51 protein-coding genes, 1 tRNA gene and 1 riboswitch (1 of these 53 cut by a window edge) are annotated in these 56,173 nt (G+C 71.2%); of the genes, 26 read left to right on the forward strand and 26 right to left on the reverse strand.

All coding sequences use genetic code 11. The features are described from left to right. Positions 1–31: 31 nt before the first annotated feature. The 4 genes from TR50_RS00740 to TR50_RS00755 form a co-directional block, all read right to left on the reverse strand. Complete coding sequence (locus TR50_RS00740; protein ID WP_236654181.1) at positions 32–1,312, reverse strand: AI-2E family transporter; 1,281 nt, start codon at positions 1,310–1,312, stop codon at positions 32–34. A gap of 311 nt (positions 1,313–1,623) precedes the next feature. Continuing rightward, positions 1,624–2,283: an aggregation-promoting factor C-terminal-like domain-containing protein gene (locus TR50_RS00745; RefSeq protein WP_042412461.1), complete on the reverse strand. Its 660-nt coding sequence runs from the start codon at positions 2,281–2,283 to the stop codon at positions 1,624–1,626. 374 nt (positions 2,284–2,657) lie between these two features. Further along, the gene (phoH2, locus tag TR50_RS00750; RefSeq protein ID WP_042412462.1) at positions 2,658–3,980 is read right to left on the reverse strand and encodes an RNA 5'-3' helicase PhoH2; all 1,323 of its coding nucleotides are present in this window, start codon (positions 3,978–3,980) and stop codon (positions 2,658–2,660) included. Between the two features lie 316 nt (positions 3,981–4,296). Next, positions 4,297–5,088 (reverse strand): isoprenyl transferase, encoded by a 792-nt coding sequence (locus tag TR50_RS00755; protein WP_042412465.1) that lies wholly within the window; start codon positions 5,086–5,088, stop codon positions 4,297–4,299. Between the two features lie 123 nt (positions 5,089–5,211). On the opposite strand from TR50_RS00755, the gene mgrA reads away from it, so the two are divergent. From mgrA to TR50_RS00775, 4 genes are all read left to right on the forward strand, one after another. Then, positions 5,212–6,252: an L-glyceraldehyde 3-phosphate reductase gene (gene mgrA, locus TR50_RS00760; protein WP_304941195.1), complete on the forward strand. Its 1,041-nt coding sequence runs from the start codon at positions 5,212–5,214 to the stop codon at positions 6,250–6,252. Between the two features lie 177 nt (positions 6,253–6,429). Beyond that, a complete protein-coding gene (locus TR50_RS00765; protein WP_042412467.1) occupies positions 6,430–7,989 on the forward strand; it encodes a chitinase in 1,560 nt (519 codons plus the stop codon). A gap of 126 nt (positions 7,990–8,115) precedes the next feature. Then, positions 8,116–9,378: an amino acid deaminase gene (locus TR50_RS00770; RefSeq protein WP_042412470.1), complete on the forward strand. Its 1,263-nt coding sequence runs from the start codon at positions 8,116–8,118 to the stop codon at positions 9,376–9,378. 29 nt (positions 9,379–9,407) lie between these two features. Then, the gene (locus TR50_RS00775) at positions 9,408–11,042 is read left to right on the forward strand and encodes an N-acyl-D-amino-acid deacylase family protein (RefSeq protein ID WP_042412473.1); all 1,635 of its coding nucleotides are present in this window, start codon (positions 9,408–9,410) and stop codon (positions 11,040–11,042) included. Here TR50_RS00775 and TR50_RS00780 read toward each other — a convergent pair. Beyond that, positions 11,008–12,471 carry a cellulase family glycosylhydrolase gene (locus TR50_RS00780; protein ID WP_042412475.1) on the reverse strand — a complete coding sequence of 488 codons (1,464 nt, stop codon included), beginning with the start codon at positions 12,469–12,471 and terminating at the stop codon, positions 11,008–11,010. The two genes, TR50_RS00775 and TR50_RS00780, sit on opposite strands and share 35 nt — an antisense overlap. 127 nt (positions 12,472–12,598) lie before the next feature. Here TR50_RS00780 and TR50_RS42200 point away from each other — a divergent pair, with 127 nt between their 5' ends. The 3 genes from TR50_RS42200 to TR50_RS00795 are packed head-to-tail and all read left to right on the forward strand — an operon-like array spanning position 12,599 to position 14,930. Next, entirely contained in the window at positions 12,599–13,252 is a 654-nt protein-coding gene (locus TR50_RS42200) for a hypothetical protein (RefSeq protein ID WP_052440524.1), read from the forward strand. 11 nt (positions 13,253–13,263) lie between these two features. After that, positions 13,264–14,478 (forward strand): pyridoxal phosphate-dependent aminotransferase, encoded by a 1,215-nt coding sequence (locus TR50_RS00790; RefSeq protein WP_042412477.1) that lies wholly within the window; start codon positions 13,264–13,266, stop codon positions 14,476–14,478. 59 nt (positions 14,479–14,537) lie between these two features. Continuing rightward, positions 14,538–14,930 carry an SCO4983 family protein gene (locus TR50_RS00795; RefSeq protein WP_042412480.1) on the forward strand — a complete coding sequence of 131 codons (393 nt, stop codon included), beginning with the start codon at positions 14,538–14,540 and terminating at the stop codon, positions 14,928–14,930. 4 nt (positions 14,931–14,934) lie between these two features. On the opposite strand, the gene TR50_RS00800 is transcribed toward TR50_RS00795, so the two are convergent. Then, complete coding sequence (locus TR50_RS00800) at positions 14,935–16,770, reverse strand: phosphoenolpyruvate carboxykinase (GTP) (protein ID WP_042412483.1); 1,836 nt, start codon at positions 16,768–16,770, stop codon at positions 14,935–14,937. A 200-nt stretch (positions 16,771–16,970) separates the two neighbouring features. Between TR50_RS00800 and trhA the strand changes: the two genes are divergently transcribed. Genes trhA through TR50_RS00815 form a run of 3 tightly spaced genes read left to right on the forward strand, consistent with a single transcriptional unit; the run spans position 16,971 to position 19,861 of the window. Further along, the gene (trhA, locus tag TR50_RS00805; protein ID WP_236654182.1) at positions 16,971–17,615 is read left to right on the forward strand and encodes a PAQR family membrane homeostasis protein TrhA; all 645 of its coding nucleotides are present in this window, start codon (positions 16,971–16,973) and stop codon (positions 17,613–17,615) included. A gap of 60 nt (positions 17,616–17,675) precedes the next feature. Beyond that, a complete protein-coding gene (locus tag TR50_RS00810) occupies positions 17,676–19,220 on the forward strand; it encodes an MFS transporter (RefSeq protein ID WP_042412488.1) in 1,545 nt (514 codons plus the stop codon). Next, on the forward strand, positions 19,217–19,861 hold the full coding sequence (locus TR50_RS00815) for an acyl-CoA-like ligand-binding transcription factor (protein ID WP_042412492.1): 645 nt from the start codon (positions 19,217–19,219) through the stop codon (positions 19,859–19,861). The genes TR50_RS00810 and TR50_RS00815 overlap by 4 nt, the downstream gene beginning before the upstream one ends. Positions 19,862–19,906: 45 nt before the next feature. On the opposite strand, the gene TR50_RS00820 is transcribed toward TR50_RS00815, so the two are convergent. After that, the gene (locus TR50_RS00820; protein WP_042412495.1) at positions 19,907–21,925 is read right to left on the reverse strand and encodes a thioredoxin domain-containing protein; all 2,019 of its coding nucleotides are present in this window, start codon (positions 21,923–21,925) and stop codon (positions 19,907–19,909) included. 103 nt (positions 21,926–22,028) lie between these two features. Here TR50_RS00820 and TR50_RS00825 point away from each other — a divergent pair, with 103 nt between their 5' ends. Continuing rightward, positions 22,029–22,331, forward strand: coding sequence for a DUF3303 family protein (locus TR50_RS00825; RefSeq protein WP_042412497.1), 303 nt, complete (start codon positions 22,029–22,031; stop codon positions 22,329–22,331). 128 nt (positions 22,332–22,459) lie between these two features. Here TR50_RS00825 and TR50_RS00830 read toward each other — a convergent pair whose 3' ends face one another. Continuing rightward, positions 22,460–23,470, reverse strand: a complete 1,011-nt coding sequence (locus TR50_RS00830; protein WP_042412499.1) for an aldo/keto reductase — start codon at positions 23,468–23,470, stop codon at positions 22,460–22,462. A gap of 107 nt (positions 23,471–23,577) precedes the next feature. Here TR50_RS00830 and gad point away from each other — a divergent pair, with 107 nt between their 5' ends. Further along, entirely contained in the window at positions 23,578–24,987 is a 1,410-nt protein-coding gene (gad, locus tag TR50_RS00835) for a glutamate decarboxylase (RefSeq protein ID WP_042412502.1), read from the forward strand. Between the two features lie 8 nt (positions 24,988–24,995). Here gad and nicT read toward each other — a convergent pair whose 3' ends face one another. From nicT to mca, 3 genes are all read right to left on the reverse strand, one after another. Continuing rightward, a complete protein-coding gene (gene nicT / locus TR50_RS00840) occupies positions 24,996–26,138 on the reverse strand; it encodes a Nickel transporter NicT (RefSeq protein WP_084699614.1) in 1,143 nt (380 codons plus the stop codon). Between the two features lie 91 nt (positions 26,139–26,229). Further along, positions 26,230–26,427: a hypothetical protein gene (locus TR50_RS00845; RefSeq protein WP_439654182.1), complete on the reverse strand. Its 198-nt coding sequence runs from the start codon at positions 26,425–26,427 to the stop codon at positions 26,230–26,232. A 12-nt stretch (positions 26,428–26,439) separates the two neighbouring features. Beyond that, on the reverse strand, positions 26,440–27,342 hold the full coding sequence (mca, locus tag TR50_RS00850) for a mycothiol conjugate amidase Mca (protein WP_042412516.1): 903 nt from the start codon (positions 27,340–27,342) through the stop codon (positions 26,440–26,442). Between the two features lie 106 nt (positions 27,343–27,448). Here mca and TR50_RS00855 point away from each other — a divergent pair, with 106 nt between their 5' ends. The 3 genes from TR50_RS00855 to TR50_RS42205 all read left to right on the forward strand — a co-directional run bounded on the left by TR50_RS00855 (position 27,449) and on the right by TR50_RS42205 (position 29,846). Continuing rightward, complete coding sequence (locus TR50_RS00855; protein ID WP_042412518.1) at positions 27,449–27,886, forward strand: DUF4307 domain-containing protein; 438 nt, start codon at positions 27,449–27,451, stop codon at positions 27,884–27,886. 152 nt (positions 27,887–28,038) lie between these two features. Continuing rightward, entirely contained in the window at positions 28,039–28,536 is a 498-nt protein-coding gene (gene greA / locus TR50_RS00860) for a transcription elongation factor GreA (RefSeq protein WP_042412521.1), read from the forward strand. 200 nt (positions 28,537–28,736) lie between these two features. Beyond that, positions 28,737–29,846, forward strand: a complete 1,110-nt coding sequence (locus TR50_RS42205) for a hypothetical protein (protein ID WP_152648182.1) — start codon at positions 28,737–28,739, stop codon at positions 29,844–29,846. A gap of 16 nt (positions 29,847–29,862) precedes the next feature. Here the strand turns inward: TR50_RS42205 and TR50_RS00870 are convergent, their stop codons facing one another. From TR50_RS00870 to ilvA, 3 genes are all read right to left on the reverse strand, one after another. Next, complete coding sequence (locus TR50_RS00870) at positions 29,863–30,663, reverse strand: ABC transporter permease (RefSeq protein WP_042412523.1); 801 nt, start codon at positions 30,661–30,663, stop codon at positions 29,863–29,865. After that, entirely contained in the window at positions 30,660–31,700 is a 1,041-nt protein-coding gene (locus tag TR50_RS00875; RefSeq protein WP_042412526.1) for a daunorubicin resistance protein DrrA family ABC transporter ATP-binding protein, read from the reverse strand. Before TR50_RS00875 ends, TR50_RS00870 begins: the two co-directional genes overlap by 4 nt. Before the next feature lie 177 nt (positions 31,701–31,877). Further along, complete coding sequence (ilvA, locus tag TR50_RS00880; RefSeq protein ID WP_042412528.1) at positions 31,878–33,095, reverse strand: threonine ammonia-lyase; 1,218 nt, start codon at positions 33,093–33,095, stop codon at positions 31,878–31,880. A 65-nt stretch (positions 33,096–33,160) separates the two neighbouring features. Here ilvA and TR50_RS00885 point away from each other — a divergent pair, with 65 nt between their 5' ends. Further along, on the forward strand, positions 33,161–33,637 hold the full coding sequence (locus TR50_RS00885; protein ID WP_042412532.1) for a MarR family winged helix-turn-helix transcriptional regulator: 477 nt from the start codon (positions 33,161–33,163) through the stop codon (positions 33,635–33,637). A gap of 45 nt (positions 33,638–33,682) precedes the next feature. Here the strand turns inward: TR50_RS00885 and TR50_RS00890 are convergent, their stop codons facing one another. Then, a complete protein-coding gene (locus TR50_RS00890; RefSeq protein ID WP_042412535.1) occupies positions 33,683–34,840 on the reverse strand; it encodes a cystathionine gamma-synthase in 1,158 nt (385 codons plus the stop codon). A 181-nt stretch (positions 34,841–35,021) separates the two neighbouring features. Between TR50_RS00890 and TR50_RS00895 the strand changes: the two genes are divergently transcribed. Continuing rightward, positions 35,022–35,852 (forward strand): hypothetical protein, encoded by an 831-nt coding sequence (locus TR50_RS00895; RefSeq protein ID WP_042412538.1) that lies wholly within the window; start codon positions 35,022–35,024, stop codon positions 35,850–35,852. Between the two features lie 140 nt (positions 35,853–35,992). Then, a complete protein-coding gene (locus tag TR50_RS00900; RefSeq protein ID WP_042412540.1) occupies positions 35,993–37,042 on the forward strand; it encodes a septum formation family protein in 1,050 nt (349 codons plus the stop codon). Positions 37,043–37,055: 13 nt separating this feature from the next. Here TR50_RS00900 and TR50_RS00905 read toward each other — a convergent pair whose 3' ends face one another. Together TR50_RS00905 and TR50_RS00910 are read right to left on the reverse strand one after the other, a co-directional pair. Continuing rightward, positions 37,056–38,258 carry a L,D-transpeptidase gene (locus TR50_RS00905; RefSeq protein WP_042412542.1) on the reverse strand — a complete coding sequence of 401 codons (1,203 nt, stop codon included), beginning with the start codon at positions 38,256–38,258 and terminating at the stop codon, positions 37,056–37,058. Between the two features lie 186 nt (positions 38,259–38,444). After that, positions 38,445–38,768: a hypothetical protein gene (locus TR50_RS00910; RefSeq protein ID WP_042412545.1), complete on the reverse strand. Its 324-nt coding sequence runs from the start codon at positions 38,766–38,768 to the stop codon at positions 38,445–38,447. 98 nt (positions 38,769–38,866) lie between these two features. Between TR50_RS00910 and TR50_RS00915 the strand changes: the two genes are divergently transcribed. After that, the gene (locus tag TR50_RS00915) at positions 38,867–39,118 is read left to right on the forward strand and encodes a hypothetical protein (protein ID WP_042412548.1); all 252 of its coding nucleotides are present in this window, start codon (positions 38,867–38,869) and stop codon (positions 39,116–39,118) included. Positions 39,119–39,544: 426 nt separating this feature from the next. Here TR50_RS00915 and TR50_RS00920 read toward each other — a convergent pair whose 3' ends face one another. Continuing rightward, positions 39,545–40,936, reverse strand: coding sequence for a cystathionine beta-synthase (locus TR50_RS00920; RefSeq protein WP_042412551.1), 1,392 nt, complete (start codon positions 40,934–40,936; stop codon positions 39,545–39,547). Positions 40,937–41,316: 380 nt separating this feature from the next. Here TR50_RS00920 and TR50_RS00925 point away from each other — a divergent pair, with 380 nt between their 5' ends. The 3 genes from TR50_RS00925 to TR50_RS48085 all read left to right on the forward strand — a co-directional run bounded on the left by TR50_RS00925 (position 41,317) and on the right by TR50_RS48085 (position 44,817). Beyond that, positions 41,317–42,462 (forward strand): SGNH/GDSL hydrolase family protein, encoded by a 1,146-nt coding sequence (locus TR50_RS00925; protein WP_084699615.1) that lies wholly within the window; start codon positions 41,317–41,319, stop codon positions 42,460–42,462. Between the two features lie 108 nt (positions 42,463–42,570). Beyond that, the gene (locus tag TR50_RS00930) at positions 42,571–43,791 is read left to right on the forward strand and encodes an acetyl-CoA C-acetyltransferase (RefSeq protein WP_042412554.1); all 1,221 of its coding nucleotides are present in this window, start codon (positions 42,571–42,573) and stop codon (positions 43,789–43,791) included. A 285-nt stretch (positions 43,792–44,076) separates the two neighbouring features. After that, positions 44,077–44,817 carry a hypothetical protein gene (locus tag TR50_RS48085; protein WP_042412556.1) on the forward strand — a complete coding sequence of 247 codons (741 nt, stop codon included), beginning with the start codon at positions 44,077–44,079 and terminating at the stop codon, positions 44,815–44,817. Positions 44,818–45,019: 202 nt separating this feature from the next. On the opposite strand, the gene TR50_RS00940 is transcribed toward TR50_RS48085, so the two are convergent. Then, a complete protein-coding gene (locus TR50_RS00940; RefSeq protein WP_042412557.1) occupies positions 45,020–45,307 on the reverse strand; it encodes a hypothetical protein in 288 nt (95 codons plus the stop codon). A gap of 140 nt (positions 45,308–45,447) precedes the next feature. On the opposite strand from TR50_RS00940, the gene TR50_RS00945 reads away from it, so the two are divergent. Next, positions 45,448–45,666, forward strand: coding sequence for a DUF4287 domain-containing protein (locus tag TR50_RS00945; protein WP_439654183.1), 219 nt, complete (start codon positions 45,448–45,450; stop codon positions 45,664–45,666). A gap of 58 nt (positions 45,667–45,724) precedes the next feature. On the opposite strand, the gene TR50_RS00950 is transcribed toward TR50_RS00945, so the two are convergent. Continuing rightward, positions 45,725–45,806, reverse strand: a tRNA-Leu gene (locus TR50_RS00950). A gap of 272 nt (positions 45,807–46,078) precedes the next feature. On the opposite strand from TR50_RS00950, the gene TR50_RS00955 reads away from it, so the two are divergent. The 3 genes from TR50_RS00955 to TR50_RS00965 all read left to right on the forward strand — a co-directional run bounded on the left by TR50_RS00955 (position 46,079) and on the right by TR50_RS00965 (position 50,031). After that, positions 46,079–46,909, forward strand: a complete 831-nt coding sequence (locus TR50_RS00955) for an ABC transporter ATP-binding protein (protein ID WP_084699616.1) — start codon at positions 46,079–46,081, stop codon at positions 46,907–46,909. A gap of 24 nt (positions 46,910–46,933) precedes the next feature. Then, the gene (locus TR50_RS00960; RefSeq protein WP_042412565.1) at positions 46,934–49,486 is read left to right on the forward strand and encodes an ABC transporter permease; all 2,553 of its coding nucleotides are present in this window, start codon (positions 46,934–46,936) and stop codon (positions 49,484–49,486) included. A gap of 113 nt (positions 49,487–49,599) precedes the next feature. Next, a complete protein-coding gene (locus TR50_RS00965) occupies positions 49,600–50,031 on the forward strand; it encodes a hypothetical protein (protein WP_042412567.1) in 432 nt (143 codons plus the stop codon). 136 nt (positions 50,032–50,167) lie between these two features. Here the strand turns inward: TR50_RS00965 and TR50_RS00970 are convergent, their stop codons facing one another. From TR50_RS00970 to TR50_RS49970, 6 genes are all read right to left on the reverse strand, one after another. Beyond that, positions 50,168–51,523: an NAD(P)/FAD-dependent oxidoreductase gene (locus TR50_RS00970; RefSeq protein WP_042412570.1), complete on the reverse strand. Its 1,356-nt coding sequence runs from the start codon at positions 51,521–51,523 to the stop codon at positions 50,168–50,170. A gap of 406 nt (positions 51,524–51,929) precedes the next feature. Next, positions 51,930–52,829: a Ppx/GppA phosphatase family protein gene (locus tag TR50_RS00975; RefSeq protein ID WP_042413205.1), complete on the reverse strand. Its 900-nt coding sequence runs from the start codon at positions 52,827–52,829 to the stop codon at positions 51,930–51,932. Positions 52,830–52,831: 2 nt separating this feature from the next. After that, positions 52,832–53,392 carry a DUF501 domain-containing protein gene (locus tag TR50_RS00980; protein WP_042412573.1) on the reverse strand — a complete coding sequence of 187 codons (561 nt, stop codon included), beginning with the start codon at positions 53,390–53,392 and terminating at the stop codon, positions 52,832–52,834. A gap of 22 nt (positions 53,393–53,414) precedes the next feature. Beyond that, positions 53,415–53,828, reverse strand: a complete 414-nt coding sequence (locus TR50_RS00985) for an FtsB family cell division protein (protein ID WP_236654183.1) — start codon at positions 53,826–53,828, stop codon at positions 53,415–53,417. 137 nt (positions 53,829–53,965) lie between these two features. Further along, entirely contained in the window at positions 53,966–55,246 is a 1,281-nt protein-coding gene (gene eno, locus TR50_RS00990; RefSeq protein WP_042376679.1) for a phosphopyruvate hydratase, read from the reverse strand. Positions 55,247–55,404: 158 nt separating this feature from the next. Continuing rightward, positions 55,405–56,001: a LysM peptidoglycan-binding domain-containing protein gene (locus TR50_RS49970; protein ID WP_304941196.1), complete on the reverse strand. Its 597-nt coding sequence runs from the start codon at positions 55,999–56,001 to the stop codon at positions 55,405–55,407. A gap of 42 nt (positions 56,002–56,043) precedes the next feature. After that, positions 56,044–56,173: riboswitch (cyclic di-AMP (ydaO/yuaA leader) on the reverse strand (it continues 35 nt past the right edge of the window).

Consider the following 56,173-nt stretch of genomic DNA (forward strand, 5'->3'; position numbering starts at 1 on the left):
CCCGCGCCCCTCGGGCGTTGCCCCGAGGGCGTTACTCGGGTGCGGCGGCGGCCGTCAGCGCGGCGCGGACGTCCTCGTCGACCGCGTGCCGGGCGCGAAGGTAGCCGATGACGGTGTTGGTCACCGCGACCAGCGGGACCGCGACCACCGCGCCGCCGATGCCGCCGATGATGGAGCCGGAGGCGACCGCGAGGATCACCGCGAGCGGGTGGACCCGGACCGCGCGGCCGAGGATCAGCGGCTGGAGCAGGTGTCCCTCGATCTGCTGGACCCCCAGCAGCACCGCGAGAACCAGCAGTGCGGTGACCGGCCCGTGCGTCACCAGCCCGATGAGGACCGCGATGGTGCCGGTGATCAGCGCGCCGACCAGCGGGACGAACGCGCCGAGGAAGATGATCACCGCGATCGGCATCGCCAACGGCACACCCAGCAGGTAGATCCCGATGCCGATCGACAGCGAGTCGATGAACGCCACGACGACGGTGCCGCGCACGTACGCCGTCAGCGTGGCCCAGGCCCGCGGGCCCGCGCCCGCCGCGGACATGCGGGAGCGCACCGGCAGCAGCCGCAGGCACCAGCCCCAGATGCGCTCGCCGTCGTAGAGCAGGAAGTACGTGCAGAAGGCCGCCAGGAAGACCCCGGTCACGATCTCCACGACCACGCTGACGGTGTCGAAGCCGAAGGACGCGATCTGGTCGCTGTTGGTGCCGACGACCTTGGTCAGCTGGTTGGCGAACTGGTTGATCTGGGTGTCGGTGAGGTGCATCGGACCCGTCTCCAGCCAGTGGCGGATCTGGCCGATGCCCTGCTGGACCTGGTCGGTCAGCTGGTTGAGATGGGTGCTGACCTGCCAGAACACGAACCAGGCGACCAGGGCGATGCTGGCCAGGCCGCCGAGGAAGGTCAGCGCCGTCGCCAGGCCGCGCGGGACGCCGTGGCGCTTGAGCAGGGAGACCGTGGGCTCCAGCAGCGCGCTGATCAGCAGGGCGGCGACGAAGGCCAGCGCGACGATCCGCAGCGTGCCGATGATCTGCAGCAGCACGTAGAGGCCCGCGCCGACCAGCAGCAGTCGCCACATGCCCTCGGCGGCCACCCGCAGCGTCCAGGGAACGGCCTCGGCCGGATGCGCGGGGCGGGCCGGGTAGGGCGGCAGGTCCGACCGGGCCGCGACGGGCATCACCTGCGGCGGGACGACCGCCTTCGGCGCCTCGGGCACGTGCACGACCGGGTCGGCCGCCTTCACCGACCCGGGCTCGGACTCGGCGCGCCGGTGGGCCAGCCACCCTCGAAACGCCTGCCATGCGTTGCCCACGCCCGCCACCCCGTCCGCCCTTGCTTCCACGACCGTTCCGGCTGTGAACGCTACCGGGTGGCTGCGGCGGCCGGGCGCCCGCCCACCGGAAACCTGCGGAGTCGGCCCGGGGAGCTATCAGATTTTTTTGGGCAAATCAGGAGAAAGAGGTTTAGCCCAGGAAGGCCCGGGGGACGGTCCACCACGAGGCCGTCCCGCACACGCGGCCTCTCCGTGGGAGAAGTAGGAAGCCCCCGATCGGACAGGGATCGGGGGCTTCCGCGGTTCACAGGGCGAACCGCTCACGTCTGTGCACTGCGTCCGTGAAGGGCTCAGTACCAGCTGTGGGCCTGCCAGAACGACCAGGCGCCGCAGGGGCTGCCGTAGCGGGAGTTCATGTAGTTCAGGCCCCACCGTATCTGCGTCGCGGGGTTGGTCCGCCAGTCCGCGCCGGCCGAGGCCATCTTGGAGCCCGGCAGGGCCTGCACCAGGCCGTAAGCACCGGAGCCCGGGTTGGTGGCCTGGTAGTTCCAGCCGCTCTCGCGGGTCACGATCTGGCTGAAGCAGGAGAACTCGGTGGCGTTTCCTATGATCGACGCGGCGAGTGCCTGCACCGAACCGGGGCTGTAGGAGACCAGCTGCTGGCGCTGCTCGGCCGCGGCGGCACGCGAGGCCGCCTGCTCCTTGGCGTGCTGCTCGGCCGCGGCCTTGGCGCGCGCGGCGTCGGCGGCCTTGGTGCGGGCTGCCTGAGCGGCTGCCTTCTGCGCGGTCACGAGCGCGGCGGACTGCTGCGCGTCGCTCTGGCGGGTCAGGTTGTCCGCGACAACCTGCGCCGAGCCGCCCATGGGGACTTCGGCAAGAAGGGTCGAGCCTGCGACATCGGACACCTGGGCCGGCTTCGTCTCGCCAGAGGCGACACCGACGACCGCACCGACAGCAGTCACAGCAGTGGCGGAGGCCACTGCCATCCCCCGAACCGAGATCCGGTTCACATGGTTTCCTTCCAGCGTCGCCCGTATGGTGACCGAACGGACGAACCCCGCCCCTGACGCTGGCCTCCCCCATGCTCTGGTCACGGAAGACGCGGGCCCGTTGCTCTCCGGTGTCCCGGATCGCGATCTGCTCGGGCGGCGTGCGGCGCCATGCATGCCACACGCGGGGCCTGACAGATCCCACACACTGCCGCACCGCAACGCGCAAGCGCAATTCTGGTTTGCGTGGCGAAGCTCACACGGCCCATCCGGCCGTCATTTCTCGCCAGACACTGGCTTGTCGCCTGACGGATCGTTACGATGCTGTGCCCTTCCGCACCGTGGGCTTGCCACGGGCGTGCGGAAGGGCACAGTTAGGAGGGTTTTCGCCCGATTCAGGGCTGGATGTCCTCCAGCATCTCGGTCACCAGTGCGGCGATCGGAGACCGCTCCGAGCGGTTGAGCGTGACGTGGGCGAAGAGCGGATGCCCCTTCAACTTCTCCACGACCGCGACGACGCCGTCGTACCGACCCACTCTCAGGTTGTCGCGCTGGGCGATGTCGTGGGTCAGCACGACCCGCGAACCCTGCCCGATCCGGGACAGAACGGTCAACAGCACGTTGCGCTCCAACGACTGCGCCTCGTCGACGATCACGAAGGCGTCGTGCAGCGAGCGGCCGCGGATGTGGGTGAGCGGAAGGACCTCCAGCATCCCGCGGGAGAGCACCTCCTCGATGACGTCCGGGGTGGTCACCGCGGAGAGCGTGTCGAAGACGGCCTGGGCCCAGGGGCCCATCTTCTCCGCCTCGCTGCCCGGGAGGTAGCCCAACTCCTGCCCGCCGACCGCGTACAGCGGCCGGAACACCATCACCTTGCGGTGCTGACGCCGCTCGAGCACCGCCTCCAGGCCGGCGCAGAGCGCGAGCGCGGACTTGCCGGTTCCGGCCCGTCCGCCCAGGGACACGATGCCGACCTCCTGGTCGAGCAACAGGTCCAGCGCGACCCGTTGTTCGGCGCTGCGCCCGCGCAGCCCGAAGGCCTCGCGGTCACCGCGCACCAGGCGCACCCGCCCGTCGGCGGTCACGCGGCCGAGCGCCTTGCCCCGCTCCGACGTCAGCATGAGACCGGTGTGAACCGGGAAGTCCCGCGCCTCGGGGATGTCGACGGGGTCGCCTGTGAACAGGCCGTCAACCTCCTCGGCACTGACGGCCAATTCAGACATTCCGGTCCAGCCGGAGGTGATCGCCAACTCGGCGCGGTACTCCTCGGCCGTCAGGCCGACGGAGGAGGCCTTGACCCGCAACGGCAGGTCCTTGGAGACGACGGTCACGTCGTACCCCTCGGCCTGCAGGTTCCTGGCCACGGCCAGGATCCGGGTGTCGGCGTCGCCCAGCCGGTAGCCGGCGGGGAGGACGGAGGGATCGGTGTGGTTCAGCTCGACCCTGATCGTGCCCCCCAGCTCGCCCACGGGGATGGGCGTGTCGAGACGGCCGTAGCGGACCCGGTAGTCGTCCAGCAGCCGCAAGGCCTGCCGGGCGAAGTAGCCGAGCTCCGGGTGGTGTCGCTTGGCCTCCAGCTCGGTCACCACGACCACGGGCAGCACGACCTCGTGCTCCTCGAACCTGGTCATGGCGCTCGGGTCAGCCAGCAGGACACTGGTGTCGAGGACGTACGTGCGCCGGTCGTGCAAGCTCCGGCGGCTCTTGGAACTGACCACAGGGCCTCCCGGGCGGGTGGCCCCGTGCCACCCGCGGTCGCCGCGCCCTCCGGCCCCGTTGGCCGAGGTCGCGGTCTGACTGCGGTATTCCCCAGGTGTCCCATTCCATGCAGGCGACGACATCATGACGACCAGGATTCACCTGGCGGTGACCTTGCCCACCAGCCGTGAACCGGACGTCCACATAGGTCGAGCCTGCACAGGTCCGCGTCGGGTTGACCGACGATCAGGGCACGCCGCACGGCCTGCGCCAGAAGCGGATCAGGAACGGGTCAGGAGCGGATCGGGAGCGGGTCGGGGCTCGGCCCGAGCCGCCTCATCCGCCGTATCTGCGGTTGCGGGCGGCGTAGTCGCGCAGCGCGCGGAGGAAGTCGACCTTGCGGAAGGCGGGCCAGTAGGCCTCGCAGAAGTAGAACTCCGAGTGCGCCGACTGCCACAGCAGGAAGCCGGAGAGGCGCTGCTCCCCGGACGTGCGGATGACCAGGTCCGGGTCCGGCTGGCCGGAGGTGTAGAGGTGGCGGGAGATCTGCTCGATGTCGATCATCTCCGACACCTCCTCCAGCGGCTTGCCCGCCGCCCCCTGCTCGCGCAGGAGCTTGCGGACGGCCTCGACGATCTCGTGGCGTCCGCCGTAGCCGACGGCGACGTTCACCAGGAGCCCGGGATTGTCCGCGGTGGCCTGGTCCGCCTCCTTGAGCACGGTGGCGGTGGAGGCCGGCAGGAGGTCCAGCGCGCCGACGGGGTGGACCCGCCAACGACCCGTGGCCGCGAGGCCGCGCACGGCCTCCTCGATGATGCCGAGCAGCGGCACCAGCTCCTCGGCGGGGCGGGTGAGGTTGTCCGTGGAGAGCAGCCACAGCGTGACCACCTCGACGCCGGTCTCCTCGCACCAGCCCAGGAACTCCGGGATCTTGTCCGCGCCGGTCTGGTGGCCGTCCGCCGTGGACATGCCCACGGCACGGGCCCAGCGACGGTTGCCGTCGAGCATGACGCCGACGTGCCGGGGTGCTCGGGCGCGGTCCAGGTGCGCCTCGACGCGGTGGCCGTACAGGCCGTAGACGGCATTCCGGAGCAGCGGCGTGCGCCGGACCAACCTACCGATGTCCATGACGACGGCCCCTCCTGTGCTCGCGCGTGCGGGGGCCACCCTACTCCGCGCCGGTTAATGTTCAGTCTGGAGACAAAACCCTGGAGCCGTCCCCTCCCCGGACCCACCCCTGGAGTACGCCCCGTGATCCCCGCCCCCTACCAGCCCGCCGAGTCCCGGTACGACGGATCGATGCGCTACCGCCGGACCGGACGCAGCGGACTGAAGCTGCCCGAGATCTCCCTGGGCCTGTGGCACAACTTCGGCGACGACCGGGCACTGGACGTGCAGCGCGCGATCCTGCGCCGCGCGTTCGACCTCGGCGTCACGCACTTCGACCTGGCCAACAACTACGGCCCGCCCTACGGCGCTGCCGAGGCGAACTTCGGCCGGCACCTGGCCGCCGACTTCCGCCCGTTCCGGGACGAGCTGGTCATCTCGACCAAGGCCGGGTACGACATGTGGCCCGGCCCGTACGGGGAGTGGGGTTCGCGCAAGTACCTGACCGCGAGCCTGGACCAGTCCCTCAGGCGGATGGGCCTCGACTACGTCGACATCTTCTACTCGCACCGCTTCGACCCGGAGACCCCGCTGGAGGAGACCATGGGCGCACTCGCGTCCGCGGTCCAGCAGGGCAAGGCGCTGTACGTCGGCGTCTCCTCCTACAGCGCGGAGAAGACGCGCGAGGCGGCGGCGATCCTGCGTGACCTGGGCGTTCCGCTGCTGATCCACCAGCCGTCCTACTCGATGCTGAACCGCTGGATCGAGGACGACTCGCTGCTCGACGTGCTGGAGGCCGAGGGCGCGGGCTGCATCGGCTTCGCGCCGTTGGCGCAGGGGATCCTGACCGACCGCTACCTGAACGGCATCCCGGCCGACTCGCGCGCCGCGCAGGGCAAGTCGCTCGACCCGGCCTCGATCACCGAGGACACCGTGGCCAAGCTGCGCGGGCTCAACGAGGTCGCGGCCGCGCGCGGCCAGTCGCTGGCCCAGCTCGCGCTGAGCTGGCTGCTGCGCGACCCGCGGATGACCTCCGCGCTGATCGGGGCCTCGTCGGTGTCCCAGCTGGAGGCCAACGTGGCGGCGGTGCAGGGCGCTCCGCTGACCGAGGCGGAGTTGGCCGAAATCGATCGCTATGCGACCGACGCACACCTCAACCTCTGGGCGAAGTCCAGCGAGGACTGAGGCGCGGGCGCCTGACGCGCCCACAGGTGATGCCGTGGTCTGGACCACGGCATCACCTTAACCAGCCCTTAAGGCACCGGCGGCACCCTTGACAGCGCCAATGGTCTAGTCCAACTTGTGTGGCGGGCTTCACATCCTGTCTTTCCCCGCTTCCCCCACAGTTGAGGACAGACCCCTATGCCTTCTCCCCGTACGGTCAACGCCGCGCTGGCGACCGTCGCCGCGCTGGGCCTCGGCCTGACCGGCCTGGTGGCGCTCGGCGGCGGCGCGAGCGCCGACACCACCAACCTCGTGGTCAACCCCGGATTCGAGACCGGCTCCCTGGCCAACTGGAACTGCGACGCCGGCACGGCCGCGGTCACCACGACCACGGTCCACTCCGGCTCCGACGCGCTCGCGGCCACCCCCACGGCCTCCGACGACGCCCAGTGCACGCAGACCATCAGCGTCCAGCCCAACTCCTCGTACACACTGAGTGCCTGGGTCAACGGCCCCTATGTCTACCTGGGCACCCAGGGCGACGGCACCACCGACGTCAGCACCTGGTCCAGCAGCAGCTCCTGGAACCAGCTCTCCACCAGCTTCAAGACCGGCGCCTCCACCACGAGCGTCACGATCTACCTGCACGGCTGGTACGGGCAGTCCACCTACTACGCGGACGACGTGGCGCTGAGCGGGGCGGGCGGCTCCAGCCCGAGCCCGACGCAGACTCCGACACAGAGCGCGTCGCCCACGCCGACGTCCACCCCGACGTCGAGCCCGACCCCCACGGCCTCCGCGACGCCGACCACCTCGCCCACCCCGACGGCCACCTCGACCGGCGGCACCGGCGGCGGCAGCAACCCGAAGCACTGGGTGACCGGCTACTGGCAGGACTTCGACAACGGCGCGACCGACCAGAAGATCAGCGACGTCAGCTCGCAGTACAACATCATCGCGGTCGCCTTCGCCAACGCCGACTCCGCCGGCGACGGCGGCATCACCTTCTCGCTCGACCCGACCCTGCAGAGCAAGCTCGGCGGCTACACCGACGCCCAGTTCAAGGCGGACATCGCCGCCAAGCAGGCGCAGGGCAAGAAGGTGATCCTCTCGGTCGGCGGCCAGAACGGCACCATCTCGATCACCAGCGCCGCGCAGGCCACGGCCTTCGCGAACAGCGCGTACTCGATCATCCAGCAGTACGGCTTCAACGGCGTGGACATCGACCTGGAGAACGGGATCAACCCGACCTACATGTCCTCCGCGCTGCACCAGCTGGCGTCGAAGGTCGGCTCGGGCTTCATCCTCACCATGGCCCCGCAGACCATCGACGTGCTGAACTCCTCGTCCGACTACCTGGCCACCGCGCTCCAGGTGAAGGACATCCTCACGATCATGAACACCCAGTACTACAACTCGGGGTCCATGAACGGCTGTGACGGCGGCGTCTACAGCGAGGGCGGCGTCGACTTCATCACCACGCTGGCCTGCACCGCGATCCAGGCGGGCCTCAGCCCGAACCAGGTCGGCATCGGCGTCCCCGCCTCCAGCAGCGCGGCCGGCAGCGGCTACGTCGCCCCGACCGTGGTCGAGAACGCCCTGAACTGCCTCGCCAAGGGGACGGGCTGCGGCACCTTCAAGCCCAGCACCACCTGGCCGACCATCGGCGGCGTGATGACCTGGTCGACCAACTGGGACGCCAGCAACGGCAACCAGTTCGCGAACAACGAGGGCGCCTTCACCAACGCCATGCCGTAACGGCGGGCGACGAAGCGGAAGGCCCGGCGCTCCGAGGGGGAGCGCCGGGCCTTCCGACGTGCGGATCCCCGCTGGCAGGATGAGCAGAGCACTGAGGCAAGGCGCACGACCGAGAAGGAGCCGTTCATGGACCAGGCCGCACTCGACGCGCTGGGCGAGACCGTCGTCGACTGGCGTTTCAAGGGCATGCCGATGGGCGTGGCCCCGACCGTGAACCAGATGCGCGACGCGAAGCTCGACCTCTTCGCGGACGGCTTCGTGACGCCCCTGCTCACGCTGGACTCGCGGGCCCTCGACCACAACCTGGAGCTGATGGCCTCCTGGGCACACCGCCACGGCCTGGCCCACGCCCCGCACGGCAAGACCCCGATGGCGCCCCAGCTGTTCCAGCGCCAGCTGGAGCTGGGCGCGTGGGGCATCACCGCCGCGACGCCGAGCCATGTGCAGGTGTACCGGCACTTCGGTGTGAACCGCATCTTCCTCGGCAACGAACTCGTCGACGCCGCCGCGCTGCGCTGGCTGAGCGCGGAGCTGGAACGCGATCCCGAGTTCCGCTTCGTCTGTTATGTCGACTCGGTCCACGGGGTCGAGCTGATGGACGCGGCGCTCACGCACCGCGTCGACGTCGTGGTCGAACTCGGAGCGGTCGGTTCACGCACCGGGGTGCGAACCCGGGCCGAGGCGGACGAGGTCGCACGGGCCGTCCGCGCCTCGCGGTGGCTGCGGCTGGTCGGTGTCGCCGGGTACGAGGGCACGCTGCCGGGCGTCGACGAGACCCGCGCCGCCGTACGCGTCTGGATGCAGGAGCTGGTCGACACCGCCCATGCCTTCGACGCGCAGGGGTACCTCGCCGACGCGGACGAGATCGTCGTCAGCGCGGGCGGCAGCCAGCACTTCGACCTGGTCGCGGACGCGCTGACGGAGACCGCGCTCCAGCTGTCCCGTCCGGTGCTGAGGCTGCTCCGCTCCGGCGCCTACGTCACCCACGACCACCTCCACTACGCGAAGATCACCCCGCTGACCGAGGAGACCGAGCACTTCCTGCCGGCGTTGAAGCTCTGGGCTCAGGTCGTTTCCCGGCCCGAGCCGGGGCTGGCCCTGCTCAACGCGGGCAAGCGGGACGTCCCCTACGACCTCGGGCTGCCCGTGCCGATCCAGGTGCGCGACGCCCGGCAGGGCGGGCTGCACCCAGCCGAGGGCCTCAGCATCACCGCCCTCTCCGACCAGCACGCCTTCATGGCGGTCAGCCCGGAGGCGGCCGTCGAGGTCGGCGACTGGGTCGCGCTCGGGCTGTCGCACCCCTGCACGGCCTTCGAGAAGTGGCAGTTGATCCCCGTCGTTCTTCCCGACGGCCGGACGGTCGTCGACTACATCCGCACCTTCTTCTGACGGCCCCTCCTGACACCCCCGGACCGCTGATGCCTCCGCCCCGGACCGTTCTGCGCGGCGCTCTCGTCGTCGACGGCAGCGGCGGCGCGCCCTACCGCGCCGACGCCGTCCTCGACGACGGCCGTATCTGCGCGCTGCACCGCGAGGGCGATCCGGGGCCGCGGCCCGGCGGCGGCCGTGTCCTCGACGCCGACGGGTTGGCGCTCGCACCCGGCTTCGTCGACATGCACGCGCACTCCGACCTGGCCCTGTTGGCCGACCCGGCGCACGAGGCGAAGGTCGCCCAGGGCGTCACCCTGGAGGTGCTCGGCCAGGACGGGCTCTCCTACGCGCCCGTCGACGACACCACCCTGGCCGGACTGCGCCGCCAGCTCGCCGGCTGGAACGGGGACCCCTCGGACGCGGACTTCGACTGGAACTGGCGCAGCGTCGGCGAGTACCTCGCCCGGCTCGACGCCCAGGGCATCGCCGTCAACGCCGCGTACCTCGTCCCCCAGGGGACGCTGCGCGCGCTGGTGCTCGGCTGGGAGGACCGCCCCGCCACACCCGCCGAGCTGGACCGGATGCGGGCGCTGCTCGCGCGAAGCCTCGACGAGGGCGCGGTCGGCATGTCCTCCGGGCTGACCTACACACCGGGCATGTACGCCGACGCCGCCGAACTCACCGCGCTGTGCCGGGTGGTGGCGGCCCACGGCGGTTACTGGTGCCCGCACCACCGTTCCTACGGCGCGGGCGCGCTGGAGGCCTACGCGGAGGTCGTCGCCGTCGCCGGGGCCTCCGGCTGCGCGCTGCACCTGGCCCACGCCACGATGAACTTCGAAGTCAACCGCGGCCGCGCCGGCGAACTGCTCGCCCTCGTCGACGCGGCCGTCGCCGACGGCGTGGACCTGACCCTGGACAGCTACCCCTACCTCCCGGGCTCGACCACCCTCGCCGCGCTGCTCCCCGGCTGGGCCGCGGCCGGCGGACCGGCGGAGACGCTGCGCCGCCTGGCCGACCCGGCGGCGCGGGCGCGCATCCGTGCCGACCTGGAGGTGCACGGCTCCGACGGCTGCCACGGCGTCGTCGCCGACTGGGACACGGTGCAGGTCAGCGGCGTCCGCGAGCCCGCACTGCGCTCCGCGGTGGGCCTGACGGTCCGACAGCTCGCGCGGCGGGAGGGCGTCGAACCGTTCGAGGCGTTCACCCGGCTGCTGCTCGACGACGGCCTCGGCACGACGATCCTCCAGCACGTCGGCCACGAGGAGAACGTCCGCGCGATCATGCGCCACCCGGCGCACTGCGGCGGCAGCGACGGCCTGTTGACCGGCGACCGCCCCCACCCGCGCGCCTACGGCACCTTCCCCCGCTATCTCGGCGCGTACGTGCGGGAGGAGGGAGTCCTCTCCCTCCCCGAGGCGGTCCGGCACCTGTCCGCCACCCCGGCCCGCCGCCTGGGCCTCGCCGACCGCGGCCAGGTCCGCGAGGGGTGGGTGGCGGACCTGGTCCTCTTCGATCCGGGAACCGTCGCCGAGCAGGCGACGTTCGAGGATCCGAGAAGGACCCCACGAGGCATCCCCTACGTGTTCGTCGGCGGCGTCCCGGTCATGGACGACGGCCGTCGGACCGACGCGCTGCCCGGCCGGGCGATCACCCGACGTTCTGCGACGGGGAGGCCGGCGTGAGCCGGAGCGTGTGCACCGTCCCCGGCGTCGGCCGGGTGACCGTCAGGGAGAGGATGTGGCGCGCCGGGTCCCAGGTGCTGGTGTACTCCGAGTCGAAGTCGATCTGCGGGCCGAGGGGGAAGTCCGACGGCGGGAGGTAGACCTCCGTCGGGCCGATCACCGCCGCCTCGTCACGGAACTGGAGCGTGAAGACGAGGGTGCCCTTGTCGTAGTCGAACTCCACCGGAGTCCCGGCGATCGCGCGCGGGTACGCGGTCTGGAGCACGCCGGCGATGTCGGCGCCCTTTCCGGGCTTCTGCCAGGGGGACCACGGGCCCGGCGCGGCCGTGCAGCAGGCCGAGCCCGCCATCAGGTCGTCCAGCAGTTCCTGCACGTGGTCGACGTAGAGGTGCGCGCCGGGTGCCGTGAAGTCCGCTCCCCAACCGCCCACCAGGACCGGCGCGTCCAAGCGCTTGGCGGTTCGGGTGACCTGGATGGCCCAGGAGTTGAGGAGGCGGTCGGTCCAGAAGGCGTCGCTGCCGCTGTAGTTCCCGTCGGGGTCGACCGGCGCGGGGTAGAGCTGGGGGGCGTAGCCGATGCGGGCGACGCCGTGGCGCGGGTCCGGCAGGTAGGGCAGCGCGCTGGGCAGCCCGGTGTCCGCGGAGGCGGCCTCGGGTTCGACGAAGAGCCAGTGGTCCTGGTCGACCGCGCGCACCCGGGCGATGACGCGCTCGTAGAAGGCGGCCAGCGCCCCGGTCTCGAAGGCCGGGCCCTGAACGGATCCGCCCCACGGACGGTCCAGCAGGTCGAAGCCCACGACGGCGTCGGCGGGTGACAGCAGGCCCGCGCCGCGCGGGAGGTGCGCCGCGAGGTAGCTCGCGATGTGCGCCCAGGCCGCGGCGTAGCGGTCCTGGAGGTCGGGGGCGTCGTCGCGGGTGTGCCAGAACTCGTCGGCCGCGTGGATCCGGGCGGAGTTCACAGCGGCCGGAACGGACGCGGCGCCTGGCGTCGGGCCGAAGGCGTCCTGGGTCATCGCGAGGACGACGTGGTCGCCGACCGCCGCGTACTGCCCGATGCGCCGGACCAGGGCGGCGAGGTAGACGTCGTCGTAGCGGCCAGGGGTGGGCTCGACACTGCTCCAGTGCAGCAGGATCCTCGCGCAGTCGTCACCGAGCAGCCCGTACTCCTCGGACGGCGACGACGACCAGGACGCCGAAGCCGACGCCGACGACGACGGCGATGCCGGGGCCGCCGAACGGGAGGCGCCCGCCACGACCGGGACGTCGTCCGTGTTGAGCCCGTAGAGGATCAGCGCCCGGCCCTGGGCGTCCGTCAGGAAGCGCGGCGTCGTCGCGCCGACCGCCGCGGGCGTGCCGAGACGCAGCAGCAGTCCCGCCGCGCAGGCCAGGACCGCCAGCCCCGCGAACCACCGACGCAGATGTCCCCGCATCCGCCACCCCCCTGCCGCCATGGTGATCGTAGATCCACAAACTGGGAGTGCGCAGGGAGTCGTCCTGGTTCTGTACCAACATCGACGAGCGCCGACCGGTGCGTGGGCGCGCGGGTACAGTCCGGCCATGACCCCGCCCCTGGACCGCCCCCGTTCCGTGCTGCTCGCGGGCCTGACCGCGGCTCTGCTGCTGGTGCTGGCCCTCGGCACGGGCACGGTGTGGCTGCGGCTGACGGACGCCTTCCCCACGGTGCTGCACGCGGCGGCGCTCGAAGTGCCGCCGTTCCTGCCGGGGCTGCGGCCGGATCCGCGTGGGGACAGCACCTGGGCGTTCACCCTCTCGGAGGACTTCGCGGCGCTGCTGCTGGTCGGCGTCGTCGCCCTGCGGCTGCGCCGCCACGTGCTGCGCCACCCGTACGCGGGTGTGCTGCGGCGCCTGGGGGCGGGCTGGTCGGCGGTGGCGCTGGGCGGGGCGGTCGCCGGGGTGTTCCGCGGTCTTGCGCTGGCGCGGATGACGGGCGCGGCACCGCTCGGCTGGACGGTGCACCCGCTGGCCGGAGCCGTGTCGGGCGCGGTGTGGGGGGTGCTGCTGGGTTGGACGGTCGGCCTGGCCGTCGCCCTGGTCGGCAACCGCCGCCTGCGCCGCCTGCCCCGGCTGCGTGAACTGCGACGCGTGGGCGCCACCGTCGTCCCACCGGCGCGCCTCGCGCGGGTGGGACGCCTCCCGCGCCGCCTCCAGCATGGTGAAAATCACCGCGCAGCGGGTATGGCGAGGCACTAGGCTGCATCGGTATGCAGGTGATCCAGTCCAGCAAGCTCGCCAACGTCTGCTACGACATCCGCGGACCGATCCTCGACGAGGCCATGCGGCTTGAGGACGAGGGCCACCGCATCCTGAAGCTGAACACCGGCAACCCGGCGCCGTTCGGCTTCGAGGCGCCGGCGGAGATCCTTCAGGACATCGTCCGCAACCTCGCCGGGGCCCACGGCTACGGCGACTCCAAGGGCCTGCTCTCCGCGCGCCGCGCCGTGGTGATGCACTACGAGGAGCGCGGCCTGCACGGCCTGAGCGTCGAGGACGTCTACATCGGCAACGGCGTCTCCGAGTTGATCCAGATGGCGATGCAGGCGCTGCTGGACGACGGTGACGAGATCCTCGTCCCCTCCCCCGACTACCCGCTGTGGACGGCCTCGATCAGCCTGTCCGGCGGGACGGCGGTGCACTACCGCTGTGACGAGCAGTCCGACTGGTTCCCCGACCTCGCGGACATCGAGTCGAAGATCACCGACCGCACCCGCGGCATCGTGATCATCAACCCGAACAACCCGACCGGCGCGGTCTACCCGGTCGAGCTGCTGGAGGGTCTGGTCGCGATCGCCCGCCGGCACAACCTGATCGTCTACTCGGACGAGATCTACGACAAGATCCTCTACGACGACGCCGAGCACACCTCCACCGCCGTGCTCGCGCCGGACCTGCTCTGCCTCACCTTCAACGGCATGTCCAAGGCCTACCGGGTGGCCGGCTTCCGCAGCGGCTGGATGACGATCTCCGGCCCGAAGGAGGAGGCCCGCAGCTACATCGAGGGCCTGACCACGCTGGCCACCATGCGTCTGTGCGCCAACATGCCCTCGCAGCACGCGATCGCCGCCGCGCTCGGCGGGCGCCAGTCGATCAAGGACCTGATCCTCCCCGGCGGTCGGCTGCGCGAGCAGCGCGACATCGCCTGGAAGATGCTCAACGACATCCCCGGCGTCTCCTGCGTGAAGCCCAAGGGCGCGCTGTACGCCTTCCCGCGGCTGGACCCGAAGGTCTACAAGATCAAGGACGACGCCCAGATGGTGCTGGACCTGCTCAAGCAGCAGCACATCTACGTCGTCCAGGGCACCGGGTTCAACTGGCCCGACCCGGACCACTTCCGCCTGGTCACGCTGCCCCGTGCGGAGGATCTGAGCGAGGCGATCGAGAAGATCGGCGTCTTCCTGTCGACCTACGCTCAGCCGTAGCGAGACCAGCCCTAGAGACAGAGACTTGTTTTAGACAAAGTCCAAGTTAGGCTGTTCCCATGTACGAGCAGCCGAAGACTCTTCCCGTGCGCCGACGCGCCCTGGACACCCGCGCGCCCGTGCATGCCGTCAGCGGTCTGCGCGGGCAGCTGGCCGGGCACCTGGCCGCCATGCTCGACGTCACCCGCGAGCTGCACGCACGAACCGGCGATCCCCTGTTGGCGGACGCGGCCGCCGCACTCACCGCGCGCCTCGGGGAGCTGGGCGCCCAACTGCCGCCGCGCGCGGCCGTGACCTACCCGGGCGACCTCGCCGCCCTGCACGCCCAGGCTTTCGACCTGGCCGGACGGGTCCTCGTGGTCGCAGCCGCCCAGCAGGACACCAGGACGGCGATACTCGCGTGCCGCCGTATGGACTTCCACACGGCGGCACGCGAGTCACTCACTGCCTAGAGGCTCAGCCCAGGCGCTGGGTCAGCTTCTCGTACTCGTCCCACAGGGCCTTCGGCGTGTGCTCGCCGAACAGCTCCAGGTGCTCGGGGATGAGCGCGGCCTCCTGCTTCCAGATGTCACGGTCGACGGAGAGCAGCAGGTCGAGGTCGGCCTGGCTGATGCTGAGGCCGTCCAGGTCCAGCGCGTCCTCGGTGGGCAGGACGCCGATCGGCGACTCGACGCCCTCGGCGGTGCCCTCCAGGCGCTCGACGATCCACTTCAGCACGCGGCTGTTCTCACCGAAGCCCGGCCAGACGAACTTGCCGTCGGCGTTCTTGCGGAACCAGTTCACGTAGTAGATCTTCGGCAGCTTGGCCGCGTCGGCGTTCTCGCCGACCTCCAGCCAGTGGGCGAAGTAGTCACCCATGTTGTAGCCGCAGAAGGGCAGCATCGCGAACGGGTCGCGGCGCAGCTTGCCGACCGTGCCCTCGGCGGCGGCGGTCTGCTCCGAGGCGACGTTGGCGCCCAGGAAGACGCCGTGCTGCCAGTCGAAGGACTCGGTCACCAGCGGAACCGCGCTGGCGCGGCGGCCGCCGAAGAGGATGGCCGAGATCGGCACACCCGCCTGGTCCTCCCACTCCGGGGCGATGGTCGGGCACTGGGCGGCCGGGACGGTGAACCGGGCGTTGGGGTGCGCCGCCGGGGTCTCCGACGCGGGCGTCCAGTCGTTGCCCTTCCAGTCGGTGAGGTGGGCGGGCTTCTCCTCGGTCATGCCCTCCCACCACACGTCGCCGTCGTCGGTGAGCGCCACGTTGGTGAAGACCGTGTTGGCGTACATCGAGTCGATGGCGTTGGCGTTGGTGTCACGGCCGGTGCCGGGCGCGACGCCGAAGAAGCCGGCCTCCGGGTTGATCGCGTAGAGGCGGCCGTCCGCACCGAACCGCATCCAGGCGATGTCGTCGCCGATGGTCTCGACCTTCCAGCCCGGGATGGTCGGCTGGAGCATGGCCAGGTTGGTCTTGCCGCAGGCGCTGGGGAACGCGGCGGCGACGTACTTGGCCTCGCCGGACGGCGGGGTGAGCTTCAGGACGAGCATGTGCTCGGCCAGCCAGCCCTCGTCGCGGGCCATGGTCGAGGCGATGCGCAGCGCGTAGCACTTCTTGCCGAGCAGGGCGTTGCCGCCGTAGCCGGAACCGTAGGACCAGATCTCCTTGGTCTCCGGGAAGTGCGAGATGTACTTGGTCTCGTTGCACGGCCACGACACGTCGGCCTCGCCCTCCGCGAGCGGGGCGCCGAGGGTGTGCACGGCCTTGACGAACTCGCCGTCCTCGCCGAGGAAGTCGAGCACGGCCTGACCCATGCGGGTCATGGTGCGCATCGACACGGCGACGTAGGCGGAGTCGGTGATCTCGACGCCATAGGCGGCCAGCGGCGAGCCCACGGGACCCATGGAGAACGGCACCACGTACATGGTGCGGCCCTTCATGGAGCCCTGGAAGATGTCGCCGAAGATCGCCCGCATCTCCGCGGGGGCCTTCCAGTGGTTGGTCGGGCCGGCGTCCTTCTCCTGCTCGGAGCAGATGAACGTACGGTCCTCGACGCGCGCGACGTCGCGCGGGTCGGAAGCGGCGTAGTAGGAGTTGGGCCGCTTCTCCGGGTTGAGCTTGCGGAAGGTGCCCTTCTCGACAAGCAGGTCGCACAGACGCTGGTACTCGGCTTCAGAGCCGTCGCACCACTCGATCCGATCCGGCTGGGTGAGCTCTGCGATCTCCTGAACCCACGCCAGCAGCTTCTTGTGCCGGGTCGGGGCAGTGTTGACCTGGGCAGAGTTCTCGTACGGCACGATCGCTCCGTTTCCCATCCGGTCGTCCTTGAACGGATGGTGAGGGGTTGAGGGTCTTCGCAGCGTATCTCCGATGGCCGGGAAGCGACACACCGCCCCCTGTGTGAGAACGGCAACATCGCAGGTCAGCGTCACTTTGACGAGAATTCGAGCAGACCTACCAGTAGGTAACCTACGGTGCCGTAGGTATGCTTCGGGACATGACTCCAGGGGTGGAAATGATTGAGCGGAATCTCCCGCTGAAGCCCGCGATGCGCGGCTGGTTGCATGCCGGAATGTTCCCGGCGACGGTGGCGGCCGGCATCGTGCTGATCTGCCTGGCCACGACCCCCGCCGCACGCGCGGCCTGCGCCGTCTACGCCGCCAGCGCGTGGATGCTGTTCGGCGTCAGCGCGCTGTACCACCGCTTCACCTGGGGGCCGCGCGGCGAGGCGATCCTGCGGCGGCTCGACCACAGCAACATCTTCCTGATCATCGCGGGCACGTACACGCCCGTCACGATCCTGCTGCTGCACGGCGCACGTCAGCAGGTGCTGCTCTGGCTGGTCTGGGCCGGGGCGCTGGCCGGGATCGCCTTCCGGGTCTTCTGGGTCGGCGCGCCGCGCTGGCTGTACACACCCTGCTACCTGGCCCTCGGCTGGGCGGCGGTCTTCTTCCTGCCCGACTTCTTCCACAGCGGCGGCGTCGCGGTGACCGTGCTGATCATCGTCGGCGGCGCGCTCTACAGCGTCGGCGGCGTCATCTACGGCCTGAAGCGCCCCGACCCCTCGCCGCGCTGGTTCGGCTTCCACGAGGTCTTCCACGCGTGCACGCTCGCGGCCTTCACGGTCCAGTTCGTGGGGGTGTCGCTCGTCGCGATGTGATTGACAGTCCCTGGCTTTTGAGAGTTACTGTCAGAAGACAGTAACTCTTAGGGGGCTGCCATGACCACGAAAGCGTCCATCAGCACCACCGCACCAGCGGGCACCGCACCGCCCGACCGGAGACGCTGGTGGGCGCTGGCCGCCGTCTGCCTGAGCGTGCTGGTGCTCGGCTTCGACGGCACGATCCTCAACGTCGCCCTCCCCGACATGGCGGTGCAGCTCCACGCCACCACCGGACAGTTGCAGTGGATCGTCGACGCGTACCTCGTCGTCTTCGCCGCCGCGATGCTCCCCGCCGGCCTGCTCGGCGACCGCTTCGGGCGACGTCGGCTGCTCATCGGCGGGCTGGCGCTCTTCGGCGTCGCCTCGCTGGTCGGCACACTCGCGGACTCGCCGAACACGCTGATCGCCGTCCGCGCCGTGATGGGCCTCGGCGGCGCGCTGATCATGCCGCTCGGCATCGCGATCCTGCCGAGTCTGTTCACCCCGGCCGAGCGGCCGCGCGCCATCGCCGTGATGACGGCGGGCATGGCCGTCGGCATGCCGCTCGGCCCGATGCTCGGCGGGCTGCTGCTCAACCACTTCTGGTGGGGCTCGATCTTCCTGATCAACGTCCCGCTGATCGCGGTCGGCATCGTCGCCTGCCTGTGGCTGGTGCCCGAGTCGCGCGACCCGAACGTGCCCCGGGTCGATCCGCTCAGCGCCGTCGTCGGCGTGCTCGGCCTCGGCGCGCTGACCTTCGGCATCATCCAGGGCCCGAGCGACGGCTGGGGCTCCGCCCAGGTCGTCGCGCCGCTGGTGGCCTCCGTGCTGCTGCTCGGCTTCCTGGTCCGGCGCGAACGCACCCTGCCGCACCCGATGGTCGACTTCACGCTGCTGGCCGACCGCGTCTACCGCTGGAGCACGGCCGCCTCGGTGCTGGTCTCCTTCGTGCTGATGGGCGGCCTGTTCGTGCTGCCGCAGTACCTCCAGTCGGTGCTCGGCTACGACGCGCTCGGCACCGGCGTCCGGCTGATGCCGATGATGGCCGGCCTGCTGCTCGCGGCGCGGGTCGCGGAGCGGCTGGTCTCGAGACTGTCGGTCCGTTGGGTCGTCGCCTCGGGCATGCTCGTCGTCGCCGCGTCGATGCTGCTGGGGGCCTCGACCACGACCGGGGACGGTTACGGCCGCACGGCCCTGTGGCTGGCCCTGCTCGGCCTCGGCATGGGCTTCACCATGGTCCCGGCCATGGGCGCGGCCATGGCTGCGCTCCCGGACGACCGGGCCGGCGTCGGCTCCGGACTGCTGCAGACGCTGCGCCAGTCCGCCAGCGCGATCGGCGTGGCCCTGCTCGGCAGCCTGCTGGCCGGTGGCTACACCGCGCGGCTGGCCACCGGCAGCCTTCCTGAGCCCCTGGCCCACACCGCCCGCGGCTCGGTCTCGGCCGCGCAGGCGATCGCCACGAAGCTGCACGACACGGCGCTGGCCGCGTCCGCGCACGCCGCGTTCGTCCACGGCATGGACCTGGTCCTGCTGGCCTGCGGCATCGGCGCGGCCCTTTCGGCGGCGTTGATCGCCTGGCGGATGCCCGGCACGGGGGGCGGTGCGGGAGAATCCCAGGCATGACCCCCGGCAATCCCCCCACCCGGACCACCGCCGGCGCCGAGCTCGAGGAACTCCTCGCCGCCCCGCTCGGCCTGCGGGAGCGCAAGAAGCTGAAGACCCGCCGCGCGATCCGCGCGGCGGCCTTCGGCCTGTTCAGCGAGCAGGGCTACGAGGCCACCACGGTCGACCAGATCGCGGCCGCGGCGGAGGTCTCGCCCAGCACGTTCTTCCGGTACTTCCCCACCAAGGAAGACCTCGTCATCAGCGACGACTACGACCCGCTGATGGAGGTGTCCTTCCGCTCGCGCCCGGCCGACGAACCGCTGATCGAGTCCGTCCGCCAGGCGATGATCGATCCGCTGCGCCAGGTTCTCGCGGCCGAGCGCGAGGAGGTGCTGCTGCGCATGCAGCTGTACCGGGAGGTCCCGGCGATCCGCGCCCGCGCGCTGGTCGAGATGCAGCGCACCGGCGAGATGCTGTGCGGGCTCCTCGCCGAGCGGACCGGTCGGCCCGCGGACGGGCTGGAGCTGCGCGCCCTGGTCGCCGCGATCCTCGCGGCGTCGAGCGAGGCGGTGCAGTACTGGGCCGAGCGCGGGGGCCGGGACGAGCTGGACGACCTGCTGGACCGGGCGATCACGTCCCTGGGCGGCTTCGGGCTGTAACGGCCCGGCCGGTCAGGCACCTGACCGCCGGGCCGGGCCCGGCGGTCAGGCTTCCTTCGGGATCGCGCTGAGCCCCTCACGGAGCCAGGCCGGGTCGGTGACGGGGGCGTCGCAGGTGAAGCGGCGGCAGACGTAGGCCGCCGGCGCGCCGTCGAGGAGCGGCTGGTCCTCGCCCGCGGGCGTGACGACCAGGCCCGGGGCGGTCGCGGCCAGGGCGGCGATCCGCAGCGCCGCCGTCGCCGGGTCCTCGGGCGCGCCCGCGAGGGCGACCTTGCGGGGGCCGTCGAGGAGGGCCTGGGCGGTCGCCAGGCCCCAGCCGACGAAGCGCGGGGCCTGTCCGGCCAGCGGTGTCACCACCGTCAACGCCTGCTCCGCGGCTGTGCGGTGGCGCTCGGAGTCGGTCAGGGCCGCATAGGAGAGCAGGGCTCCCGCCGCGGCGGTCCAGCCGGACGGCGCCGCGTTGTCGGTCGGGTCCTGCGGGCGGCGGATCAGCGGCTCCGCGTCGGCGGCGGTGTCGTACAGGGCTCCTGACGCCTCGTCCGTGAACCGGGTCAACACAACGTCGAGCAGTTCCCCGGCGGCGTCGAGCCATCGAGCGTCGCCGGTGACGGTGTGCAGTGTGAGCAGGCCCTCCGCCACGTCGCCGTAGTCCTCCAGGACGCCGGCGTTGCGGCCCGCCACACCGTCACGGGAGGTGCGCAGCAGGCGGCCCGACGCGTCGCGGTGGACCCCGAGCAGCAGCGCGGTCGTGACCACGGCGGCGTCAAGGAAGTCGGGGCGGTCCAGCAGCGCGCCCGCCTCGGCGAGCGCGGCGACGGCCAGGCCGTTCCAGGCGGCGACCACCTTGTCGTCGCGGGCGGGACGCGGTCGCAGGTCACGAGCGGCGAGCAGACGCTCGCGCATCTCCTCGTCCGCGGCGTCGGGCTCGTCCTCCCCCGGCCACTGCAGGACGGAGGCGCCCTCCTCGAAGGTGCCCTGCGGGGTCACGCCGTAGCGCTCCGCGGCGCGCAGACCGTCCTCCTCGCCGAGCACCTCGGCCAGCTGGCCGGGTGTCCACACGTAGAACGCGCCCTCGCGGCTGTGTCCCTCGGCGTCGTGGCTGTCCGCGTCCAGCGCGGAGGCGAAGCCGCCCTCGGCGGTGCGCAGTTCACGCAGCAGGAAGTCGCCGGTGCCCTCGGCGACGCGGCGCGCCAGCGCGCTGCCGGTGGCGCGCCACAGGTGCAGGTACACACGGAGCAGCAGCGCGTTGTCGTACAGCATCTTCTCGAAGTGCGGCACGACCCAGTGCGCGTCGACGGAGTAGCGGGCGAAGCCGCCGCCGAGCTGGTCGTGGATGCCGCCGCGGGCCATCGCCGCGCAGGTGCGCTCGACCAGGTCGAGCGCCGCGGGCGAGCCGGTGGCGGCGTGGTGGCGCAGCAGGAACTCCAGCACCATGGACGGCGGGAACTTGGGCGCGCCGCCGAACCCTCCGTTGCGCTCGTCGAACTCCCGGCCGAGCCCGGCCAGCGCCTGGCGCATCGACTCCGGCCCCGGCAGGTCGGCCGCGGCCAGCCCCGCGTACACCCCGGCGCGGCCGCTCAGCTCGTGCACGATCCGGTGGGCCACGTCCGTGACCTCCTCGCGCCGCCCGCGCCAGGCCTCGGCGACGCCCTCCAGCACCTGCCGGAACGACGGCATGCCGTGCCGGGGCTCCGGCGGGAAGTAGGTCCCGAAGTAGAACGGCTCCCCGTCCGGCGTCAGCCACACCGTCATCGGCCACCCGCCCTGCCCGGTCGCCGCCTGCACCGCCTCCATGTAGACGGCGTCGACGTCGGGCCGCTCCTCGCGGTCCACCTTGACCGGCACGAAGTGCGCGTTCAGGTACTCCGCGAGGCCGTCGTCCTCGAAGCTCTCGTGGGCCATGACATGGCACCAGTGACACGCGGCGTAGCCGACGCTGAGCAGCACCGGAACGTCCCGTTCGCGGGCGGCCGCGAAGGCGTCGTCACCCCACTCCCACCAGTCGACCGGGTTGTCGGCGTGCTGCAGAAGATACGGCGAGGTCGCACCAGCCAAGCGGTTCACCTCGTCAGCCTCTCACATGGCTGAAGGTCTGAACGTGCAGCGACCCGGAGCCGGGCCCACGATGGAGGGGGGTCACCACGCCGCACCGAGGAGGTGGCGCCACATGCGCACGATCATGACCGTCAGCATGGACACGGACAAGGCGAACGAGGTCATCCTCGCCAAGCGCCTACAGGAGTTCATGCAGTCGCGGCTCGCAGTGCTGAAGCCGGAGGCTGCCTACTTCTGGACCCTGAACGGAAAGCGGGGCGGCTTCGTCGTCTTCGACCTCAAGGAGCCCGCGCAGATCCCCTCCATCGCCGAGCCGTTCTTCCAGGAGCTCGGCGCCGAGGTCTCGTTCTCACCGGTCATGGTGCCGGAGGACATCGGCAAGGGCCTCGACCCCGGTTACGCGCCGCCCGCCTGACCCGGCCCCGGCCCTGGCCCCGACTACGGCCACCGTCTCGGTTTCGGTCTCGGCCACGCCGCCCTCGTGCGTCATGGAAGCCCAGGTCGACGCTTCGACCTGGGCTTCCAGTCGGCCGTCCGGCCCTGCTACCAGGCGTAGGCCTCCGGTGCGGGGCCAGTTCCCGGGAAGATCTCGTCGAGACCGGCCAGCAACTCCTCCGAGAGCGTCAGCTCCAGCGCCCGCAGCGCGGAGTCCAACTGCTCGTGCGTGCGCGGGCCGACAATGGGGCCGGTGACGCCGGGGCGGGTCAGCAGCCAGGCCAGCGCCACCTCGCCCGGCTCCATCCCGTGCTTGGCCACCAGGTTCTCGTACGCCTCCACCTTCGCGCGGACCCCCGGGTCGGCCAGCCCCGCCGCCGACCGGCCCGTCCTGGTGCGGGCCCCGACGCCCTCGGCCTCCTTGCGCAGCGCGCCGCCGAGCAGGCCCTGGTGCAGCGGCGACCACGGGATGACGCCCAGACCGTACTCCTGAGCGGCAGGGACGACCTCCAGCTCGGAGCGCCGCTCGAAGAGGTTGTACAGGCACTGCTCGCTGACCAGACCCAGCCCGAGCCGTCCGCGCTTCGCGGTCTCGTTGGCCTGGGCGATCTTGTATCCGGGGAAGTTGGAGGAGCCCGCGTAGAGGATCTTGCCCTGCTGGACCAGCGTGTCCACGGCCTGCCAGATCTCCTCGAAGGAGGTCAGCCGGTCGACGTGGTGGAACTGGTACACGTCGATGTGGTCGGTGCCGAGCCGCCGCAGGCTGGCCTCGACGGCACGGCGGATGTTGACCGCCGAGAGCCGGTCGAAGTTGGGCCAGGAGGCGCCGACGACGGGCTCGCCGTCGATCATGTTGCCGTAGACCTTGGTGGCCAGCACGACCTTGTCGCGCCGCCCGCCGCCCTTGGCGAACCAGGAGCCGACGATCTCCTCGGTCAGGCCCTTGTGCTCGGTGAGCCCGTAGATGTTCGCGGTGTCGAAGAAGTTGACGCCCGCGTCGAGCGCGGCGTCCATCAGGCTGTGCGCGTCGGCCTCGTCGGTCTGCGGGCCGAAGTTCATCGTGCCGAGGACGAGGCGGCTGACCTTGACCCCGGTGCGTCCGAGCTGCGTGTACTCCATGGGCTCATCCAAGCCCCCTGGAGTGCGCTCGAAGCAAGCGCTTCCGAGGCACCGAAGCAGAGCGTTTCGCCGCGCAGCGGCCGTGGGCCGTGCTTAGGCTGGTCGTCATGGCGCTGCATCAGGGACAGGACAAGCAAAAGCCGCTGAGCCTCCCGCGGGTGGCCGGCGTGGAGGACCTCCTCAACGGCATGGAGGAGGCGGTGCCGAAGAACCGCCTTCCGCACCACCCGCTTCCGGCGGTGATCGCCTCCCAACTGATCCGCGACGAACTGCTGCTGGACGGCAACGCGCGGCTCAACCTCGCCACGTTCGTGACCACCTGGATGGATCCGCAGGTCACCGAGCTGATCAGCGAGTGCCTCGACAAGAACATGATCGACAAGGACGAGTATCCGCAGACGGCCGAGTTCGAACGCCGCTGTGTGAACATCCTCGCCGACCTGTGGCACGCGCCGGACGCGACACAGGCCGTCGGCTGCTCCACCACCGGCTCCAGCGAGGCCTGCATGCTCGCCGGGATGGCCCTGAAGCGGCGCTGGATGCAGCGCAACCGCGAGAAGTACGACAGCGGCGCCGCCCGCCCCAACCTGGTGATGGGCGCGAACGTCCAGGTCTGCTGGGAGAAGTTCTGCAACTTCTGGGAGGTCGAGTGCCGCCTGGCCCCCATGGAGGGCGACCGCTTCCACCTCGACGCGCAGTCGGCGCTGGCCCTGGTCGACCAGAACACCATCGGCGTCGTCGGCGTCCTCGGCTCCACCTTCGACGGCAGCTTCGAGCCGATCAAGGAGATCTGCGAGGCACTGGACGACCTGGAGCGACGGACCGGGCTGGACATCCCCGTCCACGTCGACGGGGCGTCCGGCGGCATGATCGCCCCCTTCATCGACCCCGATCTGGTCTGGGACTTCCGACTCCCGCGCGTCGCCTCGATCAACACCTCCGGCCACAAGTACGGGCTGGTCTACCCCGGCGTCGGCTGGGCGCTGTGGCGCGACGCGGAGGCGCTCCCCGAGGAACTGGTCTTCCGGGTGAACTACCTCGGCGGCAACATGCCGACCTTCGCCCTCAACTTCTCGCGCCCCGGCGCGCAGGTGATCGCCCAGTACTACAACTTCCTGCGCCTGGGCCGGGCCGGCTACACGGCGGTGCAGCAGGCAACGCGCGACGTCGCGATCCGCCTCGCCCAGGGCATCGAGGGGCTCGGCGTCTTCCGCCTGCTGACGCGCGGCGACGAGCTGCCCGTCTTCGCCTTCACCACGACCGACGACGTGACGTCGTTCGACGTCTTCGACGTCTCGCGCAGGCTCCGTGAACGCGGCTGGCTCGTCCCGGCGTACACCTTCCCGGAGAACCGAACGGACCTGGCGGTCATCCGCATCGTCATCCGCAACGGGTTCACCATCGACCTCGCGGACCTCCTGCTGAACGACCTGGCCCGGCTCCTGCCCGAGCTCCAGGCCCAGCCCAGCCCGGGCACCGAGCACGGTGTGACGCCGCGGGAGGGCTTCCACCACTGAAAACCGCGTTACGCGGCTCGCTGGTCCTCGACAGCGGCCCCGGCGGCGACGGCCGCCGGGGCCGGCGTGCCGCCGGGCGCGAGCGCCCACTTCTCCTCGACGCGTCCGAAGCGCCAGACGGCCAGCGCGGCCAGCCAGGTGACGACGAAGAGCCCGACGATCACGAAGCCGACGTTGTTCAGGTCCAGTCCGGCGATCCAGCCGATCACGCCGCCGCTGATGTCCAGCTTCTCGGCCAGCAGGCCGGTCAGTTCGATGCCGCCGATGATCACGGCCACGGCGACCGACAGGCCGGTGATCGTGATGTTGTAGTAGACCTTGCGGACCGGCTGCGAGAAGGCCCACTCGTAGGCGAAGTTCATGAACGAGCCGTCGATCGTGTCCAGCAGCGACATACCGGCCGCGAAGAGCACGGGCAGGGTGAGGATCGCGTACCAGGGCAGCGAGAAGGCCGAGGCGCCGCCCGCCAGCACCAGCAGCGAGACCTCGGTCGCGGTGTCGAACCCGAGCCCGAACAGCAGGCCGACCGGGTACATGTGCCACGGCTTGGAGACGGCCTTGGTGACGCGGCCCAGGATGCGGTTCATCAGCCCGCGCTTGTTCAGGTGCTCCTCGAGCTCGGCCTCGCTGTAGTCGCCCCCGCGCATCTTCCGGAAGACCTTGACGATGCCGACCAGCACCACCGCGTTGATCACGGCGATCAGCATCAGGAAGGTGCCGGAGACGGTCGTGCCGATCGTTCCGGCGAGCGTCTGCAGTGTGGAGGAGCCGTTGGAGACCTGGCCGGCCAGGGCCTTCACGCCGAAGGAGAGCAGCAGGCACAGGCCGAAGACGACGGAGGAGTGGCCGAGGGAGAACCAGAAGCCGACCGACAGCGGCCGCTTCTCCTCGCCCATCAGCTTGCGGGTGGTGTTGTCGATGGCCGCGATGTGGTCGGCGTCGAAGGCGTGCCTCATGCCGAGGGTGTACGCGGTCAGGCCGATGCCGAGGCCGAAGGCCTGGGTGCCGACCTGGTAGTGGTGCGGGGCGACGATCAGCGCCAGGACGCCCCAGCCGACGACGTGCAGGGCGACGACGAACGCCGCCATGCCCCCCAGCCGGGCCCATTCACGCCGGGTCAGAGCGCCCTTGATACGCGTGATCGTCCCCATGCCACACACCCCTCCGTGGATCAGCTGCCGATCCACCGTAGGGGCTGCCGATATTTAGTTGCAAGTCATTCGCAATAGCGTACGGCTCGCGCTAGCTCTTGGCGTCCTCGGCGGGCTCCGGCTCCTCCACGAAGTCGACCTTGCCCAGCGAGCGGTTCATGGCCTTGAGGATCCACCAGGTGCCCGCGCCCAGCGCGGCGAAGACCAGAAAGCCCAGGATGCCCGGGGTGACCTTGTTCTCGTCCAGGGCGAGCAAGGCGGTGGCGGCGGGGTGCATGGCTGTGTTCACCGTTCCATCGTCTCAGGAGGGATTGGGGATCTTGGAGGCCCCCACCGGGATCTGGATCCCCTCGAAGAGGTCGGCCTCCGGGATGGACGAGTCGACCAGGGATCGGGCCAGCTCGTAGTCCTCCGTCGGCCACACCTCGCGCTGGATCTCCATCGGCACCCGGAACCACGGGCCGTCCGGGTCGATCTGGGTGGCGTGGGCGATGAGCGCCTTGTCGCGGACCTCGAAGAAGTCGCCGCAGGGCACGCGCGTGGTGATCTCACGCGGCTTGCGGTCCGACTCCTCCCAGCGGGCGATCCACTCCTTGTACGGGGACTCCAGGCCGCGCGCGTTCATCGCCGCGTCCAGGGCCTTGATCCGCTCCAGGGAGATGCCCTGGTTGTAGTAGAGCTTCAGCGGCTGCCACGGCTCACCCGCCTCCGGGTAGGCGTCCGGGTCCCCCGCCTTGTCGAAGGCCAGCATCGTGATCTTGTGGGTCATGATGTGGTCCGGGTGCGGGTAGCCGCCGTTCTCGTCGTACGTGGTGATCACGTGCGGCCGGAACTCGCGGATCAGCTTCACCAGCGCGCCGGCCGCCTCCTCGACCGGCTGGAGCGCGAAGCACCCCTCCGGCAGCGGCGGCAGCGGGTCGCCCTCCGGCAGGCCGGAGTCGACGAAGCCGAGCCATGCCTGCTTGACGCCGAGGATCGCCCGCGCGGCGTCCATCTCCTTGGCCCGGACCTCGTGGATGTTCTCCTCGATCCACGGGTCCCCCTGGAGCTTCGGGTTCAGCACCGAACCACGCTCGCCCCCCGTGCATGTGGCCACGAGCACGTCCACGCCACGCGAGACGTACATCGCCATGGTGGCCGCGCCCTTGCTGGACTCGTCGTCCGGGTGCGCGTGCACCGCCATCAGTCGCAACTGCTCAGTCACTGCCCCTGTGCCCTTCGTCTTCGGTACAGACTCCTATAGTGACGGACGGGGGTATGCCGTTGATTCCGCGATCATGCGCGGAACCCCCGAAGGAGGCCAAAGTCCGATGGCGGATACGACCCCGGACGTACGCCCGGCCGAGAGCGCGGCCGAGCAGCTCGCCGCGCAGCCGCCGGTCGGCCGCTACGGCCGCCGCGACGAGAAGAAGGCGCGGGTGCGCGGCAAGCGCGTCTACTACGTCACCGTCGCGCTGGCGCTCGCCCTGGTCGCGGCGATCGGCTACGAGTACGTCTCCGGCAACCCCGTCAACGGGGAGGTGCAGACCTTCCAGGTGATCTCCGCCCACGAGGTCAGGATCACCCTGGAGGTGAGCAAGCCCAGCGACAAGGCCGCCTCCTGCACCGTCCGCTCGCGCGACGCGAACGGCGACGAGGTGGGGCGCGTCAGCGTCGCCATCCCCAAGGGCACCGGTGACACGCAGACGACCGTGCTGCTCAGGACCACGTCCCTCGGCACCACCGGGGAGCTCGTCGGCTGCTCCTGACCGGGGTTCCGGGCCGGCCCGTCGGCCGTCAACACCCGGGTGACGCTCTTCACGGCTCCTGACTCCCGGCGCGGGAATTGTTAGGGTTGTGGTTTCGCCCGTTCCGACCGAGCGGGCGATGCTTTGTATCCCAGTACCTACGAGGAGCACCAGTGACCCAGACCAGCGACAACGTCACCTGGCTCACCCAGGAGGCGTACAACCAGCTTCGTGCCGAGCTGGAGCACCTGTCGGGTCCCGGACGCACCGAGATCGCGCAGAAGATCGAGCAGGCCCGCGAGGAAGGCGATCTCAAGGAGAACGCCGGCTACCACGCGGCGCGCGAGGAGCAGGGCAAGATGGAGCTGCGCATCCGCCAGCTCACCCAGCTCCTGGAGCGCGCCCAGGTCGGCGAGGCGCCGGCGGACAACGGCGTGGCCGGCCCGGGTATGACCATCACCGTCGCGTTCGACGGTGACCTGGACGACACCATGACCTTCCTGCTCGGCTCCCGCGAGGCCGCCTCGGGCGACATCGAGGTCTACTCCCCGCAGTCGCCGCTCGGCCGCGCCATCGTCGGCCAGAAGGTCGGCGCGGACGTGTCCTACGAGCTTCCGAACGGCCGCAAGGCGAACGTCAAGATCACCGAGGCCAAGCCGTTCACCGGCTGAGGCCCGCCCCACCCGCCATCCCGTACCGCCCCGCCACGGCCCGCGCCGTGGACGGGGCGGTACGTGCGTTCGGCCGCGGGGAGCCGGGTTCGTCCCTTGGACAGGTCTGTCCCTTGCACAGGTTTGTCCATTGCACAGGGCCCCCGGTAGCGGGATGATCTCGCCCGCTGATGCACGAGCAGAACGCGAGAGCAGGGATCATGAGCGCCGCCGGACAGCCGTTCGCCGATTCGGAGCAGGGACCGTCAGGCGGATCGGAGGTCGTGCGGTACCGGGCACGGGCCTGGCAGACGGTCGTCGTCGCCGGGGCCTTCGCGCTGATGGCGGCCGCCTTCCTCACGGATGCCCTGGCCCGGCCGGTTCCGGGTGAGTCCTGGTCGGAGCGCCTGGCCGCCGCGTGGCCGTTCGCGCTGCTGACCGTCGAGTACGGGTGGCTCTCCTTCTGGGTCGGCGTCGCCCTCACTCCGGAGGCCGCGGTGGTCTACCGGTTCCGCCGCCGGACGGTGCCGTGGCGCGAGATCGCCGAGGTGGCCGTGGAGCCCTTCCCGCTCGGCGGTGGCCGCCGCGTCGTGCTCCACCTGCACGACGGCACCCGCATCGCGCTGCGTCAGCCCAGCACCGGCTTCCTCGTCTGGGACCCCCGCTTCGACGAGAAGCTCGCCGCCATCCGCTCCTCCTGGCTGGCCGGCGGCGGAACAGCCTGGCCGGAGAGCGAGGTGGACGAGCCGCCGGCGGACAGCTTCCGTCTCAGGCCCTCCGTGCTCCAGCGGATCTATCCGTCGTTCCCGCCGGCGCTGGTCGCCGTCGAGGTGGGGGCGGGCAGCCAGGCGAGCGGCGGCTCCGTGGTCCAGCACGTCGTCGGCGGACTCGTCGGCCTGTTCCTGCTCGGCTGCGCCTCCCGGTTCTGGTTCGTCGGCACCACCGCCGACCGGCAGCGGCTCGTCTCCCGTGACCTGCTCGGCCGACGCACCGTGGTGCCCTGGGCGGACGTCCGCGCCCTCCGGGTGGTGGCCACGCGCACCGCCCGCCGCCTCGCGGTGACGGACGTGAGCGGTCGCACCCTGCTGCTAGCCGCTCCGCGGCTGGGAGCCCTGCTGTGGGACCCCGGGTTCCAGGCCAAGGCGGAGATGCTGCGACGCCGGTGGAGCGAGCTGTACCCCGAGGCCGCCGCGACCGCGCCGTCGCCCGCACCGGGCGAAAGCCCGCGGCCGTGGCAGCGCGCCGTCGTGGGCGTCATCGGCCTCGTCTACGCCTTCGGCGCGGTCATGGTCCTGTTCCTGGGCCTCGTGCTGCTGCTGATGCTCGTCTGAGAGCCGGAGCCGGTCGTCAGCCGTCCGCGAGGCGGTACTTGCGCACGGCCAGGGTCCGGAACACCACGATGATCAGCACCGACCAGCCGATGGACACCGGGATGGCGTGCTTCATCGGCCAGGCCGTCTGCACCATCCCGGGCGGCACGTTGCCGAACAGCTGCCGCACCGCCTGCACGGTGGCGCTGAACGGGTTCCAGTACGCGATCGGCTGGAGCCAACCCGGCATGGTGGCGACGGGGACGAAGGCGTTGGAGATGAAGGTCAGCGGGAACAGCCACACCAGCCCCGCCGAGGTCGCCGCCTCCGGGCTGCGCACCGACAGGCCGATCAGCGCCCCGATCCAGGAGAAGGCGTAGCCCAGCAGGAGCAGCAGCAGGAACCCGCAGAACACCTTCCAGAGGTCGTTGTGCGTGCGCCAGCCGATCAGCAGCGAGACGATCGACAGCACCACCAGGATCAGCGCCGTCTGGACGGAGTCCGCCAGGGTGCGTCCGGTCAGGACGGCGCCGCGGGCCATCGGCAGCGAGCGGAAGCGGTCGACCAGGCCCTTGGTCATGTCCTCCGAGATGCCCGCCGAGGCCCCGGCCACCGCGAAGGTGACCGTCTGCGCGAAGATGCCCGCGATCAGGTACTGCTTGTAGGCGTTCGGGTCGGTGGTCGCGCCGGGGACGGTGATCGCGCCGCCCATCACGTAGGTGAAGAGCAGCACGAACATGACCGGCTGGATGAGCCCGAAGACCAGGACCTCGGGGATCCGCGTCATACGGCGCACATTGCGCTTGGCGACGACGAACGAGTCGTTCATGGCGGTCATACCCGGGCCTTCTTCCTGCCCGCGCGCCGTCCCGCACCCGTCTCGCCGTCCGGGCTCTGCGGACCGCCCTCGTCCTCGTCCCCGCCCTCCTCGGCCTCGGTCACGTGGCCGGTCAGCGAGAGGAAGACGTCGTCGAGGGTCGGTCGGCGCAGCCCGATGTCGTGGATGAGGATCCCCCGCGCGTCCAGGTCCCGGATCACGTCCGCGAGGACGCGCGCGCCGCCGGTCACCGGGACGGTGATCCGGCGGGTGTGCGGCTCGACGGTGGGCTCCCCGATCGCGTACGGGGCCAGCGCCTCCACGGCGAGCGGCAGCGCCGCCGAGTCCGTCACCACCACCTCCACGCGCTCGCCGCCGATCTGCGCCTTCAGCTGGTCCGCGGTGCCGCGGGCGATGACGCGACCGCGGTCGACGACGGCGATGTCGTGGGCGAGCCGGTCGGCCTCCTCCAGGTACTGCGTGGTCAGCAGCAGCGTCGTGCCCTCCCCGACCAGTTCCTCGATGACCTCCCACAGGGCCATCCGGTTCCGCGGGTCGAGGCCGGTCGTCGGCTCGTCGAGGAACATCACCGGCGGGCGCACGACCAGCGCGGCGGCCAGGTCCAGACGGCGTCGCATGCCGCCGGAGTACGTCTTGGCGATCCGCCCGGCCGCGTCGTCGAGGCTGAACCGCTTCAGCAGCTCCCTCGCCCGCGCCTTCGCCTCACGCGCGGACATCTGGTAGAGCTCGCCGACCATCTGCAGGTTCTCCTGCCCGGTCAGGTACTCGTCGACGGCCGCGTACTGGCCGGAGAGCCCGATCAGGCTGCGCACCTTGTCCGGGTGCTTCAGCACGTCGACGCCGGCGACGCTGGCGCGCCCGGAGTCCGGCCGCAGCAACGTGGTGAGCACGCGTACGGCCGTGGTCTTCCCCGCGCCGTTGGGCCCCAGCAGGCCCAGCACCGTCGCCTCCGGCACCTCCAGATCCACACCGTCGAGCGCACGAACGTCCCCGAAGGTGCGCACCAGCCCCTCGGCGGAGATGGCTGCCTCGCTCATCGACTGCGTCTCCCTCCCGCGTTGGTCCCTGCGGTCTCCCCAGCCTCGCGTACGAAGGCGGAGCACGCATGTTCACCCGGGGCCCGGCGGACGGCCGTACCTCCCGGCCCCGGCCAGAGGGGACGGCCTCGCGTCTCCGGCCCGGTCAGGTCGGTCGCGGGACGGGGGCTGCCGCCGCTACGCCTGCGAGAGGACCGTGTAGCCCGCGTCGCGCAGTTCGGCGACGACCGCGGCGCAGTGCTCGGCGCCCTTCGTCTCCAGGTGGAGGTCGACCTCGACCTCGCCGATGCCGAGCTTCGGGTCGGTGCGGACGTGGGCCACGTCGACGACGTTCGCGTCGGTGCGCGACAGCACGCTCAGCAGGTCCGCCAGCGCGCCCGGGCGGTCGTTGACGCGCAGGCGCAGCGACATGTACCGGCCCGCCGCCGCCATGCCGTGGCGCAGGACGCGCTGCATCAGCAGCGGGTCGATGTTGCCGCCGGAGAGGACCGCCACGACCGGTCCCTCGATCTCCGCGCCGTGCTCCAGCAGCGCCGCGACCGGGCTCGCGCCCGCCGGTTCGACGACGAGCTTCGCTCGTTCGAGGCAGACCAGCAGGGCCCGTGCCAGCGCGTCCTCGCTGACGGTCCAGACGCCGTCCGCGAGCCGGTTGATGATCTCGAACGGCACCTCGCCGGGTCTGCGCACCTGGATCCCGTCGGCCATCGTCGCGCACCGCTCCAGCGTCACCGGGCGGCCGGCCCGCAGCGACGGCGGGTACGCGGCCGCGCCCTCCGCCTGGACGCCGATCACGCGCACGTCGGGACGCACGTGCTTGACCGCGGCGGCGAGGCCCGCGAGCAGCCCGCCGCCGCCGGTGCCGACCAGGATGGTCCGCACCTCCGGGCTCTGCTCCAGGATCTCCAGACCGACGGTGCCCTGACCGGCCACGATGTCGGGATGGTCGAAGGGGTGGATGAACACCGCGCCGGTGGTCTCCGCGTACTCCAGGGCCGCGGCCAGCGTCTCGTCGAAGTGGTCGCCGACCAGGCGCACGTCCGCGCCGTAGTCGCGGGTGGCGGCCACCTTGGGGAGCGGCGCGGCGACGGGCATGAAGACCGTCGAACGGACACCGAGGGTGTGCGCCGCGAGCGCCACGCCCTGCGCGTGGTTGCCCGCGCTGGCCGCGACCACGCCCGCCGCGCGCTCGACGGGCGAGAGCCCGGCGATGCGCACGTACGCGCCGCGCAGCTTGAACGAGCCGGTGCGCTGCAGGTTCTCGCACTTGAGCTGGACCGGGGCGCCGATCAGCGAGGAGAGGTAGCGGCTGCTCTCCATCGGGGTGATCCGCGCGAGGCCCGAGAGCATCTTGTGAGCCCCTCGGACGTCGTCGAGGGTGATCGGCCAGGCGTTCATGGCTTCAGCCTAGGGGCCCGGCGCGGATACGCTCGGAGGGCTCAGCCGAACGACAGAACGCGACGATGCCGATGCCCGAAGACAGCGCCCCTGACTCCGCCCCCGCCGAGCTGTACGACCAGCTCCAGTACCAGGTCGCGATCTTCGCGCGCCGGGTCGAGCAGGCACGGATCGGCGCACTGGGCGAGCAGCGCAACTCCATGGACCGCGCGGCGTTCCTGCTGCTGAACCGGCTCGACCGGTCGGGCCCGGTGGGCGTCAAGGCGCTCGCGCAGGCCATGGGCATCGACTCGTCCACGGTGACCCGCCAGGTCGCCCCGCTGGTCGACTGCGGCCTCGTGGACCGGGTGCCGAACCCGGACGACGGCCGGGCCGTGCTGCTGGAGCTGTCCGACCAGGGGCGGCGCCGGCTGGAGGAGGTCCGCAGCTCGCGTCAGGAGCTGATGCGGGTGCTGTTGGCCGACTGGCCGGCCGGGGACCGGGAGACCTTCGTCGAGCTGCTGACGCGCTTCAACCAGTCGATCAAGGCGCACCGGCCCTGAGCGGCTTTCCGCCCGGGGCCGGTGCGCCTGTGCTTCCGTGCCTGGTCAGCCCAGCGCGCGCTGGAGGTCGGCCAGCAGGTCGTCGACGGACTCGATGCCGACGGACAGCCGCACCAGGTCGCTCGGCACCTCCAGCGGGGAGCCCGCCGCCGAGGCGTGCGTCATCCGGCCCGGGTGCTCGATCAGCGACTCGACGCCGCCGAGGGACTCGCCGAGGGTGAACAGCTCGGCGCGGTTGCAGGTCTGGACCGCCGCCTCCTCGCCGTCACGGTGGCGGAAGGAGACCATGCCGCCGAAGGCGCGCATCTGCTTGGCCGCGATCTCGTGGCCGGGGTGCTCGGGCAGGCCCGGGTAGAGCACCTGGGAGACCTTCGGGTGACCGGTCAGGAACTCCGCGACCCGCGCGGCGTTGGCGCTGTGACGGTCCATCCGGACGCCCAGGGTCTTGATGCCGCGCATGACCAGCCAGGCGTCGAACGGACCGGCCACCGCGCCCATCGCGTTCTGGTGGTACACCAGCTCCTCGCCCAGGGCGGCGTCGTCGGTCACCAGCGCGCCGCCGACCACGTCGGAGTGGCCGCCCATGTACTTGGTGGTCGAGTAGACGACCACGTCGGCGCCGAGCGCCAACGGCTGCTGCAGGTAGGGGCTGGCGAAGGTGTTGTCGACGACCAGCAGTGCGCCCGTGTCGTGCGCGATGTGCGCGAGGGCGGAGATGTCAGCGATCCCCAGCAGCGGGTTGCTGGGCGTCTCGACCCAGATCACCTTGGTGTTCGGCCGGACGGCCGCGCGCACGCTCTCCGGGTCGTGGGTGTTGGCGACGGACCACTCGACGCCCCAGCGCGTCAGCACCTTCGCGAAGAGCCGGAAGGTGCCGCCGTAGGCGTCGTTGGGGATGACGATGTGGTCCCCGGGCTTGGTGACGGTGCGCAGCAGCGTGTCCTCGGCGGCCAGCCCGGAGGCGAAGGCGAGGCCCCGGCGTCCGCCGTCCAGCGCCGCGAGGTTCTCCTCCAGCGCGGTGCGCGTGGGGTTGGCGGAACGGCTGTACTCGTAACCGCCGCGCAGGCCGCCGACGCCGTCCTGCTTGAAGGTGGAGACCTGGTAGATGGGGGTGACCACGGCCCCGGTCTGCGGGTCCGCCTCCTGCCCGGCATGGATGGCCAGGGTCTCGAAAGCGTAGTGATGCTGCTCGTGCTCGCTCATGAAGCCTGAGCGTAGTCCGCGCCGGGAGCACCCGTCCGTTTCCCGGGCTTTCGAAGGCCCTGCCGACTCCCGCACCACGTCCCGCACCACGTCCCGCACCGCGTCCCGCACCGCGTGTCGCTCCAAGTCCCGCTCCAAGTCCCGTGCGACGGCGGGGTCTGCTGCGGCACACTCTGCGTCCATGACGTTGACCGGCCACCGCGGACTGGACGAGGACGGCACGATCGCGCGCGAGGGGTCGCCGGACCGGGTGGCGGCGGAGTTCGCGCCCGTGGTCGCCGCGACCCGTTCGCTGCTCCTCGCCGCCTTCGGCGACCCCGACACGGGCTCCTCGCGACTGCACAGCGCCTACCTCTACGGCAGTGTCCCGCGCGGCACCGCCGTCCCCGGACGCTCCGACCTCGACCTGCTGCTCGCCCTCCGCGACCGGCCCCGGGCGGACGACCGCGCGGCGGCCGACGCGCTCGGCCGGACCCTCGACGCCGACTTCCCGCAGATCGACGGCGTCGGTGTGCTGCTCTTCGACACGGCCGCCCTGCTCAGCGAGCTGGAACGGCACGACCTGGGCTTCTTCCTCGCCTGTCTGTGCACCCCACTGCTCGGGGAGGATCTGGCCGGACAGCTCCCCCGCTACCGTCCCACCTCGCTCCTCGCCCGCGAGACCAACGGCGACCTGGCCCGTCTGCTCCCCGTCTGGCGCGACCGCCGCGCGGCCGCCACGACGGACGCCGAACTGCTGCGTCTCAGCCGCCATGCCGGGCGGCACCTCACCCGCACCGGCTTCACCCTCGTCATGCCCCGCTGGGGCGGCTGGACCAGCGACCTCGCCGAGTCGGCCGACCTGTTCGGCCGGTACTACCCGGCCCGCGCGGCCCAGATGCGCACAGCCGCCCTGACCGGCCGCACCCCGACCACCGACGCCACGACTCTCCGCCTCCTCCTCGACGACCTCGGCCCGTGGCTCGCCGCCGAGTACACCCGCGTCCACGGCGAGAAGACCCCCCGCCCCTGAGCCGAGCAGGACGACCGAGACGAGCGGAAGGGCCGGGGACGTCGCACGGACGGACGGGCCGTCACCTGCGGTCCGAACGCGGCGGACCGTCGCGGAGAAGCGTTCGAAGCGGTCGCACCCGATCGGCTACTCTCGCGCGGGTGACCCAGACCCCGCCGCCCTCGGCCTCGGCGCCGCAGGCGTCCCCGTATCCCGCCGCCGCACCCCTGGCCGCTCCCGCGGCGAAGCTGAGCGCGGCCGCGGTGTGCGCGCTGGTCGCCTCGGCCGTCGCGCTGGTGCCGGTGGGCGTGGTGCTGGGCATCGTCGCGCTGTTCCGCACGCGACGGCTGGGTCAGCGAGGTCGGCGGCTGGCGGTGGTCGCGCTCTCGCTGTGCGCCGCGTGGACGGCGATGGGAATGGTGGCGATCATCGCGACCGCCACGGTGATCGGCTCCAGCCAGGGCCCCCTCAACACCTTCGGGGCGGGGACGTGCTTCACGTACCAGGACGGCGTCGACACCGCGCAGGGCGTGGACGTCGTCTCCTGCTCGGATCCCCACGACGGGCAGATCGTCGCCGACCACGGCCTCGGCTCCGCCTACCCGGGGCTGAGCGCCGCGGCGAAGGAGTCGGTCCTCGGCTGCGTGACCGACGCCGCGCAGGCGATCCCCGACGCCGGTCGGTTCGGTCCGTCGACCCGGCTGAAGATCTACTACCCGTCCCAGGACAGCTGGGACGGCGGCATGCACTCCGCCGTCTGCGTGCTGACGAACACCGACCACTCCACGCTGAGCGGTGACGCGCTCGACGCCTCCGGCCTGACGCCGTCGCAGCGGCAGGTGCTGCGGCTGACCAACGAGACGGTCCTGCTCCGGAGCAAACTGCACGACGTGCCGCAGAGCGGCTGGCAGATCGCCGCCGCGCTGGAGGAGCGGCTGGACGCGGCCGACCGTGCGGAGAGCGCCGCTCTCACCGCGCTCGCGGCCGACGCGCCGCAGGGCGCGACGTCCGCCGTCCCGCCGCTCCTGCGCGCCCTGGCCGCCGCGGACGCGCAGGAGGCGTCCGCGGCCGAGGCGGCCTCCGGCGCGATCACCAGCGCCGCCGCCTGGCAGTCCCGGATCGACGGCGACAGCGTCACGTACGCTCCGGCCGCTTCGGGCTACCAGGAGCTCCGCGGGCCTCTGGGCCTGCCGCGGCAGCCGACGGAGTAGGGCGCTCGGGGGCTCAGACCGCGCTGCCGGACTTCCAGGTGGCCCAGTCCATGTTCCAGCCGTTCAGGCCGTTGGCGGGGTCGACCGTGCGGTCGCCGGAGTTGATGACCTCGACGACGTCGCCCACGATCGAGCTGTTGTAGAACTCCGCCGCGGGCGTGCCCGGGTCGGAGGCCCCCTGGACGTCGTGGAGGCCGACGCAGCCGTGGCTGGTGTTGACGTTGCCGAAGGTGCCGTAGGACCAGTAGTTGCCGTGGATGAAGGTCCCGGAGTTGGTCAGGCGCTGCGCGTGCGGCACGTCGGGGATGTCGTACTCGCCGCCCAGGTTGACGGTGCGTGAGTCCATCCGGGTCTGCAGCAGCTTCTCGGAGATGACCATCTTGCCCGCCCACGTGGTGTGCGCGGGGCTGCCGCCCGAGATCGGGAAGGTGCTGGTGACCTTGCCGTCACGGGTGACGGTGAGCTGATGGGTGGCAAGGTCGGCGACGCTGGTCTGGCTGCGGCCGATGGTGAAGGTCGCCGAGGTGTTCTGGGTCCCGAAGCGGTCGGCCGCGCCTTCGACGTCCTTGAGGGCGATGGTGACGGTGACCTTCGTGCCGGGCTTCCAGTACTGCTCGGGGCGGAAGTCCAGCCGGGTGTCGCCGAACCAGTGGCCCACGATCTCGACGGGCGGTTCGGACTTCACGGTGACGGCCTTCTGGACCGCGGCCTTGTTCGTGACGGCGTTGTTGAAGGTGATGGAGACCGGCATGCCGACCCCGACGGTGGCGCGGTCGTCGGGGGTGTACACCCCGACGAAGGACTTCACGGGCTTGCCGGTGGTGAACGCGGACGAGACGGTCGCGGTGGTGCCGGCGCCGTCCTTGGTGACCGCGGCGAGCTTGTAGCCGGCGCTGGAGGAGAGCGGGGTGTCGCTGGTCCATCCGGTGCGGTCGGCGGTGAGCCGGCCGGCTATGTGCTTGCCGCCGGGGCCGGTCAGGGTCACCGACTCCAGCGTGCCCTGGGCCACCTGGACGGTGACGGGGGCGGTCATGTCGACGCCCGTCGCCCCGTCCTTCGGAGTGACCGTCACGCTCGCCTTGGAGGCCGCCGGTGACGCACCGCCGGAGCCCTTGGAGCCGGAACCCGATCCCGTGCAGCCGGCTATCAGCAGCACCGGGGTCCCGACCATGCCTGCGACCACGGATCGCCGGGTCCAGTTCGCTGCTGTCGCCATGGCTCACTCCTGCCGTCGGGGTCGTGCACTTAGTGCGCTTATCACCCTAAACAGGACTGCCGATAACGCCCAATTCGGACGTCTCGGACGCCACTCATCTGGCGGATGGTCAGGACGCCCCGGCTCGTGGAACCGCCCGCCGGACCGGCCGCCGGACGGCACGGCGGACCGCATGCCGCCGGTGGGTCACTCCTCCGTGCCGGCCTCGAACGGCTCCCAGTCCTCGGTCTCGGCGTCGTAGTCGACGGGCTGCGTCTCCCAGCCGGCCTCGGCCAGCTCGACGCCGGGGATGTTCTCCAGCATCGCGACCGGGTCGATGAAGTGCGCGACCGAGCCACTCGGGTCGAGGTTGATCGCCTCGAGCGCCTCGGCGCGCTCGTCGTCCTCCAGGTACTCGTCGCTCTCGACCTGCTCCAGTGCCGCGGCCTGGAGCGCCTTCTCGTCGACGATCTCGGCGATCAGCTCGATCTGAAGCCGGATGTACCGCGGCGAGCCGCTCTCAGTAGTCATGGGCCGAGCCTATCCAAAGGCCGCCAAAGGTGATTAGCATCGTCCGGACCAGCGCGAAGCAGCCGTCGTCACGGCCGTCGTACGTAGTAGGAGCGCCCGTGGGTCGCCGTCATCTCACCGTCACCGCCGTCGCAGCCGGCATCGGCACCGCGCTGACCCTCGCGGTGAGTCCCTACACGACGTCAGGCGCCTCGCCGGTGACGCCGGTTCACACCTCGGCGGGCGGCGACTCCGCGTTCACAGCGGCCGGTTCGGCGCGTACCGACGGCACCCCCTACCTGGTCGGCGGAGCGGGCTGCCTGCTGGCCGGAGCCGGGATCGTGATCGCCCGCCGCCGCGCGACTCCCTGACGACGCTCCGCCGACGGCACCCCGACGACGACCCCGACAACCGGTGAGGTCGGGGGCCCGGGGACCCGGGGCCCTCGACGGCCTCCGGCACGCGCGTAGAAACACCAGTAGGGCCGGCCCCGAAGGGCCGACCCTACTGTCTCCGTCCTGTTCCCCCACCCGGGAACGCGGAGCTGGTGCCGCGGGGCGCCGCACCCCGTCGTGACGACGGGGGCGGGACGACGGCGTTCCCCACGGGCTGGACGCGGCCGGCCGGGTCAGGGCCGCCCGACGCGTCCTGGTGACTGCGGAGTCCGGGAGCCGCTCCATTCCCCGCTGTCACCACGCTCGGCTTCTTGCCGTTGACAAGAACAATGCCGGAGCGTTGTTAACCACGTGCTGCCGGTACGTGACGCCTACGTACCAATTGGACCTACTTACGCGAACCTACTTCCGCGACATGAAGGCGAGCAGGTCCTGACGGGTGACGATGCCCTGCGGCTTGCCCTGGACCAGCACGACCGCCGCGTCCGCCCGCTCGAGGACGCTCATCAGGCTGCTGACGGACTCCATGGAGCCGACCACGGGCAGCGGCGCGGACATGTGCGTGCCGATCGTGTCCTCCAGGCCGAAGCGCTTGGCGAACAGTCCGTCCAGCAGGTCGCGCTCGACGATGGAGCCGATCACCTCACCCGCCATCACGTCCGGGTGCCCGGCCCCCGGGGAGACGACCGGCATCTGCGAGACGCCGTACTCGCGCAGGATCTGCACGGCCTCGCCGACGGTCTCGTTGGGGTGCACGTGGACGAACTGCGGGATGCCTTCGTGCTCCAGCGCGTCCTTGCGCGCCAGGACGTCGCCGACGTGCGCCTCGTCGCCGCCCTCCTCCAGGAAGCCGTAGTCGCGCATCCACTCGTCGTTGAAGATCTTGCTCAGGTAGCCGCGGCCGGAGTCCGGCAGCAGCACGACGACGACGTCGTCCGGGCCGAGCCGCTTGGCGACCTCCAATGCGGCCACGACGGCCATGCCGCAGGAGCCGCCCACCAGCAGGCCCTCCTCCTTGGCCAGGCGGCGGGTCATCTGGAAGGAGTCCTTGTCCGAGACCGGCACGATCTCGTCCGCGACGGTGCGGTCGTACGCGGTGGGCCAGAAGTCCTCACCGACGCCCTCGACGAGGTACGGGCGGCCGGTGCCGCCGGAGTAGACCGAGCCCTCCGGGTCCGCGCCGACGACCTTGACCCGGCCCTCGGAGGCGTCCTTGAGGTAGCGGCCGGTGCCGGAGATGGTGCCACCGGTGCCGACACCCGCGACGAAGTGGGTGATCCGGCCCCCGGTCTGCTCCCAGATCTCCGGGCCGGTCGACTCGTAGTGCGAGGCCGGGTTGTTCGGGTTGGAGTACTGGTCCGGCTTCCAGGCGCCCGGCGTCTCGCGGACCAGGCGGTCGGAGACGTTGTAGTAGGAGTCCGGGTGCTCGGGCGCGACCGCGGTCGGGCAGACCACGACCTCGGCGCCGTAGGCGCGCAGCACGTTGATCTTGTCCGTGGACACCTTGTCAGGGCAGACGAAGATGCACTTGTAGCCCTTCTGCTGGGCCACGATCGCGAGACCCACGCCGGTGTTGCCGGAGGTGGGCTCGACGATGGTGCCGCCGGGCTTGAGCGCCCCGGAGGCCTCGGCGGCCTCGATCATCTTGATCGCGATGCGGTCCTTCACCGAACCGCCGGGATTGAAGTACTCCACCTTGGCCAGGACGGTGGCGGAGATGCCTTCGGCCACCTTGTTCAGCTTGACCAGGGGGGTGTTCCCGACCAGGTCGATGATCGAGTCGTGGTACCGCAACGGGTTCCTCCGCGGTGTGGCGGTGTGAGGGAAATATGCGGAGCGCACGGTTTGTCGACTCCGCGGGTGCCAGCGTAATGCGGGAGACTCGGTCCAGGGCGCGGTCGGCTCCCGTCCTGCGGTGTCACCGCGGTGTCCCGGGTGACTCCGGGCGACGCGGCGGGCGACGCCACCCGCGGCCGAGGCGCGGTGGAGGCACGGCGTGGCGCGTGGTGGCAGGGTGTCGGCCGAATTGGCGGGAATGCCGCTGGCGCGGCTGAAACACGAGCGCGTCCTCCGGCGTTACCGGGTATTGACGCAGTGATGCAGATGCCCCGGGTTCCACCGGGACCGCCACGAGCGGCCCGGAGGGTCTGGGCCCTACCCACTTGGGGGTGGTCATGTCACGAGCACGAGTTGCCCGACGCATCGCCGCGGCCGCGGCGTACGGCGGTGGCGGGATCGGCCTCATCGGCGTGGGGCTCGTGGGTGTGCTGCTGGCAGAGGCCAAGATCGCGGAGCACCAACTGGACACCCTGAAGGGCGAGCCGCCGCGTGCCGACGGACGCTACGGCACCGCCTTCGCCGCCGCGGACGCCAGGCCGCTGCGCTTCGCCGTCCTCGGCGACTCCACCGCGGCCGGCTTCGGCGTGGACCGCGGCCGGGAGACCCCGGGCGCGCTGCTGGCCGGGGGGATCGCCTCCGTCGCCGAACGACCCGTCGACCTCTTCGTGGTCGCCGCCAACGGCGCGACCTCCGAGGACCTGGCCCGACAGATGGACGTGCTGCTCAGGACGGTCGGCCCGGAGGGCCCGGAGCTGGCCCTGATCATGATCGGCGCCAACGACGTCACCCAGCTGACCAAGCCCGCCACCGCGGTCCGCCTGCTCGGCGACACACTGAAGCAGCTTCGCGCCCGGGGCGCCGAGGTGGTCGTCGGCACCTGCCCGGACCTCGGCACCATCGAGCCCGTCCGCCCGCCGCTGCGCTGGCTGGCCCGGCGCGCCAGCCGCCAGCTCGCCGCCGCCCAGGCGATCACCGTCGTCGAGGCGGGCGCACGCAGCGTCTCCCTGGGCGACCTGCTGGGCCAGGAGTTCCGCGGCCGGCACGAGATGTTCGCCTCCGACCGCTACCACCCCTCCGCCCAGGGCTACGCGACCGCCGCGATGGCGATGCTGCCGACGCTCTGCGCGGCGCTCGGCGTCTGGCCGGAGATCCCCTCCGAGCAGCGCGGCGAGGGTCTGCACTCGCTCGCCAAGGCCGCCGCGGTCGCCGCCTCCCACGGCGGCACCGAGGTCGCCCCGGCAGGCCACTGGGCCCAGCTGCTGCGCCGGGCCCGCCGTCCGCTCAGCGCGGTCGGCAACGGGGTCGGCAACGGGGTCGGCAACGGGGTCGGCGGAGGGGTCGACGGCGGAGTCGACGGCGGAGTCGACGGCAGCGCGGGCGCCGAGGGTGACGCCGAGCCGGCCGAGCCCGCCGAGCCGCTGTCGGAGGGCGGCGCGACGTCCGTCGGCCCTGCCCTGTCTACGTCAGACAGCTCACAGTGACGGAGCGCTGACGAGACCCCTACCTGGGAGTAGCTTTCTGGCAGGCCTGTCTCCGACTCCGCGCGGCAGGCCTGCCGGCCACCCCCTTCCGCATCTCCAGGAGCCACGATGCCCGAAGCCGTTATCGTCAGCGCCGCCCGTTCGCCGATCGGCCGGGCCGGGAAGGGCTCGCTCAAGGACGTCCGTCCGGACGACCTGACCGCGCAGATCGTCGCCGCGGCGCTGGCCAAGGTTCCCGAGCTGGACCCGCGCGAGATCGACGACCTGATGCTGGGCTGCGGTCTGCCCGGCGGCGAGGCCGGCTACAACCTGGGCCGCGTGGTCGCCGTGCAGCTGGGCATGGACCACCTGCCCGGCTGCACCATCACCCGCTACTGCTCCTCCTCGCTGCAGACCACCCGCATGGCGCTGCACGCGATCAAGGCGGGCGAGGGCGACGTCTTCATCTCGGCCGGCGTCGAGACCGTCTCCCGCTACGTCAAGGGCAGCTCGGACGGCCTGCCCGACACCATGAACCCGCTCTTCGACGCGGCCCGGGCCCGCACCGAGGCCCGCGCGGCCGGCGGCGCGGACGACTGGCACGACCCGCGCGAGGACGGCCTGGTGCCGGACGTCTACATCGCCATGGGCCAGACCGCGGAGAACCTCGCCCAGCTCAAGGGCGTCACCCGCCGCGACATGGACGAGTTCGGCGTCCGCAGCCAGAACCTGGCCGAGAAGGCCATCGCGGACGGCTTCTGGGCCCGCGAGATCACCCCGGTGACGACGCCGGACGGCACCGTCGTCAGCAAGGACGACGGCCCGCGCGCCGGGGTCACCCTGGAGGGCGTGGAGGGCCTCAAGCCGGTCTTCCGCCCCGACGGCCTGGTCACCGCCGGCAACTGCTGCCCGCTGAACGACGGCGCGGCCGCGCTCGTCATCATGTCGGACACCAAGGCCCGCGAGCTGGGCCTGACCCCGCTGGCCCGGATCGTCTCCACCGGCGTCTCCGGCCTCTCCCCCGAGATCATGGGCCTCGGCCCGGTCGAGGCCTCCAAGCAGGCCCTGAAGCGCGCGGGGCTGTCCGTCTCGGACATCGACCTGGTCGAGATCAACGAGGCCTTCGCGGCCCAGGTGATCCCCTCCTACCGGGACCTCGGCATCGACCTGGACCGGCTGAACGTCAACGGCGGCGCGATCGCGGTCGGCCACCCCTTCGGCATGACCGGCGCCCGCATCACCACCACGCTGATCAACTCGCTCCAGTGGCACGACAAGCAGTTCGGCCTGGAGACCATGTGCGTCGGCGGCGGGCAGGGCATGGCCATGGTCATCGAGCGCCTGAGCTGAGCCGGGCTCTCAGAAGAACTTCACGATGACCCGTTTGGGCCAATAGCGGACGGGTAAGGGTTGGGTCACGTTCCGCCGCGACCCAACCCGTTTTCTTTATCTTCCCTTCATCTTCGGTCGACAGAGCGCGATCACCCGGTCGCATTCCGTAGAGAATTGTTCTCCGGAAAAGCTCGACAATGTCGGACGTCACAGATGAAAAGGGCATTACGCCCTGCCGGGATTTGCCTCGGTGCGGCACTGTTGGGGTGACCGCCTGTTCAGATCCTCGCAAGGGGTGCCCCCGTGACCGTCCTCCTTCTCGCCGTGCTCGCGCTGGTCACCGTGCTCGCCGTGGCCACGCTGCTGTCCGTGCGTGCCATGCGGCGCCGCCTGGAGTCGGACCTGGAGTCCACCGTCCGCCGCGCCGTGGCCGTGGCACTCGCCGAGGACCGGGAGCGTGAGATAGCCGAGGCGCGCACTTTCTGGGCCGAACAGGAGGCCCGCGCCGCAGAGGATTCCGTGACTCCCGAGGAGATCGAGGCCGTCGAAAGCCTCGACGCCCTCGTGGCCGAGAACACGCTCTTCCTGCCGGCTCCCCGCGGATTCATCGACGAGTCCGGGGAAATGGACCCGGAGTTCGCGGACGCGCTGCGTTCCGCGCTCGAGGAGATGATCACCGAGGGTGATCGGGTGGCCCGCCCGAGCCACCCCGCCGAGCCCGGCTTCATCCCGCAGCCGACGCCGACCCCCGAGTGGACCGACCTGCGCCTGCTCGAGCTCGTCGAGGTCGGCACCGCCCTCAAGGACGTCCGCCCCGGCCCGATGGGCACCCTCGACGTCTACGTCTTCGAGGACGAGACCACGCTGTGCGTCGCCCCCGGCGACGCGGAGACCGGCGCCCTCATCCGCGAGGCGGTCGCCTCCGGCACTCCCGTCCGCCTCCTGGGCACCTCGCGCCTCCCGGGCGCCCACGCCCTGACCTTCGCCCTCTCGGACGACGAGACGGTCTACGTCCTCGCCGACCGGGTGGTCGCAAGCCTCTGAGACCGGTGTGCCTCCGCGCGGAGGCACAGGTGCGAACCCCAGGGGCACGGGGAACTGCGGGGGAACTGCGCGAGCAACCACCGTTGTGCGGATGCCCCCGGCAACAGGGCCGTCCCCACGCCGGTGGTTGCTCGCGCCCGCGCGAACGAGCCGCACATCGGCAGAGCCCCGCGCCCCTGGGTAGCGACACTCGGCGTGCTGCCTAGAACTCCGCGATGGCCCTCAGCGCGTCCGCGAGGATCCGGTCCGCATCCGGACCCTCCGTCGTGGCGAGCGTGAGCGCCAGGTCGTGCGCCGCCACCGCGATCTGATCCCCCACCACGAACGCCCCGGCGTCGGGAATCTCCGCGGCCGCCCCGGACGCCCGCGCCAGCTTGCGGGCGAGTTCCAGGCCCGCCGGGGCCTGACGCGTGAGTGAACTCTGCGGCATCGCGCGGAATCGGTCCGCCAAACGCTCGGCGGCGGCGAGAAGTGGTGTGGGATCGGGCATGCGCCGAGCGTATCCGCGCATCACGGATGAGAGCACCCGCGACCGGGTACGGGAGCCTCGACGCCGACTGTTGCCAAGCCTCGGCCCCTGCGGCACAGTCGTGAAACGGACCGCTCTATCGGAGGCGCCCAGTGACCCTCATGTACTCCGCAGAGACCCATCAGAACCTGATCTCCCGGATCCCCGTCGTGACGGGCCGGAGCATCGACGACTGGCTTCACGCCGTGGCCGAAGGGCCGGGGCTCCACCGCTGTGAGGAGAAGATCGAGTGGCTCCGGCGCGAGTACGAGATCTCGTACGGCTACGCCAAGGCGCTCGTCCACGAGTACGACCTGCGCCGGGCCGCCGCACGCATGTAGGGAGGGGCTTGCGGGTCCGCGAAGTGGCCTGAGCATGTCAGACCAGTTCGCGGACCCGTGCCCGGAGCCGGACTCGAACCGGCACGGCCTCCCGGCCAGCGAGGTTTAAGCTCGCCGTGTCTGCGTTCCACCATCCGGGCGTATTCCCGAGGCAAAGCCTATCCGGAGCTGTGCACCGCTCGTGCACGGATGTCGGGAAGTTGGCTCATTTTACCGGACTCTGACAATACGTCAGTGCAGCTCGGAGGGGGCGTGCGCCCGGCGCGCAGGCACCGCGGTGCGTGCTGCCCCCCAAGAGCGACCCTGAGAAGGGCCCCGAGACGTCCCCGAGGAGTCGGAGACGGTGTCATACCGGGGAAGGAGCAACGGTCCGTGCTTCGGGCCGACTTCCGGGCCGGTAACGGCCGAGAGGATGAAGAGGCGGTCAGTCGTCGGCCGCACTCCTGCTCTCGCACCAGCCCGTTCCGACCCTCGGAGTCCCACCGTGACCACCACTGCTCTGCGCACCGCCGCAGCTCGAGCCTCGGACCTGTCCAAGGTCTACGGCTCCGGCGACACCCGCGTCACCGCTCTGGACCACGTCTCGGTGGAGTTCTACCGAGGCGAGTTCACCGCCATCATGGGCCCGTCGGGCTCCGGCAAGTCGACCTTGATGCACTGCATGGCCGGCCTCGACAGCGTCAGCTCCGGCTCGGCCCGGATCGGCGAGGTCGAGCTGAACGGCCTGAAGGACAAGGCGCTCACCAAGATGCGCCGGGATCAGATCGGCTTCATCTTCCAGGCGTTCAACCTGTTGCCGACGCTGACCGCGCTGGAGAACATCACCCTGCCGATGGACATCGCCGGCCGCAGGGCCGACAAGGTCTGGCTGGACCGGGTGATCGCCACGGTCGGCCTGGCCGACCGCCTGGGCCACCGGCCCAGCCAGCTCTCCGGCGGCCAGCAGCAACGCGTCGCCTGCGCCCGCGCGCTGGCCTCGCGGCCCGAGATCATCTTCGCGGACGAGCCCACCGGCAACCTCGACTCCCGTTCGGGCGCGGAGATCCTCGGGTTCCTGCGCTCCTCCGTGCGCGAGCTCGGCCAGACCATCGTCATGGTCACCCACGACCCGGTCGCCGCCTCCTACGCGGACCGCGTCGTCTTCCTCGCCGACGGGCGCATCGTCGACGAGCTCCAGGCCCCCACGGCCGACGGCGTCCTGGACCGCATGCGCCGGTTCGACGCCAAGGGCCGGACCAGCTGAGCGACGACGGGGATCGAAGAGCTCATGTTCAAGACCGCACTGCGCAACGTGCTGTCCCACAAGGGGCGGCTGCTGATGACGATGCTCGCCGTCGTCCTGGGCACGGCCTTCGTGGCCGGCACCCTGGTCTTCTCCGACTCGGTCAGCACGGCGCTGAAGAACAGCCTTTCGCACAACTACGACAACGTCTCCGTCCGCGTGGAGAACAGCGCGGCCGGTGAGGACCGCAGCGCCCAGGACAACACCAGCGACGCCAAGCCGCTGACCGATGCGACGCTGCGCCAGATCCGCGCCCTGCCGGGCACCGCCTCCGCGGTCGGCGCCGTCGAGGGCTTCGCCGGGATATCCGATCCGAACGGCAACCTGATCGGCGGGCGCGGCGAGACGCAGGGCGCCAACTTCAGCCCCGGCGCCGACGGCGCCGACACGCGCTACCCGATGGCCCAGGGCTCCGGCCCGGCCACCTCCACGCAGATCGCCGTCGACCAGCGCACCGCCCAGAAGAACGGCTTCAAGGTCGGCGACACGATCCGCGTCGCCGTCAACGGCCCGGTCATGAAGCTGACCGTCTCCGGCATCTTCACCTCCGACGACCCGGCGCTCAGCTCCGGCGGTTCGCTGGTGCTGTTCGACACCGCGACGGCCCAGCGGCTCTACACCGCGCCGGGCCAGTACGGCTGGATCGACGCCCTGGCCAAGCCCGGCACCGGCCAGGAGGCGCTGGAGTCGCAGATCGGGCAGGTCGTTCCGCACAGCGGCAACATCACCCTGCACACCGGCGCCTCCCTGACCGCCGACGCCAAGCAGATGGTCGAGGACGACTCGAAGAACATGAAGACGGCGCTGCTGTTCTTCGCGGGCGTCGCACTGTTCGTCGGGATCTTCCTGATCTCCAACACCTTCACCATGCTGATCGCGCAGCGCACCCGCGAGCTGGCCCTGATGCGCGCCCTCGGCGCGAGCCGCAAGCAGGTGCGGCGGTCGGTGCTGCTGGAGGCGCTGCTGGTCGGCCTCACCGCGTCCGTGGCGGGTCTCGGCGCCGGCGTCGGCATCGGCGCGGCGCTGAAGGCCTGGGCCGGTTCCAGCGGCAACCTCCCCGGCGGCGGCCTGACGGTCACTCCGTCGACGGTCCTGATCACGCTCGCGGTCGGCACCGTCGTCACCGCGCTCGCCGCGCTCTTCCCGGCGCTGCGCGCCTCCCGGGTCCCCCCGGTGGCGGCGATGAGCAGCAACGACCAGCCGGTCTCGCAGAAGAGCCTGGTGGTGCGGAACACCATCGGTCTGGTGCTGGCGGGCCTGGGCGTGGGCGTGGTGCTGCTCGGCGTCTCCCAGGGCGGCAGCGCCGGCCGGATGCCGGTCGCGCTGGGCGCGCTGCTGGTGATGCTCGGCGTCTTCGTGCTCACCCCCCTGCTGTCGCGACCGATCATCGCGGCCACGGGTCCGCTGTTCCGGCGCCTGTTCGGCATCAGCGGCACGCTCGCCAAGCAGAACGCCATCCGCAACCCGCGCCGCACCGCGGCCACCGCCTCGGCGCTGACCATCGGCGTCACGCTGATCACCGCGCTGACGGTCATCGGCACGTCGATCAGCACCACGATCACCAGGCAGGTCACCGCCAACATGAAGGCGGACTACGCGGTCGGCATGCAGTTGGGCGACCGGGTCTCGCCGCAGCTGCTCGCGCAGCTGAAGTCCGCGAAGGGCGTCACCGCCGCCAGCGCCGGCGACTCGCAGTACCTCAAGGTCGACGGCCAGGACCTCTCGCTGAGCGGCTACGACGCGAGCAGCTTCGACCAGCTGGTCGCACCGGACCTGACACAGGGGACGGTCGACGCCTTCAGGCAGGGTCAGCTCCTGATCGACACGGACCAGGCCAAGACCCTGAACGTCTCGGTCGGCAGCACCGTCCAGGTGGCCTACCCGAACGGCACCTCCGGCAGGCTGACGGTCGGCGGCGTCTACCCGAAGAGCGGCCTCCTCGGCCCGGCCCTGCTGAGCGAGCAGGCCCTGGCGGGCCACACCCTGGCCCCGTACTACAACGTCGTCCTGGTCAAGATGGACGGCGGCGCCTCGGCCGCCAACGAGCAGTCGCTGCGCGACGCCACGGGTCTGAACCCGCTGGTCAAGATCCAGTCGCAGCAGCAGATGGTCGACCAGTTCAACTCGCTGATCTCGATGATGCTGACGATCCTCTACGCGCTGCTGGGCATGGCGGTCCTGATCGCCATCCTGGGCGTGGTCAACACGCTGGCCATGTCGGTCTTCGAGCGCAAGCGCGAGCTGGGCATGCTGCGGGCGGTCGGGCTCGACCGTCGCGGGGTCAAGCAGATGGTCCGGCTGGAGTCCGTGGTCATCGCGGTCTTCGGCGCGGCGATGGGCGTCGCCATCGGCACCTTCCTCGCCTGGGCGGCCAACGGCCTGCTGAAGTCGAGCCTCTCCGGCCTCACCACGGCCCTGCCCTGGGGCCGCCTCGCCCTCTTCATCGCCCTGGGCGCCACGGTCGGCCTCCTCGCCGCCCTCTGGCCCGCCCGCCGAGCCGCCAGGCTCGACATCCTCGGCGCGATCAAGACGGACTGACGGACTGACGGACTGACGGACCGTCGCAACAGCACCGCCACAGCACCCCCAGGGGGCGCGGGACTCGTTCCCGCGCCCCCTGGCGTGTCAGCGCGACCTCGTATTGTCCGGGCATGACCCTCGCCGCGATCGACGCGCTCCTGGCTCAGCCCTTCCCGCAGGCAGCGGCCAAGGACGGCAGCAGCGGACCCGGCCATCTGGTGCTGACACTGCGCCAGAGCCGGGAGTTCTGGGACGACGTCGACGACGCGGCCTCCAGCGCGGCCTACGCGGAGTTCGAGGCGGAGCTTGCCGCCCTGGCGGCCACCCTCACCGCGCGGTGGGGGGAGCCGGGCGCCGTCGATCTGCTGCCGTTCCTGCGGGCAGGCCTGGAGGGTGAGCACGTGCCCGAGCCTCTGGATCTCCTGAGCCAGTACGTCGGCCGCATGCAGGTGTGGACGCCGCGCGGCGGCACCCGCTGGCTGGCTCTGGCCGTCGGGCAGTGGGACAAGGAGCTTCCCGTGGAACTCGTCGCCGCCGTCGGGACGGTGGAGCTCCGCCCCTGAACGTGCCAGCGCCCCCGCCCGTGGGAACGGGCGGGGGCGCTTACGGCAGCGGTGCCGGTCATGAGCACCACGGTCTGTGGTCCGGCGACGCTGCCGGGCTGAGAGGTGGGCCGGAGCGGTACCGGCCCTGGGGCCGTCAGGCGGAGACCTTCTCCTTGGCGGGAGCCGGAATCACCGGGGCCGGGGCCGCGGCCTCGACGAACACCTCACGCGGCGTCTCCATCTCCACCAGGGAGACGGTCTCGCGCTTGAGGAACATCGCCAGGGTCCAGTCCGCGAAGACGCGGACCTTGCGGTTCATGGTCGGCACGCGGCTGCCGTGGTACAGGCGGTGGAACCACCAGGCGGGGCGGCCCTTCAGCTTGTACTTGCCGAAGAGGATCGCCACACCCTTGTGCAGGCCGAGACCGGCGACCGCACCCAGGTTCTTGTGCTTGTACTCCTTCTGCGGGAAGCCACGCATGCCGGAGATGACGTTGTCACCGAGGACGATGGCCTGACGCACCGCGTGCTGGGCGTTCGGCGGGCACCAGGCGCCCTCGCCGACGGCGAGGTCCGGGACCTGGGCGTTGTCGCCGGCGGACCAGACGTTGTCGAAGCCCTGGACCTGGAGGGTCGGGGCGGTGTCGACGTGGCCGCGCGGGCCGAGCGGCAGGCCGAAGTTGGCCAGCGCCGGGTTCGGCTTGACGCCGGCGGTCCACACGATGGTGGAGGCGTCGACCTCGATGCCGTTCTTCAGCACGACGTGCTTGTCGACGCACGACTCCATCGAGGTCTCGATGTAGATCTCGATACCGCGCTCCTCGAGCTTCTCCTTGGTCCACAGACCGAGGTCCGGGCCCATCTCGGGGAGGATGCGGTTGGCTGCCTCGACCACGATGAAGCGCATGTCCTCACGCTTCACGTTGTGGTAGATCTTCGCCGAGTCGCGGGCCATGTCCTCGATCTCGGCGATCGTCTCGATGCCGGCGAAGCCGCCACCGATGACGACGAAGGTCAGCGCCTGCTTGCGCACCGCCTCGTCGGTCGTGGACTCGGCACGGTCGAGCTGGGCCACGACGTGGTTGCGGAGGCTGATGGCCTCCTCGACCGACTTCATGCCGATGCCGTGCTCCGCCAGACCCGGGATCGGGAAGGTGCGGGACACCGAGCCCATCGCGACGACGAGGTAGTCGAAGGGGATCTCGTAGGGGTCGCCCGCGGCCGGGTGCACGGTGGCCACCTTGCGGTCCTGGTCGACCGAGGTGACGTGACCCGTCAGGACCTCGGCCTTGGAAAGGACGCGGCGCAGCGGGGCGACGAGGTTGCGAGGCGCGACGTTGCCGCCGGCCGCCTCGGGGAGGAAGGGCAGGTACGTCATGTACGACCGCGGGTCGACGACCGTGACGGTCGCCTCCCCGTAGCGCATCTTCTTGAGGATGCGCATCGCGGCATACAGGCCGACGTAGCCACCGCCGACAATCAGGATGCGAGGACGCTCCGTGGTGCTCATATCCGAAAGTATCCACCCCCTCCTCGCCTGGCATTTGTGGGCCTGGTCACAAGGGTCTGGACAGCACCTGCTACACTTCGCGCCCCCATGAGGCGGGTCTCCCCCACCGCTCACACCCGCGATCGCCATGGTGTGAATTTCCGCAGCTCGACGGCCTCATTGCGATTGTGCGTGCGACGGCGGCACGTCGCCTCCGATCCGGCGGGCAGGGTCGCCGGGACGCCTTCGGTCCCACAATTCGGACGAAGCACCCCAGCGGCCCCGCCAGGCGACGGGAACTCCATGTGAAGAAATTCACGAACATTTCTCGGCGGGACGCGCCGAGAGTCCGCGCAGGGCCCGTGGAGGGCCCGCAGAAGGCCTGCGGAAGGCCCGGGGCGCGCGCCAGGCGCGCCCCGACCAGGCGTCAGAGCAGCGTGCTCCAGGCGATTCCGTCGAGGATGTCGTGCTCGCTGACGACCAGCTCGGCGGCCCCGGTCCGCTCCATGATCGCCAGCAGGACCAGGGCGCCCGCCACGATCACGTCGACCCGCCCCGGATGCATGACGGGGATCGCCGCGCGCTCCTCATGGGTGGAGGCCAGCAGCCGTGTCGCGACCGCCCGGACGTCCGCGACCGGGATCCGGGAGCGGTGGATCAACTCGCTCCGGTACGAGGGCAGCCCGAGAGCGATCCCGGCCACGGTGGTGACCGTCCCCGCCAGACCGACCAGCGTGGCCCCGGTGTCCAGCGGGACCGTCTCGGCGGCCTGGTCCAGCGCCTTGGCGATGTCGGCGCGCATCGCGTCGAAGTCCTCGCCGTGCCGCTCGGTCATCCGCACGCAGCCGATGTCGACCGAGCGGGCCGCCTCGACCCGGTCCGTGCCCAGCACGAACTCCGTCGAACCGCCGCCGAGATCGAAGACCAGGTAGGGGCCGCCCTCGCCGTTCAGCTCCTTGGTGGCGCCGGTGAAGGAGAGCTGCGCCTCCTCGTCGCCGGTGATCACCTCGGGGTCGACGCCGAGGATCTCGCGCACTCCGGCGACGAACTCCTCGCGGTTCTCCGCGTCACGCGAGGCGCTGGTGGCCACGAAGCGCAGCCGTGTCGCGCCGAGCTCGCGGATGATCGCGGCGTAGTCGCGGCAGGCGGCGAACGTCCGCTCCAGCGCCTCCGGCGCGAGCCGACCGGTGCGGTCCACGCCCTGGCCGAGGCGGACGATGGTCATCCGGCGGTCCAGCTCGTGCAGCTCACCGGTCGCCGGGTCCAGGTCGGCGACGAGCAGGCGGATGGAGTTGGTGCCGCAGTCGACACCGGCCACTCGCGTCAGGCTCACGCTTCCTCGCCCTCCGTCGTCGCATCCGCCGCCGGCTCGGCGGTCCCGTCGGCGCAGACGCACGGGCCCTTGCGCCACCACTCCGGCAGCGCGGCCAGCGCCTCGTCGCCGAGCGGGTTCACACCCGGACCCGCCGCCAGCGAGTGGCCGACCAGGACGTGCAGGCACTTGACCCGGTCCGGCATGCCGCCTGCGCTCGGGAAGCCCTCCAGCACCTCGATCGCGTCGCGACGGGCGATGTAGTCCTCGTGTGCCTTGCGGTAGCCCTCAGCGAGCTCCGGGTCCTCGGCGAGCCGGGCCGTCTGCTCCTTCATCATGCCGTCGGCCTCCAGCGTGCCGATCAGCGAGGCGGCGCGGGGGCAGGTCAGGTAGTAGAGGGTCGGGAACGGCGTGCCGTCCTCGAGGCGCGGGGCCGTCTCGACCACGTCGGGCAGGCCGCAGGGGCAGCGGTGGGCGACGGCGCGCAGGCCGCGCGGAACGCGGCCCAGCTGGGCCTCGACGGCGGCGCGGTCGGCCTCGGAGACAGGACCGGAAACGGGGGATTGGTCGTGCGACATGTCTCTATTCTTCAGTCATTCGTCAGTGTGCGACGTGGTCCGCCGTGTCGAGGGAGCCGAGCAGGCTCTGGTACCAGGGCTGTGAGGCCTGTTGCTGCGCCGTCGGCGACGCGCTCGGCGTGGCCGAGGGGTTCACAGCTGTGAACGGGGTGTCGCCAGGAAAGGCGAAGTGGAGCCGCTGTCGTGCCTGCGCCTCGACGAACGCCGGGTCCTGCCAGCGGGCCTTCTCCCGGCGCAGCTCGTCCACCTGGCGCTGCGCCTGCTGCTGCGCCGCGCGCTGCTGGTCGATCTGCGAGCGCTGGGCGATGAACTGCCGCATCGGGTACGCGAGCGCGGCCACGAGCGCGCACACCACGAGGGCGAGCACGGCAGCGCGGCCGGTGAGCCGAGGCCGTTTCCGGCCCTGCTGCTGGTTGGCCACCGCTGTCCCTCCCATGTTCGCAGCCCCTCCGTGCCCTGTGCGCTCCATGACCTGTGGACGCCGGGCCCTGTGGGCTCCGTGCCCCGTGCGCGACGACGCCCCGCCGCCCCCACCCTAGAGGGTGAAGGCGACGAGGCGTTGGAGGAGCAGGCTCAGCCGTTGAAGCGCGGGAAGGCGCCGCGGCCGGCGTACTCGGCGGCGTCGTCGAGGATCTCCTCGATGCGCAGCAGCTGGTTGTACTTGGCGACGCGCTCGGAACGGGCCGGGGCGCCGGTCTTGATCTGGCCGCAGTTGGTGGCGACGGCCAGGTCGGCGATGGTGACGTCCTCGGTCTCGCCGGAGCGGTGGGACATCATGCAGCGGTAGCCGTTGCGCTGGGCCAGCTCGACGGCGTCCAGGGTCTCGGTCAGCGAACCGATCTGGTTGACCTTCACCAGCAGGGCGTTGGCGGCGCCCTCCTTGATGCCGCGGGCCAGACGCTCCGGGTTGGTGACGAACAGGTCGTCGCCGACGAGCTGGACCTTGTCACCGAGCTCGGCGGTGATGGTCTTCCAGCCGTCCCAGTCGTCCTCGAACAGCGGGTCCTCGATGGAGACCAGCGGGTACGCGGCGACGAGCTCCGCGTAGTACGCGGTCATCTCGGCGGCGGAGAGCGGCTTGCCCTCGAACTGGTAGGCGCCGTCCTTGTAGAACTCGGAGGCGGCGACGTCCAGGGCCAGCGCGATGTCGCGGCCGGGGGTGTAGCCCGCGCCCTTGATCGCCTCGATGATCAGGTCCAGGGCCTCGCGGTTGGAGTCGAGGTTCGGCGCGAAGCCGCCCTCGTCACCCAGGCCGGTGGACAGGCCACGGGCCTTCAGCACGCCCTTGAGCTGGTGGTAGACCTCGACACCCCAGCGCAGCGCCTCGGAGAAGGACTCCGCGCCGATCGGGGCGATCATGAACTCCTGGATGTCCACGTTGGAGTCCGCGTGCGAACCGCCGTTGAGGATGTTCATCATCGGCACCGGCAGCACGTGGGCGTTCGGGCCGCCCAGGTAGCGGAACAGCGGCAGGTCGCTGGCCTCGGAGGCGGCGTGCGCGACGGCGAGCGAGACGCCCAGGATCGCGTTGGCGCCCAGCGACGACTTGTCGGCGGTGGCGTCCAGGTCGAGCATGGCCTGGTCGATCAGGCGCTGCTCGGTGGCGTCGTAGCCGACCAGCTCCGGGCCGATCTGCTCGATGACGGCCAGGACGGCCTTCTCCACACCCTTGCCGCCGTAACGGGACTTGTCACCGTCGCGGAGCTCCAGGGCCTCGAAGGCACCGGTGGACGCGCCCGACGGAACGGCGGCGCGGCCGGTGCTGCCGTCGTCGAGGCCGACCTCGACCTCGACGGTGGGGTTGCCACGCGAGTCGAGAATCTCCCGCGCTACGACGACGTCGATAGACGGCACAACTGTCTCCTCAGGGGGATGCGGGTTGTTACGCACTGAGCCTAGCCTCTGTGCCCGCCCGGACCCCTCAGGCCCTTGCGCCTGTCTTGCCTGGCGGAACGCCGGGCGGCCGCTACCGGTGGGTAGCGGCCGCCGGCGCCCCTGCGCGGCCGACAGGCCTACTTCACGACGAGCCTCTCGCCGATGTGGAGCATGTCCGGGTTGCCCCCGATGGTGGCGCGGTTCTCCGCGTACAGCCTCTGCCAGCCGCCGAGGATGTGGTGGGCTGCGGCGATCTTCGAGAGCGTGTCGCCGGGCTTGACGCTGTAGTTCCCCGAGCCGCCGTGCCGCGCGGGCGGCTTGCTGCTCGGACCGCTCGGCTTCGGCGCGGGCTTGCGGTGCTTTCCGGTGCCGACGACCGGCGCCGGACCGCCCTTGTGCAGCCCGGCCCGAGGGCCGCAGACGGGCCAGGCGCCGGGGCCCTGGCTGTCGAGGACGCGCTCAGCGACGGATATCTGCTCCCCCTTGGACGCGTGGTTCGCGGTGGACGCGTACGCGCCGCCGCCGTAGGCGCGCCAGGTGGACGCGGAGAACTGGAGCCCCCCGTAGTACCCGTTGCCGGTGTTGATGGACCAGTCGCCACCGCTTTCACACTGGGCGACCTTGTCCCAGGTCGAGACGGGCGCGGCGCTCGCGCCCGTGGCGGCGATCAGCGGCAGCGCCACAGCGGCGCCGGCGACGGAGGTGGTGGCCATGATGACCCTGGCCTTGTTCACACGGACACGACGATGACGGCCGGTGCCAGAGAAGAGCATGCGGGATTCCCTCTCCGACGCCTGCGAGGTGAGCTGTCGGGTTCGGGCCGCAGAGGATGGCCCGGACGCTCACGCGTCTTCACCCCAAGCCGTCCGCGCCTTCGCGCGTTCGGCGACTTACCTGGGTCCCCCG

The sequence above is a fragment of the Streptacidiphilus anmyonensis genome (genome assembly GCF_000787855.1).
Lineage (GTDB): Bacteria > Actinomycetota > Actinomycetes > Streptomycetales > Streptomycetaceae > Streptacidiphilus > Streptacidiphilus anmyonensis.

What these genes read in the sequence shown, in the direction of transcription:
- TR50_RS00910 (WP_042412545.1), bottom strand. Translation starts at nt 38,768, where the DNA reads ATGACTACTGAGAGCGGCTCGCCGCGGTACATCCGGCTTCAGATCGAG.
- TR50_RS00895 (WP_042412538.1), top strand. Translation starts at nt 35,022, where the DNA reads ATGACGTTGACCGGCCACCGCGGACTGGACGAGGACGGCACGATCGCG.
- TR50_RS00755 (WP_042412465.1), bottom strand. Translation starts at nt 5,088, where the DNA reads ATGGACATCGGTAGGTTGGTCCGGCGCACGCCGCTGCTCCGGAATGCC.
- TR50_RS00905 (WP_042412542.1), bottom strand. Translation starts at nt 38,258, where the DNA reads ATGGCGACAGCAGCGAACTGGACCCGGCGATCCGTGGTCGCAGGCATG.
- TR50_RS00870 (WP_042412523.1), bottom strand. Translation starts at nt 30,663, where the DNA reads ATGACCGCCATGAACGACTCGTTCGTCGTCGCCAAGCGCAATGTGCGC.
- nicT (WP_084699614.1), bottom strand. Translation starts at nt 26,138, where the DNA reads ATGGGGACGATCACGCGTATCAAGGGCGCTCTGACCCGGCGTGAATGG.
- TR50_RS42200 (WP_052440524.1), top strand. Translation starts at nt 12,599, where the DNA reads ATGACCCCGCCCCTGGACCGCCCCCGTTCCGTGCTGCTCGCGGGCCTG.
- TR50_RS00985 (WP_236654183.1), bottom strand. Translation starts at nt 53,828, where the DNA reads ATGGGAGGGACAGCGGTGGCCAACCAGCAGCAGGGCCGGAAACGGCCT.
- TR50_RS00925 (WP_084699615.1), top strand. Translation starts at nt 41,317, where the DNA reads ATGTCACGAGCACGAGTTGCCCGACGCATCGCCGCGGCCGCGGCGTAC.
- TR50_RS00795 (WP_042412480.1), top strand. Translation starts at nt 14,538, where the DNA reads ATGTACGAGCAGCCGAAGACTCTTCCCGTGCGCCGACGCGCCCTGGAC.
- TR50_RS00930 (WP_042412554.1), top strand. Translation starts at nt 42,571, where the DNA reads ATGCCCGAAGCCGTTATCGTCAGCGCCGCCCGTTCGCCGATCGGCCGG.
- TR50_RS00970 (WP_042412570.1), bottom strand. Translation starts at nt 51,523, where the DNA reads ATGAGCACCACGGAGCGTCCTCGCATCCTGATTGTCGGCGGTGGCTAC.
- TR50_RS00875 (WP_042412526.1), bottom strand. Translation starts at nt 31,700, where the DNA reads ATGAGCGAGGCAGCCATCTCCGCCGAGGGGCTGGTGCGCACCTTCGGG.
- TR50_RS00780 (WP_042412475.1), bottom strand. Translation starts at nt 12,471, where the DNA reads ATGCGGGGACATCTGCGTCGGTGGTTCGCGGGGCTGGCGGTCCTGGCC.
- TR50_RS00825 (WP_042412497.1), top strand. Translation starts at nt 22,029, where the DNA reads ATGCGCACGATCATGACCGTCAGCATGGACACGGACAAGGCGAACGAG.
- TR50_RS00960 (WP_042412565.1), top strand. Translation starts at nt 46,934, where the DNA reads ATGTTCAAGACCGCACTGCGCAACGTGCTGTCCCACAAGGGGCGGCTG.
- TR50_RS42205 (WP_152648182.1), top strand. Translation starts at nt 28,737, where the DNA reads ATGAGCGCCGCCGGACAGCCGTTCGCCGATTCGGAGCAGGGACCGTCA.
- TR50_RS00955 (WP_084699616.1), top strand. Translation starts at nt 46,079, where the DNA reads ATGAAGAGGCGGTCAGTCGTCGGCCGCACTCCTGCTCTCGCACCAGCC.
- TR50_RS00775 (WP_042412473.1), top strand. Translation starts at nt 9,408, where the DNA reads ATGCCTCCGCCCCGGACCGTTCTGCGCGGCGCTCTCGTCGTCGACGGC.
- TR50_RS00765 (WP_042412467.1), top strand. Translation starts at nt 6,430, where the DNA reads ATGCCTTCTCCCCGTACGGTCAACGCCGCGCTGGCGACCGTCGCCGCG.
- ilvA (WP_042412528.1), bottom strand. Translation starts at nt 33,095, where the DNA reads ATGAACGCCTGGCCGATCACCCTCGACGACGTCCGAGGGGCTCACAAG.
- TR50_RS00890 (WP_042412535.1), bottom strand. Translation starts at nt 34,840, where the DNA reads ATGAGCGAGCACGAGCAGCATCACTACGCTTTCGAGACCCTGGCCATC.
- TR50_RS00790 (WP_042412477.1), top strand. Translation starts at nt 13,264, where the DNA reads ATGCAGGTGATCCAGTCCAGCAAGCTCGCCAACGTCTGCTACGACATC.
- TR50_RS00945 (WP_439654183.1), top strand. Translation starts at nt 45,448, where the DNA reads ATGTACTCCGCAGAGACCCATCAGAACCTGATCTCCCGGATCCCCGTC.
- TR50_RS00965 (WP_042412567.1), top strand. Translation starts at nt 49,600, where the DNA reads ATGACCCTCGCCGCGATCGACGCGCTCCTGGCTCAGCCCTTCCCGCAG.
- TR50_RS00770 (WP_042412470.1), top strand. Translation starts at nt 8,116, where the DNA reads ATGGACCAGGCCGCACTCGACGCGCTGGGCGAGACCGTCGTCGACTGG.
- TR50_RS00815 (WP_042412492.1), top strand. Translation starts at nt 19,217, where the DNA reads ATGACCCCCGGCAATCCCCCCACCCGGACCACCGCCGGCGCCGAGCTC.
- gad (WP_042412502.1), top strand. Translation starts at nt 23,578, where the DNA reads ATGGCGCTGCATCAGGGACAGGACAAGCAAAAGCCGCTGAGCCTCCCG.
- TR50_RS00940 (WP_042412557.1), bottom strand. Translation starts at nt 45,307, where the DNA reads ATGCCCGATCCCACACCACTTCTCGCCGCCGCCGAGCGTTTGGCGGAC.
- TR50_RS00885 (WP_042412532.1), top strand. Translation starts at nt 33,161, where the DNA reads ATGCCGATGCCCGAAGACAGCGCCCCTGACTCCGCCCCCGCCGAGCTG.
- TR50_RS00830 (WP_042412499.1), bottom strand. Translation starts at nt 23,470, where the DNA reads ATGGAGTACACGCAGCTCGGACGCACCGGGGTCAAGGTCAGCCGCCTC.
- TR50_RS00810 (WP_042412488.1), top strand. Translation starts at nt 17,676, where the DNA reads ATGACCACGAAAGCGTCCATCAGCACCACCGCACCAGCGGGCACCGCA.
- TR50_RS00855 (WP_042412518.1), top strand. Translation starts at nt 27,449, where the DNA reads ATGGCGGATACGACCCCGGACGTACGCCCGGCCGAGAGCGCGGCCGAG.
- trhA (WP_236654182.1), top strand. Translation starts at nt 16,971, where the DNA reads ATGATTGAGCGGAATCTCCCGCTGAAGCCCGCGATGCGCGGCTGGTTG.
- TR50_RS00980 (WP_042412573.1), bottom strand. Translation starts at nt 53,392, where the DNA reads ATGTCGCACGACCAATCCCCCGTTTCCGGTCCTGTCTCCGAGGCCGAC.
- TR50_RS00800 (WP_042412483.1), bottom strand. Translation starts at nt 16,770, where the DNA reads ATGGGAAACGGAGCGATCGTGCCGTACGAGAACTCTGCCCAGGTCAAC.